The sequence below is a fragment of the Methylobacterium sp. WL119 genome (assembly GCF_008039875.1).
Taxonomy (GTDB): Bacteria; Pseudomonadota; Alphaproteobacteria; order Rhizobiales; family Beijerinckiaceae; genus Methylobacterium.
In genome coordinates, this window is sequence record NZ_VRUU01000035.1 from 1 (window position 1) to 45,306 (window position 45,306).

The 45,306-nt window shown below is 70.7% G+C and carries 39 protein-coding genes and 1 riboswitch; of the genes, 22 read left to right on the forward strand and 17 right to left on the reverse strand.

Annotation, left to right across the window (positions count from 1 at the left end; all coding sequences use genetic code 11):
- Nucleotides 1-214 precede the first annotated feature (214 nt).
- The 6 genes from FV227_RS14220 to gcvT all read right to left on the reverse strand — a co-directional run bounded on the left by FV227_RS14220 (nt 215) and on the right by gcvT (nt 7,995).
- A complete protein-coding gene (locus FV227_RS14220; protein ID WP_147725812.1) occupies nt 215-694 on the reverse strand; it encodes a cache domain-containing protein in 480 nt (159 codons plus the stop codon).
- Between the two features lie 60 nt (nt 695-754).
- Nucleotides 755-1,126: a hypothetical protein gene (locus FV227_RS14225; RefSeq protein ID WP_147859255.1), complete on the reverse strand. Its 372-nt coding sequence runs from the start codon at nt 1,124-1,126 to the stop codon at nt 755-757.
- Nucleotides 1,127-2,462: 1,336 nt separating this feature from the next.
- A complete protein-coding gene (locus FV227_RS14230) occupies nt 2,463-3,308 on the reverse strand; it encodes a transglutaminase family protein (protein ID WP_147725810.1) in 846 nt (281 codons plus the stop codon).
- Between the two features lie 203 nt (nt 3,309-3,511).
- Nucleotides 3,512-6,367 carry an aminomethyl-transferring glycine dehydrogenase gene (gene gcvP, locus FV227_RS14235; RefSeq protein ID WP_147725809.1) on the reverse strand — a complete coding sequence of 952 codons (2,856 nt, stop codon included), beginning with the start codon at nt 6,365-6,367 and terminating at the stop codon, nt 3,512-3,514.
- A gap of 72 nt (nt 6,368-6,439) precedes the next feature.
- Nucleotides 6,440-6,802, reverse strand: coding sequence for a glycine cleavage system protein GcvH (gene gcvH, locus FV227_RS14240; protein ID WP_147725808.1), 363 nt, complete (start codon nt 6,800-6,802; stop codon nt 6,440-6,442).
- Between the two features lie 23 nt (nt 6,803-6,825).
- Nucleotides 6,826-7,995, reverse strand: coding sequence for a glycine cleavage system aminomethyltransferase GcvT (gcvT, locus tag FV227_RS14245; RefSeq protein ID WP_147859256.1), 1,170 nt, complete (start codon nt 7,993-7,995; stop codon nt 6,826-6,828).
- Nucleotides 7,996-8,153: 158 nt separating this feature from the next.
- Nucleotides 8,154-8,255, reverse strand: a riboswitch (glycine riboswitch).
- Between the two features lie 198 nt (nt 8,256-8,453).
- On the opposite strand from gcvT, the gene FV227_RS14250 reads away from it, so the two are divergent.
- The 8 genes from FV227_RS14250 to FV227_RS14285 all read left to right on the forward strand — a co-directional run bounded on the left by FV227_RS14250 (nt 8,454) and on the right by FV227_RS14285 (nt 16,065).
- Nucleotides 8,454-9,212: an ABC transporter ATP-binding protein gene (locus FV227_RS14250; RefSeq protein WP_147728199.1), complete on the forward strand. Its 759-nt coding sequence runs from the start codon at nt 8,454-8,456 to the stop codon at nt 9,210-9,212.
- Complete coding sequence (locus tag FV227_RS14255) at nt 9,205-9,945, forward strand: ABC transporter ATP-binding protein (RefSeq protein ID WP_147728198.1); 741 nt, start codon at nt 9,205-9,207, stop codon at nt 9,943-9,945. The genes FV227_RS14250 and FV227_RS14255 overlap by 8 nt, the downstream gene beginning before the upstream one ends.
- A 139-nt stretch (nt 9,946-10,084) precedes the next feature.
- A complete protein-coding gene (locus FV227_RS14260) occupies nt 10,085-11,275 on the forward strand; it encodes an ABC transporter substrate-binding protein (protein WP_243948813.1) in 1,191 nt (396 codons plus the stop codon).
- A gap of 66 nt (nt 11,276-11,341) precedes the next feature.
- Nucleotides 11,342-12,229 carry a branched-chain amino acid ABC transporter permease gene (locus FV227_RS14265; protein ID WP_147728196.1) on the forward strand — a complete coding sequence of 296 codons (888 nt, stop codon included), beginning with the start codon at nt 11,342-11,344 and terminating at the stop codon, nt 12,227-12,229.
- A gap of 141 nt (nt 12,230-12,370) precedes the next feature.
- Nucleotides 12,371-13,363, forward strand: coding sequence for a branched-chain amino acid ABC transporter permease (locus tag FV227_RS14270; protein WP_147728195.1), 993 nt, complete (start codon nt 12,371-12,373; stop codon nt 13,361-13,363).
- A 34-nt stretch (nt 13,364-13,397) separates the two neighbouring features.
- Entirely contained in the window at nt 13,398-15,002 is a 1,605-nt protein-coding gene (locus tag FV227_RS14275; protein WP_147859257.1) for an AMP-binding protein, read from the forward strand.
- Nucleotides 15,003-15,110: 108 nt separating this feature from the next.
- Nucleotides 15,111-15,476: a hypothetical protein gene (locus FV227_RS14280; protein ID WP_147728084.1), complete on the forward strand. Its 366-nt coding sequence runs from the start codon at nt 15,111-15,113 to the stop codon at nt 15,474-15,476.
- 160 nt (nt 15,477-15,636) lie between these two features.
- Nucleotides 15,637-16,065 (forward strand): DUF3291 domain-containing protein, encoded by a 429-nt coding sequence (locus FV227_RS14285; RefSeq protein ID WP_147728085.1) that lies wholly within the window; start codon nt 15,637-15,639, stop codon nt 16,063-16,065.
- Nucleotides 16,066-16,075: 10 nt separating this feature from the next.
- On the opposite strand, the gene FV227_RS14290 is transcribed toward FV227_RS14285, so the two are convergent.
- The 6 genes from FV227_RS14290 to FV227_RS14315 all read right to left on the reverse strand — a co-directional run bounded on the left by FV227_RS14290 (nt 16,076) and on the right by FV227_RS14315 (nt 23,709).
- On the reverse strand, nt 16,076-17,797 hold the full coding sequence (locus tag FV227_RS14290; RefSeq protein ID WP_147728086.1) for an AMP-binding protein: 1,722 nt from the start codon (nt 17,795-17,797) through the stop codon (nt 16,076-16,078).
- 262 nt (nt 17,798-18,059) lie between these two features.
- Nucleotides 18,060-18,848, reverse strand: coding sequence for an enoyl-CoA hydratase (locus tag FV227_RS14295; RefSeq protein WP_147728087.1), 789 nt, complete (start codon nt 18,846-18,848; stop codon nt 18,060-18,062).
- Between the two features lie 2 nt (nt 18,849-18,850).
- Complete coding sequence (gene mmsB / locus FV227_RS14300) at nt 18,851-19,753, reverse strand: 3-hydroxyisobutyrate dehydrogenase (RefSeq protein ID WP_147728088.1); 903 nt, start codon at nt 19,751-19,753, stop codon at nt 18,851-18,853.
- 180 nt (nt 19,754-19,933) lie between these two features.
- Nucleotides 19,934-21,013 carry an enoyl-CoA hydratase/isomerase family protein gene (locus tag FV227_RS14305; protein ID WP_147859258.1) on the reverse strand — a complete coding sequence of 360 codons (1,080 nt, stop codon included), beginning with the start codon at nt 21,011-21,013 and terminating at the stop codon, nt 19,934-19,936.
- Nucleotides 21,013-22,155 (reverse strand): acyl-CoA dehydrogenase family protein, encoded by a 1,143-nt coding sequence (locus FV227_RS14310; RefSeq protein ID WP_147727709.1) that lies wholly within the window; start codon nt 22,153-22,155, stop codon nt 21,013-21,015. Before FV227_RS14310 ends, FV227_RS14305 begins: the two co-directional genes overlap by 1 nt.
- Nucleotides 22,156-22,212: 57 nt before the next feature.
- Nucleotides 22,213-23,709: a CoA-acylating methylmalonate-semialdehyde dehydrogenase gene (locus FV227_RS14315; protein ID WP_147727708.1), complete on the reverse strand. Its 1,497-nt coding sequence runs from the start codon at nt 23,707-23,709 to the stop codon at nt 22,213-22,215.
- 155 nt (nt 23,710-23,864) lie between these two features.
- Between FV227_RS14315 and FV227_RS14320 the strand changes: the two genes are divergently transcribed.
- Entirely contained in the window at nt 23,865-24,773 is a 909-nt protein-coding gene (locus FV227_RS14320) for a LysR family transcriptional regulator (protein WP_147727707.1), read from the forward strand.
- 169 nt (nt 24,774-24,942) lie between these two features.
- Nucleotides 24,943-26,106 carry an iron-containing alcohol dehydrogenase gene (locus FV227_RS14325; RefSeq protein WP_147727706.1) on the forward strand — a complete coding sequence of 388 codons (1,164 nt, stop codon included), beginning with the start codon at nt 24,943-24,945 and terminating at the stop codon, nt 26,104-26,106.
- 40 nt (nt 26,107-26,146) lie between these two features.
- Here FV227_RS14325 and FV227_RS14330 read toward each other — a convergent pair whose 3' ends face one another.
- The 3 genes from FV227_RS14330 to dinB form a co-directional block, all read right to left on the reverse strand.
- Nucleotides 26,147-26,446 (reverse strand): hypothetical protein, encoded by a 300-nt coding sequence (locus tag FV227_RS14330; protein ID WP_147727705.1) that lies wholly within the window; start codon nt 26,444-26,446, stop codon nt 26,147-26,149.
- A gap of 96 nt (nt 26,447-26,542) precedes the next feature.
- On the reverse strand, nt 26,543-27,421 hold the full coding sequence (locus tag FV227_RS14335) for an SDR family oxidoreductase (RefSeq protein WP_147727704.1): 879 nt from the start codon (nt 27,419-27,421) through the stop codon (nt 26,543-26,545).
- Between the two features lie 114 nt (nt 27,422-27,535).
- Complete coding sequence (gene dinB / locus FV227_RS14340) at nt 27,536-28,576, reverse strand: DNA polymerase IV (RefSeq protein ID WP_147859264.1); 1,041 nt, start codon at nt 28,574-28,576, stop codon at nt 27,536-27,538.
- Between the two features lie 221 nt (nt 28,577-28,797).
- Here dinB and FV227_RS14345 point away from each other — a divergent pair, with 221 nt between their 5' ends.
- The 7 genes from FV227_RS14345 (at nt 28,798) to FV227_RS14375 (ending at nt 36,234) form a co-directional block, all read left to right on the forward strand.
- A complete protein-coding gene (locus FV227_RS14345) occupies nt 28,798-29,109 on the forward strand; it encodes a septum formation initiator family protein (protein ID WP_147728758.1) in 312 nt (103 codons plus the stop codon).
- Between the two features lie 210 nt (nt 29,110-29,319).
- Nucleotides 29,320-30,384 (forward strand): pyruvate dehydrogenase (acetyl-transferring) E1 component subunit alpha, encoded by a 1,065-nt coding sequence (pdhA, locus tag FV227_RS14350; RefSeq protein ID WP_147728757.1) that lies wholly within the window; start codon nt 29,320-29,322, stop codon nt 30,382-30,384.
- 70 nt (nt 30,385-30,454) lie between these two features.
- Nucleotides 30,455-31,906, forward strand: a complete 1,452-nt coding sequence (locus FV227_RS14355; RefSeq protein ID WP_147728756.1) for a pyruvate dehydrogenase complex E1 component subunit beta — start codon at nt 30,455-30,457, stop codon at nt 31,904-31,906.
- Between the two features lie 62 nt (nt 31,907-31,968).
- Entirely contained in the window at nt 31,969-32,244 is a 276-nt protein-coding gene (locus FV227_RS14360) for a DUF5076 domain-containing protein (RefSeq protein WP_147859259.1), read from the forward strand.
- A 13-nt stretch (nt 32,245-32,257) separates the two neighbouring features.
- On the forward strand, nt 32,258-32,869 hold the full coding sequence (locus FV227_RS14365) for a Uma2 family endonuclease (RefSeq protein ID WP_147859260.1): 612 nt from the start codon (nt 32,258-32,260) through the stop codon (nt 32,867-32,869).
- 3 nt (nt 32,870-32,872) lie between these two features.
- Nucleotides 32,873-34,303, forward strand: a complete 1,431-nt coding sequence (locus FV227_RS14370; protein ID WP_147859261.1) for a pyruvate dehydrogenase complex dihydrolipoamide acetyltransferase — start codon at nt 32,873-32,875, stop codon at nt 34,301-34,303.
- 200 nt (nt 34,304-34,503) lie between these two features.
- Nucleotides 34,504-36,234, forward strand: coding sequence for an L-lactate permease (locus FV227_RS14375; RefSeq protein ID WP_147859262.1), 1,731 nt, complete (start codon nt 34,504-34,506; stop codon nt 36,232-36,234).
- 99 nt (nt 36,235-36,333) lie between these two features.
- On the opposite strand, the gene FV227_RS14380 is transcribed toward FV227_RS14375, so the two are convergent.
- Nucleotides 36,334-38,385, reverse strand: coding sequence for a nitrate- and nitrite sensing domain-containing protein (locus tag FV227_RS14380; protein ID WP_147859263.1), 2,052 nt, complete (start codon nt 38,383-38,385; stop codon nt 36,334-36,336).
- Nucleotides 38,386-38,772: 387 nt separating this feature from the next.
- Here FV227_RS14380 and FV227_RS14385 point away from each other — a divergent pair, with 387 nt between their 5' ends.
- The 5 genes from FV227_RS14385 to FV227_RS14400 all read left to right on the forward strand — a co-directional run bounded on the left by FV227_RS14385 (nt 38,773) and on the right by FV227_RS14400 (nt 44,721).
- Nucleotides 38,773-39,024 (forward strand): hypothetical protein, encoded by a 252-nt coding sequence (locus FV227_RS14385; RefSeq protein WP_147728850.1) that lies wholly within the window; start codon nt 38,773-38,775, stop codon nt 39,022-39,024.
- A gap of 300 nt (nt 39,025-39,324) precedes the next feature.
- Nucleotides 39,325-42,429: an excinuclease ABC subunit UvrA gene (gene uvrA / locus FV227_RS14390; protein WP_147859265.1), complete on the forward strand. Its 3,105-nt coding sequence runs from the start codon at nt 39,325-39,327 to the stop codon at nt 42,427-42,429.
- 184 nt (nt 42,430-42,613) lie between these two features.
- The gene (locus FV227_RS29030) at nt 42,614-42,763 is read left to right on the forward strand and encodes a hypothetical protein (protein ID WP_187274809.1); all 150 of its coding nucleotides are present in this window, start codon (nt 42,614-42,616) and stop codon (nt 42,761-42,763) included.
- Between the two features lie 218 nt (nt 42,764-42,981).
- Nucleotides 42,982-43,941, forward strand: coding sequence for a transporter (locus tag FV227_RS14395; RefSeq protein ID WP_147729404.1), 960 nt, complete (start codon nt 42,982-42,984; stop codon nt 43,939-43,941).
- Nucleotides 43,942-44,160: 219 nt separating this feature from the next.
- Nucleotides 44,161-44,721, forward strand: coding sequence for a fasciclin domain-containing protein (locus FV227_RS14400; RefSeq protein WP_147729405.1), 561 nt, complete (start codon nt 44,161-44,163; stop codon nt 44,719-44,721).
- A 127-nt stretch (nt 44,722-44,848) separates the two neighbouring features.
- On the opposite strand, the gene FV227_RS14405 is transcribed toward FV227_RS14400, so the two are convergent.
- Nucleotides 44,849-45,306, reverse strand: a 458-nt coding sequence (locus tag FV227_RS14405) for an anti-sigma factor (RefSeq protein ID WP_187274810.1), incomplete at its 5' end; no start/stop codon positions are given.

A 45,306-nucleotide genomic window follows, 5' to 3' on the forward strand; every position in this document is an offset into this window, starting at 1 on the left:
TTCGGACGGGGTCGGGGAGGCGGAAGCAGCGGGGCGATCTCGTCCCAGAGATCGTCGGGAAGAAGTGCGCGGGCCATGAAACACCAACGCACATCAACGCTCAGGGTGCCGTTCTGTTAGGCGCTCTAAAGACCTGCGTCCAGGCCGAGAAGCTCTCCCATCGCGCCTTGCGAAGGCGCCCGAGCCGTCCGCCACGGGCGTCGCTGCAACGCGGTCAATCGACATAGACGCCGGCGCCCACGAGCGCAGCCACGCCTCCGACGCGCGTTCCGCAGACATAGCTCCACTTGACGGACGGTATCGATGAACCGGGCTTGGGAAACATGTAGTCGACCCAGCCGGCGCCGAACCTATTGACGACATCGATGAAGTCTTTGTGAAATCGGTTCCCGTCGGCATCGCGCTCGTTGAACAGATCCCGTCCCTCGCGATCCGGATGAGCGGCGTTGAACAGGACGGTGCCCTGCATGTCGACGACGAACAGGTATACGTCCCCATGACGCCAGAACGTATTCTTCTTTCGAAAATCTCCGAATGCTTCCGCACCGTGCGTTTCCAGAATCCGGGCCGCCTCATCAACGAGCGCCTCGATGTCCACCGCCTGGCTCGACGATGGAGGATTGATCATCTCGGCGACAAGGATCCTCGCGCTTAAGGCCAGCACCGCCGGCCAGATCAGCAGGGGCTTGAACATGCCGGCGCCTCGATGACGAGCACAACGGTCCTGCGACAGGCCGTGACCGGAGACCAGGACCTATTTGTCGGAACCCGTCATCGTCGACGAATTCCCATGCGTTTCGATTTCGGACGGGATGAAAGCGGCCGAGGTCGGCGTCTCGAAGGTGCGATCATTGCCTTTGTTGCGCCCTAGCACGATTGCCCACCAGCGCCGCTTGATGACAACGGGAATCTCAACAGCGTTGATAGGCGATCTCGAGCTTATAAGACAATCATGCCGATCGATGATTTGACCGAGCCGCTTCAGCGCCGCGAAATTCTGGGCGGCCATCAATTTATGTCCCAAGCAAGCGCCGCCCTCGCTCAAGCAAAGAAAAGTTTCCTCTGCGCGCGCAATAATATTCCTTGCTTCATCGCAATATAATCCGACTTTTGCCAGATCCGACATCTGCCACTCCATGTATACCACACGTGTGATGCTAGGAATCGCTTGGCCTCGTTACATCATGCGTTTGATGGATGCAATGGATGAATGCCGCAACACAGATCAACCGGCGGGAGGCAGGGCGGAAACCGTTTGGTTTTCATGGCCTGACTGGCTCCGCAAGGCCAAAGAGCCCCGTAGGCAGCCGATTCTGCTTGGCCTTCGGGGAAGGATGGCTTACGTAAATTCCGATAAACAGTTAAGTTACGCCCTGCAAGGCCGTCGTCTTGCAATCGTCTTTCGAGTATATATTTGATAGCACGTCCTTATCTTCGACATCAACAACATAGAATTGCGGAAATTTGCAGTCTTGCAAGTCTAAGAGACGACTTCACGACGCAGCCGGGATGAGGGAAAAATCCAGGCTATTTACTGAAGCAAAAGTCATGCGCCTCATGAAATACCTTGATTTATTGCGATATACAAGTCGGTTTTTGATTACTGAAGAGGTTACTTAGAAAAATTATATTTATTGGTTCTCGGCGACGGGCCGTGGAAGCGCTGGGCGCCCCTGATCATTGGGGGGGCCGGACCTGAAGGGCGCGGCCCGGTGCGACGACCGGACGTTCGTCGGGGGCGTCCTCTGGATCCAGCGCCGCGGCTGGCCTCGACGCGATCCGCCGGAGGCTCCGAGCAGAACGGCGTGCTTCGTCGGTTCGGCTGCCGGAACCGGAGAGGGGGGTGGCGGCAGATCTCCGGGGCGCTGTCGGACGATCCCGGCTTCGAAGACCCGATCGTGGATGCCACCATCGCGCGCGCCCGCCGGCCTTCGGTCGGCGCCGGGGGCCGGCGATCGAGCCGCGTCCGACCCGGCGCTCGGACGTTCGCGCGGCCGGCGGAGCAGTCGGATCCATTTCGCCTTGCACGGCCCAGGCTGCCCGGTTGTGCTTCACCCTCGGCGCGGGCCGGAGGGGCGGTGCGCCTCAGGCCGAGAGCCTGATCACCCACCTTCGGGTCGACATCGTCACGGCCGATGCGGCTTGGGACAGGAATCGCCTGCGCGAAGCCCGTCGCCGGCATCGTCCCAGGACTCGAACCACTGCCCACGCGGCCCGAAGTGCCCGACGATGCAGCTTCACGGGCTCGAGCCGGCCCAGGCATCCAAACCCGTCTTCGCCGCGGCGAGATGGAACACGCTCGTCAGCGCCACCCGAGCAGCACGAGGTAGCCGGAATAGGTGAGGGCGGTGGCCATCAGGGCGAGCGCGGTCGGATCCATGGCGGGCGGATACCGGGGGGAGTCCCGCGCGGCCATCCCGCGATCCGTCGCTGCGGCGGGATGCCCTGGCGCGGGCGGACGCTCAGGCGGCCTGCATCAGCACGAAGTCGTCGGGCACCGCGTCGGTGTGGACGTCGAACTGCGCCAGCAGCGCCGTGCCGAAGCTGGTGGAGATCGCGACGTCGGTGGCGTCGCGGCCGCGCGCGATGACAATGCGGCCGATCCGGCGCGCGTCGTGGCGGGCGTCGAAGGTGTACCAGCGGCCACCGTTCGGGCCGTTCAGGTAGACCTCGAACCAGGCGGAGAAGTCCATCGGGTTGATGTCGACCGGCACGCCGATGTCGCCGAGATAGCCGGTGCAGTAGCGCGCCGGAATGTTCATGCAGCGGCACAGGGCGACGGCGAGGTGCGCGTAGTCGCGGCAGACGCCGACCTGCTGGTTGTAGCCGTCGAAGGCCGAGCGGGTGGCGTCGGCGAGCTGGTAGTCGAAGCGGATGCGCTGGTGCACCCAGGTGACGATCGCCTGCACCCGGGCCCAGCCCTCTTGCGTGTTGCCGAACAGCGACCACGCGATGCCGGAGAGCTTGTCGGTCTCGCAATAGCGCGAGCCCAGCAGGAACACGAGCACGTCGTCGGGCAGGTCCGGCACCGCGAATTGCTGCGCGGTCGGCTCGTAGGCGTCGAGCTCGCCGCTGTCGACGATCAGGAAGTCGGCCGACACCGTGATGCGCCCGCCCGGCGACAGCAGCCGCACGCAGGTGTTGCCGAACCCGTCGGTGTAGGTCCGCATCGGCACCGGCGGATCGACCCGCATCGCGTCGGAGGTGAGCAGGTCGATCGCCCGCGAGGGGTGGACGTTGAGCTGGTAGGTGAGCGCCGTCGGGCCGAACGTGTCGTAGCCGATCGTGTAGCCGGTCCGGATCTTCATGGGGCGCTCCGCCGCGAGGAGGAAAGACTTTCCAAATACCGGTAGAGGTGAATGTTCCTCATGCGAAAGTGCCGGAACGGGCATTCGGCGCTCAAAGAGTCGGCAAATGGCGCGGAACCGTCATTCGAGGCTCCCGAAACGTCGGGTGCGTGCCGGCCGGCGGCCGGAACGCGTCGTCGCCGAGGGGCGCGGCGGGCGTCGGTTCACTCCGCCGCGGCCTCGTAGCTGTCGGGGGCCGGGCAGGAGCACATCAGGTTGCGGTCGCCGTAGGCGTTGTCGACGCGGTTGACCGGCGGCCAGTACTTGTCGATGCCGCGCGCGCCCGACGGGAAGCAGGCCGCCTCCCGCGAATAGGGCCGCTCCCAGGCGCCGATCAGGTCCTGGACCGTGTGCGGCGCGTGCTTGAGGGGGTTGTCCGCCCGGTCCGCGCGGCCCTCCTCGATGGCGCGGATCTCGTCGCGGATCGCCAGCATCGCGTCGCAGAAGCGATCGATCTCGGCCTGGGTCTCGGATTCGGTCGGCTCGATCATCAGCGTGCCGGCCACCGGCCAGCTCATGGTCGGCGGGTGGAAGCCGCAATCGATCAGGCGCTTGGCGATGTCCTCGACCGTGATGCCGGCGCTCTTCTGGAAGGGGCGCACGTCGACGATGCACTCGTGCGCGACCCGGCCGTTGGCGCCAGCGTAGAGGATCGGGTAGGCGCGGCCGAGCCGGGCGGCGATGTAGTTGGCGTTGAGGATCGCGACGCGGGTCGCCTGGGCGAGGCCGCGCCCGCCCATCATCAGGCAGTAGCTCCAGGAGATCGGCAGGATCGAGGCCGAGCCGTAGGGGGCCGCCGAGACCGCCCCCTCCTCGCCCGAGCGCGGATCGGAGGGCAGGAACGGGATCAGGTGTGCCTTGACGCCGATCGGCCCCATGCCGGGCCCGCCGCCGCCGTGCGGGATGCAGAAGGTCTTGTGCAGGTTGAGGTGGCTGACGTCGGCGCCGATGTCGCCGGGCCGGGCCAGCCCGACCAGCGCGTTGAGGTTGGCCCCGTCGAGGTACACCTGGCCGCCATGGGCGTGGACGACGTCGCAGAGCTCGCGCACCCGCACCTCGAACACCCCGTGGGTCGAGGGGTAGGTGATCATGCAGGCCGCGAGGTTGTCGGAATGCCGCTCGGCCTTGGCGCGGAAATCCGCGACGTCGATGTTGCCGTTCGCGTCGGCGCCGACGACCACCACGCTCATCCCGCACATCTGCGCCGAGGCCGGGTTGGTGCCGTGGGCCGAGGACGGGATCAGGCAGATCGTCCGGTGCGCCGCGCCGCGGGAGAGGTGGTAGCGCCGGATCGCGAGCAGCCCGGCATACTCGCCCTGCGCGCCGGAATTCGGCTGCATCGAGATCGCGTCGTAGCCGGTGATCGCGCACAGCTTCCCGGACAGGTCGCCGATGAGCTCGTGATACCCGGCGGCCTGATCGGCCGGCACGAACGGATGGATCTCCGAGAATTCCGGCCAGGAGATCGGCAGCATCTCGGCGGTGGCGTTGAGCTTCATCGTGCAGGAGCCGAGCGGGATCATCGCCCGGTCGAGCGCCAGGTCGCGGTCGGCGAGGCGGCGCATGTAGCGCGTCATCTCGCTCTCGGCCCGGTTCATGTGGAAGATCGGGTGCGTGAGGTAGGCGGAGGTGCGGACAAGGCCGTCCGGCAGCCGGGACGCGGGCCAGGCCTCGTCGTAGATCGGATCCGTCGCCCCGAAGGCGCACCAGACCGCCTGCAGGATGTCGGGGCGGGTGCGCTCGTCCACCGTGATGCCGATCCGGTCGTCGCCGACCTTGCGCAGGTTCACCCCGTTGGCGACCGCCTGGGCCAGGATCACGCCCTGGAACGCCCCGACCCGGACGGTGATCGTGTCGAAGAAGTGCTCGGGCTCGACCGTGAAGCCCAACGCCGCGAGCCCCTGGGCGAGGCGCACCGCGTCGCGGTGGACGCGCTGGGCGATGGCCTTCAGCCCGGCGGGGCCGTGGAACACCGCGTACATCGAGGCGATGACGGCGAGCAGCACCTGCGCGGTGCAGATGTTCGAGGTCGCCTTCTCCCGGCGGATGTGCTGCTCGCGGGTCTGCAGCGCGAGGCGGTAGGCACGGTGTCCGTGGGCGTCGACCGAGACGCCGACGAGGCGCCCGGGCAGCGCGCGCTTGTGCGCGTCGCGGGTCGCCATGTAGGCGGCGTGCGGTCCGCCGAACCCCATCGGCACGCCGTAGCGCTGCATCGAGCCGATCGCGATGTCGGCGCCCATCTCGCCGGGCGACCTCAGCAGTGTCAGGGCCAGCGGATCGGCCGCGACCGCGGCGATGGCGCCGGCCGCGTGCAGGGCCGCGATCGGCCGCGAGACGTCGTGGATCGCGCCGCAGACGCCGGGATACTGGAAGATCGCCCCGAAGACCGCTTCCGGGTCGAGGTCGGCGAGGGGATCGCCGACGACGATGCGCCAGCCCATCGGCGCGGCGCGCGTCCGCAGCACCGCGATGGTCTGGGGCAGGCAGTCGCGGTCGACGAAGAAGGCCTCGGCCTTCGAGCTGGCGACGCGGCGGGCCATGCCCATCGCCTCGGCGGCGGCTGTGGCCTCGTCCAGCAGCGAGGCGTTGGCGACGTCGAGGCCGGTGAGGTCGCAGACCAGCGTCTGGAAGTTGATCAGCGCCTCGAGCCGTCCCTGGCTGATCTCCGGCTGGTAGGGCGAGTAGGCGGTGTACCAGGCCGGGTTCTCGAAGATGTTGCGCTGGATCGCCGGCGGCATCGTCGTGCCGTGGTAGCCCTGGCCGATCAGCGAGACGAGGACCCGGTTGCGGTCGGCGATCTCGCGCATCCGCTCGATCGCCCGGCGCTCGGTCAGCGCGGGGCCGAAGGCGAGGTCGTCCGCGAGCGGCCGCGCCTGCCGGATGTCGGGGGGCAGGGTGTCGTCGATCAGCGCCTCCAGGCTCGGGGCCGCGACCACCGAGAGCATCGCGTCGATCTCGGCATGGGTCGGGCCGATGTGGCGGCGGTTGGCGAAGTCGTAGGGGTCGTAAAGCGCGGTCATGGCGGCATCCCGGCTTGGAAGGGCGATAAGGCCGCCGGCGCGTCGGCGCCGGCGGCGGAGCGTCGCAGGCGGTTACTTCGGCAGGGCGGCGTAGGCGGCCTCGTCCATCAGCCCGTCCATCTCGGACGGGTCGTCGAGGCGCAGGCGGTAGAGCCAGCCGGCCCCTTGCGGATCGGTGCCGACGGCGGCCGGGTCGCCCGCCGCCGCGTCGTTGACCGCGACGACCTCGCCCGAGAGCGGGGCGTAGACGTCCGAGGCCGCCTTGACCGATTCGACGACGGCCGCCGCCTCGCCCTTCGACAGCTTGGCGCCGACCTTCGGCAGCTCGATGAAGACGAGGTCGCCGAGCTGCTCGGCGGCATGCGCCGTGATGCCGACGGTGACGACCTCGCCCTCCGCCCTCAGCCACTCGTGCGCGTCGGTGAATCGCAGCATGGTCTTGCTCCTGACGGGATGTTTCAGATCCGGCCGCGCTTGAACCCGGCCGGGACGAAGGGGAGGGGGACGACCCGAACCGGCAGGCGCTGGCCGCGGACCTCGGCGAAGACGCGGGTGCCGTCGGTCCCGAGCGCGACGGGCAGCATCGCCATCGCCGCCGGCGCGCCGAGGCTCGGGCCGAAGCCGCCGGAGGTGACGGTGCCGACGGGCTCGGTGCCGGCCTCCTCGGCAAACAGCGGTGCCCCCGCCCGCACCGGGCTGCGCCCCTCCGGGCGCAGGCCGACGCGGCGGCGGGACGGGCCGGCGGCGATCTCGGCGAGGATCCGGGCGTCGCCCGGGAAGCCGCCGGCGCGCGCGCCGCCGATGCGGCGCACGGACGGGATCGCCCAGGCCAGGCCGGCTTCGACCGGCGAGGTGTCGGGGCCGATATCGGCGCCGTGCAGGCACAGGCCAGCTTCGAGCCGAAGCGAATCGCGGGCGCCGAGCCCGATCGGCATCACCGCCGCGTCCGCGAGCAGGGCCTCGGCGACGGCCTCGGCGGCGACGTCCGGCAGCGAGATCTCGAAGCCGTCCTCGCCGGTGTAGCCGGAGCGGGTCACGAGGCAGGCATGCCCGAGGATCGGAACCTCCGCCGCATCCATGAAGCGCATCGCCGCGACCTGCGGGGCGATGCGCGCCAGGGCGGCTTCCGCCTTCGGGCCCTGGAGCGCGATCAGCGCGCGGTCGAGCGCCGTCGCCGTCACCGCGGCGGGAAGGTAGGCCCGGAGATGGGCGAGGTCGGCCGCCTTGTTGGCAGCGTTGACCACCAGCACCAGCCGGTCGCCGAGATTGCCCACCATCAGGTCGTCGCGGATGCCGCCGGCGGCGTCGGTCAGCAGGCCGTAGCGCTGCCGGCCGGGCTTCAGCCCGACGATGTCGGCCGGGATCAGGGCCTCGAGGGCGCGGGCGGCCTCGGCCGGGTCGTCCGCCGCGAGCGCGATCTGGCCCATATGGGACACGTCGAACAGGCCGGCGTTCGCGCGGGTGTGAATGTGCTCCTTCAGCAGCCCGGCGGGATAGTGCAACGGCATGTCGTAGCCGGAGAACGGCACCATCCGCGCGCCGCGGCGCAGATGCAGGGCGTGCAGCGGGTTGCGCAGCAGGCCGGAAGCGCGGGGGGTGTCGACGGTCGCGAGGGGGTCCGCATGCATCTGGTGTTTCCACGACGACGAGCCGCCGAAGAACGCGGATGCGTTCCTCGGATGCCCCCATCTGTCGCGGTTACCTGAGAGCTTCCCCCGGACGCCGCGTCGGCGGTCTCCGAGGTTTCTCCTTCGGTGGGCGCCAGGTGGCGCCTCTCTCCAGATCGTCCAACGATACGGTGATTGTGCCTGAGAGTTTCCGGGGGTGGTTGCTCCGTCGGCGCCATGATCGGTCGTCGGACCGATCTGGGCTCTCCCGTATCGCTTTATGCGGACGCGGTCAGACTGGCATTCTGCGATGCGGCCGGCAAGCGCCGGCCGGACAACCTGCCCCTGACTGTCACGCTTTCCGCTGCCGGAAGGGGTGTCATCGGCCGGGGAATGTTCGCGCCGCCTTCGAAAACGCGATGGACGCCGCCGGCGCTTCCGGCGATACATCCTGCTAAAGATGCAGGGGAGGGTTGCGTTTGGCACAGGACATCATCCTGTCCACGACCAGGTTGACCAAGGAGTTTAAGGGGTTCCGCGCCGTCAACGGCGTGACGCTCGAGGTTGTGCGCGGCACCATCCACGCGCTGATCGGCCCGAACGGCGCCGGCAAGACCACCTGCTTCAACCTTCTCACCAAGTTCCTCAGCCCCACGGCCGGCGCGATCCATTACAAGGGCCGCGACATCAGCCGCCTGCAGCCGGCCGACGTCGCCCGGCTCGGGCTGGTGCGCTCGTTCCAGATCTCGGCGGTGTTCCCCCACCTCACGGTGATGGAGAACGTCCGCATCGCGCTGCAGCGGCGCAAGCACGGCGACTCCTTCGACTTCTGGCGCGCCGAGACGGTGCTGCGCCGCCTCGATGCCGAGGCCCTGGACCTCGTCGACCAGGTCGGCCTATCGGAATTCGCCGGCCACCAGGCGGTGGAGCTGTCCTACGGCCGCAAGCGCGCGCTCGAGATCGCCACCACCCTGGCGCTCGATCCCGAGATGCTGTTGCTCGACGAGCCGATGGCCGGGATGGGCCACGAGGACGTCGAGCGCACCGCGGCCCTGATCCGGCGGGTCGGCAAGGACCGCACCATCCTGATGGTCGAGCACAACCTGTCGGTGGTCGCCTCGCTCTCCGACCGGATCACCGTGCTCGCCCGCGGCCAGGTGCTGGCGGAGGGCGACTACGCCACCGTGTCGAAGGATCCGCGCGTGATCGAGGCGTATATCGGGGCCGGGCATGGCTGAGGCGGCGCTGAAGACCGTTCCGCGCGCGAGCTCGGACGCCCTGCTGGCGGTGCGCGGCCTGGAGGGCTGGTACGGCGAGAGCCACGTCCTGCACGGGATCGACCTCGACGTGCGGGCCGGCGAGGTGGTGACGCTGCTGGGCCGCAACGGCGCGGGCAAGACCACGACGCTGCGCGCCATCATCGGCATCCTGGCGCGCCGCGCCGGCTCGATCACCTACGAGGGCGTCGAGACGATCGGGATGGCCTCGCGCAACATCGCGCGGCTCGGCCTCGGCTACGTGCCGGAGGAGCGCGGAATCTTCGCGAGCCTCACGGTGGCCGAGAACCTGATGCTGCCGCCGATCGTGAAGCCGGGCGGCATGTCGGTGGCCGAGATCCACACCCTGTTCCCGAACCTCGCGGAGCGGGCCGGCAGCCAGGGCACCAAGCTCTCGGGCGGCGAGCAGCAGATGCTGGCCATCGGCCGCATCCTGCGCACCGGCGCCAAGCTGATCCTGCTGGACGAGCCGACCGAGGGGCTCGCCCCCGTCATCGTCCAGCAGATCGGCCGGACGATCCGGGAGCTGAAGGGCCGCGGCTACACCATTGTTCTCGTCGAGCAGAACTTCCGCTTCGCCCAGACGCTCGCCGACCGCCACGTGGTGATCGAGCAGGGGCGGGTGGTCGACGAGATCGCCAACGACGCGCTTGACGCCAATATCGACAAGCTCCACGCCTATCTCGGGGTCTGAAGACCTCGGGCATCGACGGACTTCTAGAGTCCTCATACGAAGAGAAACGCGACGCACGAGGCCGACGACGGACGGGCACTTGGCCCCGACGCGTAAAACGGCCGGCGCACCGAGGAGGACGGACCGGATGCTGAGACGAATGCTGCTTGCCGCCGCGCTGGGGACCCTGACGGCGGCGGCCGCGCAGGGTCAGACGCCGGTCAAGATCGGCGTGCTCACCGACCGCTCCGGCGTCTACGCCGACATCGCGGGCGAGGGCTCGCTCGTGGCCGCCCGGATGGCGGTCGAGGACTTCAAGGCCGCCGACAAGGGCCTCAAGGTCGAGGTCATCTCGGCCGACCACCAGAACAAGCCCGACGTCGGCTCGGCGATCGCGCGGCAATGGTACGACCGCGACGGCGTCGACATGATCATCGACGGCGTGACCTCCTCCGTGGCCCTGGCGATCAACCAGGTCACCAAGGAGAAGAACAGGACCTTCATCGACACCGGCGCCGGCACCGCCGACCTCACCGGCGTGCAATGCACCCCCAACACCGTGCACTGGGTCTACGACACGGTGGCGCTCGCCAACGGCACCGGCGGCGCCATGGTCAAGCGCGGCGGCGACACCTGGTTCTTCCTCACCGCCGACTACGTCTTCGGCCAGACGCTCCAGCGCGACACCACCGCGGTCGTCACCAAGAACGGCGGCAAGGTCGTCGGCTCGGTCAAGACCCCGTTCCCGACCGCCGACTTCTCCTCGTTCCTGCTGCAGGCGCAGGGGTCGGGCGCCAAGGTGATCGGGCTCGCCAACGCCGGCGGCGACACCATCAACGCGATCAAGCAGGCCGGCGAGTTCGGCATCACCGAGGGCGGGCAGGCGCTGGCCGGCCTCCTCGTCTTCTCCTCCGACGTGCATTCGCTCGGCACCAAGGTGGCCCAGGGGCTCGTCCTGACCGAGCCGTTCTACTGGGACCTCACCGACGCCACCCGCGCCTTCTCGGACCGCTTCGCCAAGCAGATGGGCGGCAAGAAGCCCACCGCCAACCATGCCGGCGTCTACGCAGGCACGCTCCACTACCTCAAGGCGGTGGAGGCGCTGAAGGCGGCCTCCGACGGCGCCAGGGTCGTCGCCAGGATGAAGGACATGCCGACCGACGACCCGCTGTTCGGCAAGGGCACGATCCGCGTCGACGGGCGCAAGATCCACGACATGTACCTGTTCGAGGTCAAGAAGCCCGCCGAGTCCAAGGGCGAGTGGGACCTCTACAAGCTGCTGGCCACCATCCCCGGCAACGAGGTGTTCCGCCCGCTGAACGAGGGCGGCTGCCCCCTCGTAAAGGGCTGAGCGGTTGGCGTTCTCCCGCGGCGCACGGCGCGCCGCGGCGTCGGGGCAGACGATGGCTGGGTTGCGATGACCACGATCTTCGGCGTGCCGATGCAGGCGCTGTTCGGCCAGCTCCTGCTCGGGCTGATCAACGGCTCGTTCTACGCGATCCTCAGCCTGGGGCTGGCGATCATCTTCGGGCTCCTGAACATCATCAACTTCGCCCACGGGGCGCTGTACATGATGGGCGCCTTCGTCGCCTGGATGCTGCTCAACTACCTCGGGGTCAACTACTGGTGGGCGCTGGCCCTGGCACCGCTCCTCGTCGGCGCCTTCGGCATCGTGCTCGAGCGGGTGCTGATCGCGCGCCTGTACAAGCTCGACCACCTCTACGGCCTGCTGCTGACCTTCGGCATGGCGCTGATCATCCAGGGGCTGTTCCGCAACTACTACGGCGTCTCGGGCCTGCCCTACGCGATCCCGCCGGAACTCTCCGGCGGGCAGCGCCTGCCGTTCATGTTTCTGCCGAACTACCGCGCCTGGGTCGTGGTCGCGTCGCTGGCCGTGTGCCTGGCCACTTGGCTCGTCATCGAGAAGACCAAGCTCGGCTCGTACCTGCGCGCGGCAACCGAGAACCCGACCCTGGTCCAGGCCTTCGGCGTCAACGTGCCCCTGTTCCTGACCCTGACCTACGGCTTCGGCGTCGCGCTCGCAGGCTTCGCCGGGGTGCTCGCTGCGCCGATCTACTCGGTCAACCCCAACATGGGCGCCGACATCATCATCGTGGTCTTCGCCGTGGTGGTGATCGGCGGCATGGGCTCGATCCTCGGCTCGGTCATCACCGGGTTCGGCCTCGGGCTGATCGAGGGGCTGACCAAGGTGTTCTATCCCGAGGCCTCGGCCACCGTGATCTTCGTGATCATGGTGCTGGTGCTGCTGGTGAAGCCCGCCGGCCTGTTCGGGCGGGCGGCCTGATGCGCCAGCCCACGCCGACGAGCGCCGAGGCCGGCCCGCCCACGCGCGGTCGGCGGCAAGCGCGACCGCGCGTCGCCGCAGGTGCGGCGGACGCCATCGGCCGTTCACGGTCGATGGCCATCCAGACAGACGGATTCTGACATGGCCGACACCGCCGCCCTCGCTCCCGCGGACGCCGCCATCGCCCCGGTCATTTCCGAAGGCAGGGACGACCGCGCCCTGCATCGCAGGATCATGCTCGGCATCGCCGTGTTCCTCGCGGTGGCGCCGTTCGTGCTCTACCCCGTGTTCCTGATGAAGGTGCTGTGCTTCGGGCTGTTCGCGCTCGCGTTCAACCTTCTGCTCGGCTACGGCGGCCTGCTCTCCTTCGGGCACGCCGCGTATTTCGGGATGGCGAGCTATCTCTGCGCCTACGCGGCCAAGGTCTGGGGCCTGAGCCCGGAACTCGCGATCCTCTGCGGCACGCTGACGGCGGCGCTGCTCGGGCTGGTCTTCGGGGCGCTCGCGATCCGGCGCCAGGGCATCTACTTCTCGATGATCACGCTGGCGCTCGCGCAGATGGCGTTCTTCTTCTCGCTCCAGGCCAAGTTCACCGGCGGCGAGGACGGGATCCAGGCGGTGCCGCGCGGCGCCCTGTTCGGCACGATCAGCCTCGCCGACGACCGCGCACTCTACGGCCTCGTGGCTCTGGTGTTCATGGGCGGCCTGCTGCTGATCTATCGCATCATCCACTCGCCGTTCGGGCAGGTGCTGAAGGCGATCCGCGACAACGAGCCCCGCGCGATCTCGCTCGGCTACCGGGTGAACCAGTACAAGCTCGCGGTGTTCGTGCTCTCGGCGACGCTCGCGGGGCTCGCCGGCTCCACCAAGGCGATCGTGTTCCAGCTCGCCTCCCTCACCGACGTGCACTGGGCGATGTCGGGCGAGGTGGTGCTGATGACGCTGGTCGGCGGCATGGGCACGGTGTTCGGGCCGATCATCGGCGCGCTGGTGATCGTCACGATGGAGACCTACCTTGCGCAGTTCGGCGCCTGGGTGACGATCATCCAGGGCGTGGTCTTCGTGCTCTGCGTGCTGCTGTTCCGCGAGGGCATCGTCGGCCTGATCGCGCGGATCACCCGGCGTCCGCTGTGACCCGGGCCGGCGGAGGCGCGGGGAGGGTGGGCGCATGAGCCCGTTCGAAACCGGGCTCGACCGCTCGGCCGCGAACTGCGCGGCGCTGACGCCCGTGAGCTTCCTGGCGCGCGCCGCCGACGCCTTCGCCGACCGCTTGGCGGTGATCGACGGCGACCGGCGCCTGACCTACCGCGCGCTCGACGCCCGCTGCCGCCGCCTCGCCGCGGCGCTGGGGGGGCGCGGGATCGGCCGGCTCGACACGGTGGCGATCCTGGCCGGCAACGTGCCCGCGATGATCGAGGCGCACTTTGCCGTGCCGATGCTCGGCGGGGTGCTGAACCCGCTCAACACCCGCCTCGACGCCGCCACGCTCGCCGCCTCGCTGACCCATGGCGGGGCGCGGGCGCTGATCGTCGACGCGCCGTTCCGGGCGCTCGCCGCCGAGGCGCTGGAGGCCGTCCCGAACCCGATCCTGGTGATCGCCGTGGACGACCCCGGGGGCGGCGGCCTCGCCTACGAGGACCTCGTCGCGGAGGGCGACCCGGACTTCGTCGGGCCGGGGCCGGACGACGAGTGGCAGTCGCTCTGCCTGCTCTACACCTCGGGCACCACCGGCGACCCGAAGGGCGCGGTCTACAGCCACCGCGGCGCCTACCTCCAGGCCCTCGGCAACGCGCTCACCTTCGGGCTCTCGCCGGGCAGCGTCTATCTCTGGACGCTGCCGATGTTCCATTGCAGCGGCTGGTCCTACCCCTGGGCGGTGGTGGCGGCCGGCGGCACCCAGGTCTGCCTGCGCCGGGTCGAGCCGGCTGCGATCTATCGGGCGATCGCCGAGCACGGCGTCACGCATCTGTGCGGCGCGCCGATCGTGCTGTCGATGATCGTCAACGCCCCCGCGGACGTGCGCAGGCCGTTCCCGCAGCGGGTGCGCTGCGCGACGGGCGGCGCCGCGCCGCCCTCGACCGTGATCGCCGCGATGGAGGCGGCCGGCTTCGCGGTGACCCACCTCTACGGCGCCACCGAAAGCTACGGCCCGGCGACGATCTGCGTGCCCGGCCCCGACTGGGACCGGTTGGAGCCCGGCGAGCGCCACCGCCGCATGGCCCGCCAGGGCGTGGCGCTGCCGACGGTCGAGGCCGTGCGCGTCGTCGATCCCGGAACGCTGGCGGCGGTGCCGCGGGACGGCGCCACGGTCGGCGAGATCGCCCTGCGCGGCAACACCGTGATGAAGGGCTACCTCAAGAACCCCGAGGCGACGGCCGCGACGCTTCGCGACGGCTGGTACCTCTCGGGCGACCTCGCGGTGCAGCACCCCGACGGGCAGATCGAGATCAAGGACCGCGCCAAGGACATCATCATCTCCGGCGGCGAGAACATCTCCAGCCTGGAGATCGAGGAGGTCCTGACCCGCCACCCCGCGGTGATGCTCGCCGCCGTGGTGGCGCAGCCCGACGCCAAATGGGGCGAGAGCCCCTGCGCCTTCCTGGAGCTCAAGGCCGGCGCGACCCCGCCGAGCGAGGCCGAGATCGTCGCCTTCTGCCGGGCCGGCCTCGCCCGCTTCAAGGTGCCGAAGCGGATCGTGTTCGGCCCCCTGCCGAAGACCGCCACGGGCAAGATCCAGAAGTTCGTGCTGCGCGAGCAGGCCCGCGCGCCGTAGACGCGCGCCCCGGCAAGGCGTCGCTCCGGACACGATCGGATACACGCCGTTACGCTTCGTTAACCATCCGCTCGCCATCCTGTGGCCTTCAAGCCGGGAGCGACCGTGGTGACCCAGACCCTGACCCTCAGCTTCGACGACCCCACCGCCGAGTGCCCGCTGCCGCCCGACGCGCTGGGCCGGATCTCCCGCGCCGACCCGGAGACCGTGTCGGCGATGGTCTGCGAGATCCCCGAGGCGACCCGCGCGCGGCTGGCGGTCTACCTCTACGGCCGCAGCCACACCCACGAGCTCGGCATCCGGATCGCGGCCACCTGCGACGGCGCGGTGCTGCGCCGCGCCGCCGGCCTCGTCGGCAACACCCTCTACGACCTGTCGCGCCGCCCCTACGCCGCCCCGAGCTACGGCAACCACCGTTCGCAGGGCAGCCGGATCAGCCTCGGCGGTCCGCGCCTCGACAGCCGCCGCGGCTAGAGCGGTTGCCCTCATCGATCGATCGCGGAAACGAGTCTGACCTGCTGAGGGGCCGCATGTTCGTCACGCAGGCCGGCATCCGCCGCCCTTGAGGATGCTCCGCGGCGGTACGGACGGCACAGGACGTGGTACGGCCGGCCCCTCTGCGAGGGATGCCGCCATGTCGTGGATCAGCCTCACCCGGTTGCGGCTTCGCGGCTGGCGGTTCGTGCCCGGATTCGCGTGGTACGCGATCCGGTCGAGCCGGCAGGCCTCCAGGGCCGCCGGCTACCGCGACGGCGCGCTGCTCAACGACGCCAAGCTGACCTTCTGGACCGTCACCGCCTGGACCGACGAGGCGGCGATGCGCGCCTACGTGCTGGCCGGCGACCACCGCGCGGCGATGGGCAAGCTCAGCCGCTGGTGCGACGAGGCCTCGGTCGCCCACTGGATCGCGCCGGGCCTGCCGGACTGGCCCGAAGCCGACCGGCGGATGCGCGAGACCGGCCGGCCCTCCAAGGTCCGCCATCCGTCGCCCGCGCACGCGGCGCTCGCCTACGATCCGCCGCGCACGACCCGCGGCGGACGGCTTCCCCGGGCGGCCGGCTGAGCCGGACCGCTCAGCCCGGTTTCCGCTCGTCGGCCTTCAGCTCCGGGAAGTCCGACTGCGCGAAGGCCAAGCCCCGGAACGGGTCGTCGGTGGTGCCGTCGTGCTCCAGGCGCCGGAGCTGGACCCGGCGGATCTTGCCGGAGATGGTCTTGGGCAGCTCCGCGACGAACTCGATCGCCCGCAGCCGCTTGAACGTCGCGAGCCGCGCGTTGGTGAAGCGGAAGATGTCGAGGGCGGTCTCCCGCGTCGCCTCCGCGCCGTCGACGAGCGACACGAAGGCCTTCGGGATCGTGTAGCGGATCGCGTCGGGCGCCGGCACCACCGCCGCCTCGGCCACCGCCGCATGCGCGATCAGCACGCTCTCCAGCTCGAACGGGCTGATGCGGTAGCCGGAGGACTTGAACACGTCGTCGGCGCGCCCGACGAAGGTCAGGGTTCCGTCCGGCTCGACGAAGGCGACGTCGCCGGTGCGGTAGAGCGGTCCGTCCGCGCCGGAAAGGTGGCCGGCGCCGTCGTCGTAGCCCTGCATCAGGCCGGCCGGGCGGTGCTCGCCGAGGGCGAGGCAGACCTCGCCCTCGCCCGCCGGCTGATCGTCGATGTCGAGGATGCGGACCGTGTAGCCCGGCAGCGGCCGGCCCATGGCGCCGGGCTTCACCGTCTGGCCCGGGGTGTTGGCGACCTGGGCCGTGGTCTCGGTCTGGCCGTAGCCGTCGCGGATGGTCAGGCCCCAGGCGTCGCGCACCCGCTCGATCACCTCCGGGTTCAGCGGCTCGCCGGCGGCGCAGACCTCGCGCAGCGCCAGGTCGTGCCCGGTCAGGTCCTCCTGGATCATCAGCCGCCACACCGTCGGCGGCGCGCACAGGGTGGTGACGCGGCAGCGGGCGAGCACCGCGAGCAGGGCAGGGGCCGAGAACGGCGCCTGGTTGACCACGAACACCGTGGCGCCGGCGTTCCAGGGGGCGAAGACCGAGGACCAGGCGTGCTTGGCCCAGCCGGGGGAGGAGACGTTGCAATGGACGTCGCCGGGCTGCAGCCCGAGCCAGTACATCGTCGACAGGCTGCCGACCGGATACGAGCGGTGGCTGTGCCGCACGAGCTTGGGCTTCGCCGTGGTGCCGGAGGTGAAGTACAGCAGGAACGGGTCGTCGGCGCCGGTCGCCGCGTCGGGCGCGAACGCGTCGGAGGCCGAGAATGCGGCCGCGTAGGGCTGCCAGCCGGGCGCGGCCGGCCCGGTCGTCAGGCGCACCACCGGCCCCAGGTCGACGCCCTCGAACTTCGGCACCTGATCGGCCCCGGCCACGATCAGCCGCGGCCGCCCGCGGTCGAGCCGGTCGGCGAGCTCGCCGTCGGTCAGCAGCGTGGTCGCCGGGATCACGATCGCCCCGAGCTTCATCGCCGCCAGCATCGTCTCCCACAGGGCCGGCACGTTGCCGAGCAGCAGCAGCAGGGTGTCGCCGCGTCGCAGGCCCAGCGACCGCAGGCGGTTGGCGACCTGGTTCGAGCGCCGGCTCATCTGCGAGAACGAAACCTTCGTCTCCGCCCCCGAGGCCGCGTCGACGATCCACAGGGCAGGGCGGTCGCGGGTCTCCGGGCGGGTCGCGAGATCCGCGTCGAACCAGTCGAGCGCCCAGTTGAACGCCGCCGCGTCCGGCCATCGGAAGCCCGCATAGGCCGCCGCGTAGTCGGTGCGGCGGGCCAGAAGAAAGTCGCGGGACTCGCGAAAGCTCGGCATCGGCGTTCTCCCTGGTTTTCGGTGGCTTTTCCGTTGTCTTGTGTTCGATCAGTCTTTTGCTGAACTGAAGCTTCGGCGGAGCCTCTTTCCCCTCTGCGGGGGCTATCACGTCCGCCCGGCTCGCGCGTTTCGGTTCGAAAACCCCCACCGTCCTCCCGGGGCGCCGGAGGCGAGCCCGGGATGACGGGGCGGGGCCGGATGAGTTTCGCTCGAGGCCGGGACGATGCGTGAAGACGATCGGCCTCCGTAGCGAGAAGTGGCGCTACCCGTGCGTGAACTTGGGCGCGCGCTTCTCGACGAAGGCGGCCATGCCCTCCTTCTGGTCCTGGGTGGCGAACATCGCGTGGAACACCCGCCGCTCGAAGCGCACGCCTTCCGTGAGCGTGGTCTCGTAGGCGCGGTTGACCGCCTCCTTGGTCATCATCGCGATCGGCTTGGACATACCGGCGATGGTCTCGGCGACCCGCATCGCCTCCGCGACGAGCCCGTCGGCGGGCACGACCCGCGAGACCAGCCCGGCCCGCTCGGCCTCGGCCGCATCCATCATCCGGCCGGTCAGGCACATCTCCATCGCCTTGGCCTTGCCGACGAACCGGGTCAGCCGCTGGCTGCCGCCGATTCCGGGCATCACCCCGAGCTTGATCTCCGGCTGGCCGAACTGCGCGGTGTCGGCGGCCAGGATCAGGTCGCACATCATCGCGAGCTCGCAGCCGCCGCCGAGCGCGAAGCCGGCCACGGCCGCGACGATCGGGGTCCGCAGGGCCGTGAAGCGCTCCCAGTCGGCGAAGCGGTCGCCGGCATACATCTCGGCATAGGTCGCCGCCTGCATCTCCTTGATGTCGGCGCCGGCGGCGAAGGCCTTGGCCGACCCGGTGATGACGATGCAGCCGATCCCCGGATCGGCATCGGCGGCGGTCGCCGCCGCGATCAGCGCGCGGGTGAGCTGCGCGTTGATCGCGTTCAAGGCCTTGGGCCGGTTCAGGGTGATGAGCCGGACGCGCCCGCGCGTCTCGATGAGGATCGTCTCGTCCCCGGTCAGATTCTCCGGCATGGTCAAACCTCCTCGCGCGGTCCGCGCAGCATCTGGACGATCGCCGAGAAATCCTGCCCGCCGTGGCCTTGCGCGTCGAACCGGGCATAGAGGCGCTCGGCCTCGGCGCCGAGGGGCGTCGCGGCGCCGGCCGTCCCGGCGGCTTCTTGCGCGAGGCGCAGGTCCTTCAGCATCAGGGCGGCAGCGAAGCCCGGCCGGTAGCCGCTGTTGGCGGGCGAGGTCGGCACCGGCCCCGGCACCGGGCAATAGGTGGTGAGCGACCAGCACTGCCCGGACGAGACCGAGGCCACGTCGAACAGGGCCTGCTGCGAGAGCCCGAGCTTCTCGCCGAGCGCGAAGGCCTCGCACACGCCGATCATCGAGATGCCGAGGATCATGTTGTTGCAGATCTTGGCGGCCTGGCCGGCGCCGGCCGCGCCGCAATGGAACACGCTCCGGCCCATCCGCTTCAGGATCGGCTCGGCGGCGGCGAAGGCCTGTTCCGAGCCGCCGGCCATGAAGGTCAGCGTCCCGGCCTTGGCGCCCCCGGTGCCGCCGGAGACCGGCGCGTCGATCGCGGCGCAGGAGCGCGCCTCGGCCAGGGCGTGGGCCTCTCGGGCGCTCGCGACGTCGACCGTCGAGGAATCGATCAGCAGGGTGCCGGCGGGGACCGCTCCGGCGACCTGCGACCAGACCTCGACCACGTGCCGGCCGGCCGGCAGCATCGTCACCACCGCGGACGCGCCCTCGACCGCCTCCAGCACCGAGCCGGCGACGGCGACGCCCTCGGCCCGCGCCGCCTCCAGCGAGGCCGGGGCGAGGTCGAACCCGCGGACCGCGTGCCCGGCGCGGACGAGGTTGGCCGCCATCGGGCCGCCCATGTTGCCGAGCCCGATGAAGGCGATGGTCTGGGGCCGCGTCGTCATGGGTTCCTCCCGTATGTCTCTCACGGCGGCGCTCTGCCTGGAGCACGACCGATCCTTGTTCCTTGCTCCCATCCCCCCCTCATCCTGAGGTGCCGGAGCGAAGCGGAGGCCTCGAAGGAGAGATCTAGGTCCCGCTGCGATCCCTGGAGCCCTCCTTCGAGGCCCGCTGGCGCGGGCGCCTCAGGATGAGGGGGCAGGGTGGGACAAGACGTCGTCCGGCACCGAAAAGACCGGGGCCGCCCGCGGCGCGAGCCAGCCGGCGATCCGTTCGGGGTCGACCGCGTCGAGGGTCGGCGGCGACCAGCGCGGCGCCTTGTCCTTGTCGATCACCGCCGCGCGGATGCCCTCGCAAAAATCCCCCTCCGCCAGCAGGGCGAGGGACGCGTGGAACTCGCGCTCCAGGCAGGCCTCCAGCGTCGTCGTCGCGCGGCCGAGACGCAGCAGGCGCAGCGTCAGCACGAGGCTCGACGGCGACTTCTCCAGCAGCGTCGCGCGGGTCCGCCCGGCGAATTCGGAGCCTTCGGCGGCGAGCGCGGCCAGGATGTCCTCGACGCGATCGTGCGCGAAGCAGCGGTCGATGACGGCTTGCGCCGCGGCGAGCGGGGCCGGCCCCGGCGTGACGGCGCGCGCGTCGATCGCCGCCCGGACGGTGGCGTGGCCGGCCTCCGGGGCGAGGGCGGCGAGCGCATCGATCAGGGCGGGCAGCGTCGCTGCGGGCACGCAGGCGTCGGCGACCCCCGCGAAGATCGCGTCGGCCGCGCCCATGGGCTCGCCGGTCAGCCCGAGATAGGTCCCGGTCTCGCCGGGCGCGCGCGGCAGCAGCCAGGTGCCGCCGACGTCGGGCAGGTAGCCGATGCCGGTCTCCGGCATGGCGATGCGGGAGCGCCCGGTGACGACGCGGTGGCCGGCATGGCCCGACAGCCCGACGCCGCCGCCCATGGTGATCCCGTCCAGGATCGCCACGAACGGTTTTTCGTAATGCGCGATCCGAGCATCGAGGCGATACTCGTCGCGCCAGAAGTTCTCGGCGGAGCTTGAACCCGCGCTCTCGTAGAGCGAGCGCAGGTCGCCGCCGGCGCACAGGCCGCGCTCGCCCTCGCCGGTGAGCAGGATCGCGGCGACGCCTTCGTCGGCGGCGAAAAGATCGAGGGCGGCATCGATCGCGCCGACCATGCCGTGGGTCAGCGCGTTCAAGGCCTTCGGCCGGTTCAGGCGGATGCGCCCGAGCGTGCCGACGCGCTCGACGAGGATGTCGGACATCAGCGCTCCCCGAGCAGCGCGCGGGCGATGATCACCCGCATGATCTCGTTGGTGCCCTCCAGGATCTGGTGGACGCGCAGATCCCGGACGATCTTCTCGATGCCGTACTCGGCGAGATACCCGTAGCCGCCGTGGAGCTGCAGCGCCTCGTTGGCGACGTGGAACGCGGCGTCCGTCACGTGGCGCTTGGCCATGGCGCAGAGCTTGGTCGCCTCCGACGCCCTGGCGTCGAGGGCGGCGGCCGCGTGGCGCAGGAACGCGCGGGCGACCTCGAGCTCGGTCGCCATGTCGGCCAGCCGGAACTGCAGCGCCTGGAAGTCCGAGAGCTTCTGGCCGAAGGCGCGGCGGTCGCCCATGTAGGCGAGCGTCCGGTCGAGGGCCGATTGCGCGCCGCCCAGCGCGCAGGCGGCGATGTTGAGGCGGCCGCCGTCGAGCCCGGCCATGGCGTAGCGGAAGCCGTCGCCCTCGGCGCCCAGCCGGTTCTCGACGGGCACCCGGCACTGGTCGAAGCGCACCGCGCGGGTTGGCTGGGCGTTCCAGCCCATCTTGCGCTCGTCGGCGCCGAAGGAGAGGCCGGGCGTGCCCTTCTCGACGACGATCGCCGAGATGCCCTTCGCGCCCTCGCCTCCGGTCCGGGCCATGACGAGGTAGAGGTCGCTGGCGCCGGCGCCCGAGATGAACTGCTTCTCGCCGGTCAGCACGTAGGCGTCGCCGTCGCGGACCGCGCGGGTTCGGAGCGCCGCGGCATCCGAGCCCGAGCCGGCCTCGGTCAGGCAATAGCTGGCGATCCTGTCCATCCGCGTCAGCGACGGCAGCCAGCGCCGGCGCTGCGCCTCGCTGCCGAAGGCGTCGATGATCCAGGACGACAGATTGTGGATCGAGAGGAAGGCCGCCACCGTCGGGCAGCCTTCGCCCAGAGCCTCGAAGATCAGGCTGGCGTCGACGCGGCTCAGGGCCGATCCGCCGACATCCTCGCGGATGGTGATCGCGGCCATGCCGAGAGCTGCCGCCGCGCGAAGGGTCTCGACGGGGAAGTGCTTGCGCGCGTCCCAGTCGAGGGCGTGCGGCGCGATGTGCTCGCGCGCGAAGTTCTGGGCCATCTCCCGGATGGCCACCTGATCCTCGTCGAGCCCGAAGCGCATGTCATCAAGTCCTTGGCTGGACGGTTCTCCCTCCCCCGCAGAGGGGGGAGGGTCGGTTCACCGCATCGTCGGGATCGAGAACTCCGCGCCGCTCTTGATGCCCGAGGGCCAGCGCTGCGTCACGGTCTTGGTCTTGGTGTAGAAGCGGATCGCGTCGGGCCCGTGCTGGTTCAGGTCGCCGAAGCCCGAGCGCTTCCAGCCGCCGAAGGTGTGGTAGGCGATCGGCACCGGGATCGGCACGTTGACGCCGACCATGCCGACGTTGACCCGGGCGGTGAAGTCGCGCGCCGCGTCGCCGTCCTGGGTGAAGATCGCGACGCCGTTGCCGTACTGGTGGGTGGAGGGCAGGGCCAGCGCCTCCTCGTAGTCCTTGGCCCGCACGACCGAGAGGACCGGGCCGAAGATCTCATCCTTGTAGATCGTCATGTCGGCGGTGACGCGGTCGAACAGGCAGCCGCCCATGTAGAAGCCGTTCTCGTAGCCCTGCAGGGTGAAGCCGCGGCCGTCGACGGCGAGCTCGGCGCCCTCCTGGAGGCCGGTCTCGATGTAGCCCTTCACCCGCGCCACCGCCTCGGCGGTGACCATCGGGCCGTAATCGGCCGAGCCGTCGTGCGAGGGGCCGATCTTGAGGCTCTCCACCCGCGGCACCAGGCGCTCCATCAGCCGGTCGGCGGTGCCTTCGCCGACGGGGACGGCGACCGAGATCGCCATGCAGCGCTCGCCGGCCGAGCCGTAGCCGGCGCCGATCAGCGCGTCGACGGCCTGGCCCATGTCGGCGTCGGGCATGATGATCATGTGGTTCTTGGCGCCGCCGAAGCACTGGGCGCGCTTCCCTGTCTGCGCGGAGCGGACGTAGATATACTCGGCGATCTGCGAGGAGCCGACGAAGCCCACCGCCTTGATGTCCGCGTCGTCGAGGATCGCGTCGACCGCCTCCTTGTCGCCGTTGACGACGTTGAGGATGCCCGGCGGCAGGCCGGCCTCCAGGAAGATCTCGGCGATGCGCATCGGAACGCCGGGGTCGCGCTCGGACGGCTTGAGGATGAAGGCGTTGCCGCAGGCGATGGCCGGGGCGCATTTCCAGAGCGGGATCATGGCGGGGAAGTTGAACGGCGTGATGCCGGCGACCACGCCCAGCGGCTGGCGCAGGGAGTAGACGTCGATGCCGGGGCCGGCGCCTTCCGTGAACTCGCCCTTCAGCAGGTGCGGGATGCCGCAGGCGAACTCCACCACCTCGACGCCGCGCTGGATGTCGCCCTTGGCGTCGGGCACGGTCTTGCCGTGCTCGGAGGCCAGCAGCTCGGCGAGCGAATCCGTCTCGCCGCGGATCAGCTCGAGGAAGCGCATCATCACGCGGGCGCGCTTCTGCGGGTTGGTCGCGGCCCAGGCGGCTTGCGCGTCGCGGGCGTTCTCGACCGCCGCGCGAAGCTCGGCGCGGCTCGCCAGGGCGACGCGGGCCTGGACCTCGCCGGTCGAGGGAAGGAACACGTCGGCGAAGCGGCCGCTGGTGCCCGCGACGGTCTTGCCGCCGATGAAATGCCCGATCGTGCGCATGTGCGCCTCTCCTGTTCTCGTTTCCTCAGGTCCGGCCGGCGCGACGGCCGGCCGATTTTGAGCGGACCATAGCAGCGCCGATCGGGCGATAAAGCTGGACCTGCTCGCAGCCGGTGTGCATCGATGCACAGCGCCATCCCCGTCGGACCCAGCCCGTGAGCCTTAAGAAGACCCGCAACTGGGACGACCTGCGCTTCTTCCTCGCCGTCGCCCGCACCGGCACGCTGACGGCCGCGGCGGCGCAGACCGGCACCGAGCACACCACCGTGGCCCGGCGCATCCTGGCCCTGGAGGAGGGGCTCGACCGCCGGCTCTTCCACAAGAGCAACCTCGGCTACGCGCTGACCGAGGCCGGCGAGTCGCTGCTCGGGACGGCGGAGGCGATGGAGAGCGCCTTCGTCTCGGGCTCGGCGGCCGGCGGCACCGGGCGGAGCGTCGCGGGCACGGTGCGGATCGGCGCGCCGGACGGGTTCGGCAGCGTGTTCCTCGCGCCGCGGATGCACCGCCTGACCCAGGCCCATCCCGGGCTCGAGATCGAGATCATGGCGACCGCGCGGATCTTCAGCCTGTCGAAGCGCGAGGCGGACATCGTCGTCAGCCTGTCGGCGCCGCAGCAGGCGCGGGTGGTGACGCGGCGGCTCACCGACTACCGGCTCTTCGTCTACGGGTCGAAGGCCTACCTCGACGCGGCCGAGCCGATCCGGACGGCGGCCGACCTCGGGCGGCACCCGTTCGTCAGCTACATCGAGGACATGCTGTTTGCGCGGGAGCTCAACTACCTCAACGTGATCGGGCCGGGCGCCAGCGCGCGGCTGCGCTCGACGAACCTGCTCGCCCAGGTGCACGCCACGCTCGCCGGTGCCGGCCTGTGCATCGTGCCGGCCTTCATCGCGGCCGCCCATCCCGGCCTCGTGCCGGTGCTGCCGGACGCGCTGTCGCTGACGCGGGCCTTCCACATGCACATCCACGAGGACCACCGGAAGGCCGCCCACATCCGCGAGGTGGCGGCCTTCATCGTCGGCGCGGTCGAGGCGGCGCAGGCGCTGTTTTCGCAGGCGGGATAGTGCGTCGCACCGGCAAGCTCAGGCAGGATACTGCGCGCCGGATGTCGCGCGACGGGCGCCGACCGGGCTTGTCCTCGCGCCCGCGCAGCCGCTAGCCTGCCTTTCGTATTCTGCGTTCATTCGCGCGCGTCCCCTCGGCGCGTCCCTTTGGAAAGACGGATCCAACGCCATGATCAGCGCCATCGCCCTGCCGCGGCTGATGCGGATCGGAGCCGGTGCGTGCGGGCTGCTGCCGGAGGTGCTGGGGCAGCTCGGGCTGTCCCGGCCGTTCGTCGTCACCGATCCCTACCTCGCCGACAGCGGCCGGGCGGGGCGGCTCGTCGAGCGCCTGGCGGCGGCCGGCGTCCGGGCCGGGCTGTTCTCGCAGACCGTGCCGGACCCGACCGTGGCCTCGGTGGAGGCGGCTTTGGCCGCGCTCAAGGCCGGCGACCACGATTGCGTCGTCGGCTTCGGCGGCGGCAGCCCGATGGACACGGCCAAGGCCGTCGCGGTGCTGGCCCGCCACGGCGGCCACATGCGCGACTACAAGGCGCCCCACAGCCAGGACGCGCCCGGCCTGCCGATCCTGGCGATCCCCACCACCGCCGGCACCGGCTCGGAGGCGACGCGCTTCACCATCGTCACCGACGAGGCCACCGACGAGAAGATGCTGTGCGCCGGCCTCGCCTACCTGCCGGTGGCGGCGCTGGTCGATTACGAGCTGACCCTGAGCAAGCCCGCGCGGCTCACCGCCGATACCGGGATCGACGCGCTGACCCACGCGATCGAGGCCTACGTCTCGCGGAAATCCAACCCGTTCTCGGACGGGTTCGCGCTCGCCGCGATGCGGGCGATCGCGCCGAACCTGCGCCGGGTCTGGACCGATCCGGGCGACCGGGCTGCGCGGGAGGCGATGATGTTCGGCGCGACGCAAGCAGGCATCGCCTTCTCGAACAGCTCGGTGGCCCTCGTCCACGGGATGAGCCGGCCGATCGGCGCGCATTTCCACGTGCCGCACGGGCTTTCGAACGCGATGCTGCTGCCGGCCGTCACCGCCTTCTCGGCGCCCGGCGCGCCCGGGCGCTACGCCGCCTGCGCCCGGGCGATGGGCGTGGCGCGGGAGGGCGACGACGAGCGCAACGCGGTCTCCCGCCTGATCGCCGAGCTGCAGAACCTCAACGACGACCTGCAGGTGCCGACGCCCGGCGACTACGGCATCGACGAGGCCCGGTGGAACGGCCTGATCCCGACCATGGCGGCGCAGGCCCTGGCCTCGGGCTCGCCCGGCAACAACCCGGTGGTGCCGGACGCGGAGGCGATCGCGACGCTGTACCGCCAGGTCTGGGCCGCCTGAGCGGGACGGGCGGGGCAGCGGGATGCGGGCGGCTGCCGGCTCAGGCGGCCTGGCCGCCGTAGGTCGCGAACGAGGACTCGACCTTGTCCGCGAGCGCCGGCTCGACCTCGGCCGAGACCTTGAGGCGCCCGGCGAGCTTCGGCTCGCCGTCGGTGTGGGTCTTCTCGACGCGGCCGTCCTCGATGTCGGCGCCCGCGGTCTCGGTGCCGGCGCTGTTCTCGTCCGAGACCGGCGCGATGGTCACGGCCTTGCGATCGATCTTGTGCTCCTGGACGAGGTGCTCGACCGCCATCTCGGCGTCGCGGCGGGTCTCGAACGTGGCGGCGATGATCTTCGACATGGATCTGGCTCCGATGGCGGGGCGGTCCGGCCCCGCGGGGGTTCCGCCGTCAATCGCAGGCGCGGCGCTCCGTTCCGGATCGCCGCGCCTCGTGCGTCAGTACATCGGCGTGCCGCCGGTGACGGGCACTAGGGCGCCGGACATGTAGCTGCCCTCGCGCGAGGCCAGCAGCACGTAGGCCGGGGCGAGCTCGGCCGGCTGCCCGGCGCGGCCGAGGGGCGTGTCGGCCCCGAGCTGCTCGATCTGCTCGGGGCTCTTCACGATCGGCTGGATCGGGGTCCACACGGGGCCGGGCGCGACGCAGTTCACCCGGATGCCCTTCGGCGCCAGCAGGTTCGACAGCCCGATCGTCAGGCTCGCGATCGCGCCCTTGGTGGCGGCGTAGATCAGCATCGTCTTGTCGGCGACCTTGGCCTGCTGGCTCGTCGAGTTCACGATCGCCGAGCCCGGCTTCATGTGCGGCACCGCCGCCTGGGCGAGGTAGTACATCGCGAAGACGTTGGCGCGGAACGAGCCCTCGAGATCCTCCGCCGTCACGTCGTCGAGCCCTTCGTTGATCGTCTGCGCGGCCGCGTTGTTGACCAGGACGTCGAGGCGCCCGAACGCGGCCACCGTGCGGGCGACGAGGTCGCGGCAATGGGCCTCCTCGCGCAGGTCTCCCGGCAGCAGCAGGACGCGGCGCCCGGCCCGCTCGACCCAGCGCGCCGTCTCCTCGGCATCGGACTGCTCGACCGGCAGGTAGGAGATCGCCACGTCGGCGCCCTCGCGGGCGTAGGCGATCGCCACCGCGCGGCCGATCCCGGAATCACCGCCGGTGATCAGCGCGACCTGATCCGTCAGCAGCCCCTTGCCGACGTAGCTGTGCTCGCCGTGATCGGGGGCGGGGGTCATCCGCGACGACAATCCCGGCCGCTCCTGCTGCTGGTCGCCGGGGAAGGGGGGCCGGGCTCCGGCCTCGCGTGGATCGTCGGTCATGGTTGGCTGCTCCCGGTGTCGCTTCCCATCGAGATAGGGCGCGGCGCCGAGGACGCAGGCGCGACCCGATGACCGCGGCGCCGGCGATCCCGATCAAACGATCGCGGCGACGCCTCAGATCGCCAGGCCGAGCTGCAGCGGTTCCGCGGCGTCGCCGTGGTCGAGGGCCGAGAGCGAGACGCCGAGCAGCCGCACGCTGCGCCGGAGCGGGCGGAGGTCGCGCAGCAGGCCCAGGCTGATCGCCTCCAGGCTGGCGCGGTCGCCGACGGGGGCCGCCAGGGAGCGCGCCCGCGTGACCTGCGCGAAGTCGGAGAACTTCACCTTCAGCGTCACGGTCCGGCCGCGCAGACCCTTGGCGGCGCAGGCCGCCGCGACCTTGTCGAGGATCGGCGCGAGGCGCTCGGCGAGGATTTCGAGGTCGGCGCTGTCGTCGGAGAAGGTGTTCTCGGCACCGATCGACTTGCGGATGCGGTGCGCCCGCACCGGGCGCTCATCGATGCCGCGGGCCACCCCGTGATAGTAGGGGGCGGCGCTGCCGAGGATGGCGGCCAGATCCTCCAGCGAGCGGGCCTTGAGGTCGCGGCCGGTGTGGATGCCGAGGCGGCGCATCTTCGCCTCCGTCACCGGGCCGATGCCGTGGAAGCGGCCGATGGCGAGGTCCTCGACGAAGGCCGGGCCCATCTCGGGGGTGATCACGAACAGCGCGTCGGGCTTGCGGTAGTCCGAGGCGACCTTGGCGAGGAACTTGTTGTACGAGACGCCGGCCGAGGCGACGAGTCCGGTGCGCGCGCGGATCGTGGTGCGGATCGCCCGGGCGACGGCGGTGGCGGTCGGCAGGCCCTGCAGGTTCTCGGTGACGTCGAGGTAGGCCTCGTCGAGGGAGAGCGGCTCGATCACCGGCGTGTGCTCGGAGAACACCGTCCGGATCTCCTCCGAGATGCCGCGGTAGACCTCGAAGCGCGGGCGCACGAACACCAGGTCCGGGCAGAGCCGGCGCGCCGTCACCGAGGGCATCGCCGAGCGCACCCCGAAGGCCCGCGCCTCGTAGCTCGCGGCGGCCACCACGCCGCGCTCGCGCGAGCCGCCGACCGCGACCGGCCGGCCGCGCAGGGCCGGGTCGTCGCGCTGCTCGACGGAAGCGTAGAACGCGTCCATATCGATGTGGATGACTTTCCGCACCGGGGCGGTCACTGCGCTGTCCCGTTCCGCGAGACCGCCGCACCGCAGGGCGGCCGCCTCGATGTTCGATCTTTGTTCCGACTGTCCATCACCGCGGGGCGCGGTTCAACCCACCCGGGCGCCGCCGTCCACCGCCGAGCGCACGATCGGCGGCCGCGGCAAAGGCTTTGTTAACTGACCCGGACGATGGTCGCGCCATGGTCGTCCGTCGCCGCGTCAGAATGGTCGTTTTGCCTCTCAGCCTCTGGACCCTGTCCGGGCTGGTCGTCGGCTACTTCGTGTACCAGGCCGAGAACGGCAACCGGGGCCTGGAGGCCAAGCGCGCCCTCAAGATCCAGGCCTTCGGGCTCACCCGGGAGCTCGCGGCGGCCAAGGCCGAGCGGGCGACCTGGGAGCACCGCGTCGCGCTGCTGCGCAGCGAGCAGATCGACCGCGACCTGCTGGAGGAGCGCGCCCGGGTCGTCCTCGGCCGGGTGCACGCCAACGACGTGGTCGTCATCGACCCGTGAGCGGGCACCGCCTCCAGTCCCACGCGCGCGTCCCGGCTTGAACGCAGCCCGCATCCGCCGTCCCGAGGGGATCATGCCGATCGGGCGTGCGGATCGGGCATGCGGATCGGGTATGACAACCACAAACACCTGTCAGAGCGTCGGCCCTCGCATTCCCGGAGCGCGTGTCCTAAACCGGGAGGGAACAGACGCCAGCACGGGAGCACGCCGATGGATGCCGCGAAAGATGCGGGGCAGCCCAACCCTGCCGCGGAGACGCCGGAGGCCGTGGCGGCCGAGCACCAGCCCGCACCGAACGCGCCGCAATTCACCCGCGAGGAAGACCTCCACGCCTACCATCAGATGCTGCTGATCCGCCGCTTCGAGGAGAAGGCGGGGCAACTCTACGGAATGGGCCTGATCGGCGGGTTCTGCCACCTCTACATCGGCCAGGAGGCGGTCGTCATCGGCATGCAGATGGCCTCGGTCGACGGCGACCAGGTCATCACCGGCTACCGCGACCACGGCCACATGCTCGCCTGCGGCATGGACCCGAAGGGGGTGATGGCCGAGCTCACCGGCCGCCGCGGCGGCTACAGCCGCGGCAAGGGCGGCTCGATGCACATGTTCAGCCGCGAGAAGCAGTTCTTCGGCGGGCACGGCATCGTCGGGGCGCAGGTCTCGCTCGGCACCGGCCTCGGCTTCGCCGACGCCTACCGCAAGAACGGCAAGGTCAGCCTGACCTACATGGGCGACGGCGCGGCCAACCAGGGCCAGGTCTACGAGAGCTTCAACATGGCGCAGCTTTGGAAGCTGCCCGTGGTCTACGTGATCGAGAACAACCGCTACGCCATGGGCACCTCGGTCGCCCGCGCCTCGGCGCAGACGGACTTCTCCCGCCGCGGCATCTCGTTCGGCATCCCCGGCGAGCAGGTCGACGGCATGGACGTGCGCACGGTCCGCGAGGCGGCGGGCCGGGCGATCGCGCATGCCCGCACCGGGGAGGGGCCCTACATCCTTGAGATGCAGACCTACCGCTATCGCGGCCACTCGATGTCCGACCCGGCGAAGTACCGCACGAAGGACGAAGTCTCGAAGATGCGCGACGAGCACGACCCGATCGAGATGGTGCGCAAGCGCCTGATCGAGCTGCACGGCGTCGCCGAGGCCGAGCTCAAGGCCACCGACGCCAAGGTCCGCGAGACCGTCAACGACGCCGCCGAGTTCGCGACGCACGATCCCGAGCCGGATCCGTCCGAGCTGTGGACCGACATCCTCCTGGAAGCGCGCGCCTGAGGGCGCGCCGCCGCCCCGCGACGATCCCCTGCCAGGCCGCCCCGCCCGCCTCACCGATCAGAGACCCTCCATGGCGACCGACATCCTGATGCCCGCCCTGTCTCCGACCATGGAGGAGGGCAAGCTCTCCAAATGGCTCAAGAAGGAGGGCGACGCGATCAAGTCCGGCGACGTGCTCGCCGAGATCGAGACCGATAAGGCGACCATGGAGGTCGAGGCGATCGACGAGGGCACGCTCGCCAAGATCCTGGTCGCCGAGGGCACCGAGGGCGTCGCCGTCAACACCCCGATCGCGATCATCGCGGGCGAGGGCGAGGACGTCGCGGCGGCCGCCGCCGGAGGGGCCTCGTCGAAGCCGAACGGTGCGGACACGGGCGGGCAGCGAGCCCCGACGCCGACGATGCAGGCCGAGGGCATGGCCTCCGGCCCGTCGGCCACCGCCAAGACCGGCGACGACAAGCCCGCGGCGCCGGCCGCGCCCGCCACCATCACCAACAAGGCCGCCGAGCCGGTGATGGAGGAGTTCCCGGCCGGCACCGAGATGGTGACGATGACCGTCCGCGAGGCGCTGCGCGACGCCATGGCCGAGGAGATGCGCCGGGACGAGGACGTCTTCGTGATGGGCGAGGAGGTCGCCGAGTACCAGGGCGCCTACAAGGTCACGCAGAACCTGCTGCAGGAATTCGGCGCCCGCCGCGTGGTCGACACCCCGATCACCGAGCACGGCTTCGCCGGCATCGGCGTCGGCGCGGCCCTGTCGGGCCTGAAGCCGATCGTCGAGTTCATGACCTTCAACTTCGCCATGCAGGCGATCGACCACATCATCAACTCGGCGGCCAAGACCCTGTACATGTCCGGCGGCCAGCTCGGCTGCCCGATCGTGTTCCGCGGCCCCAACGGCGCCGCCGCCCGCGTCGGCGCCCAGCACAGCCACGACTACGCCGCTTGGTACTCCAACGTGCCGGGCCTGAAGGTGATCGCCCCCTACACGGCGTCGGACGCCAAGGGCCTGCTCAAGGCCGCGATCCGCGACCCGAACCCGGTGATCTTCCTCGAGAACGAGATCCTGTACGGCCAGACCTTCCCGGTGCCGAAGCTCGACGACTTCGTGCTGCCGATCGGCAAGGCGCGGATCCACCGCACCGGCAAGGACGTGACCATCGTCTCCTTCGCCATCGGCATGACCTACGCCCTGAAGGCGGCGCAGATCCTGGCCGACCAGGGCATCGAGGCCGAGGTGATCGACCTGCGCACGATCCGGCCGATGGACACCGAGACCGTGCTCGCGTCGGTCAAGAAGACCGGCCGCTGCGTCACGGTGGAGGAGGGCTTCCCGCAATCGGGCATCGGCGCCGAGATCTCGGCCCGCCTGATGGTCGACGCGTTCGACTACCTCGACGCGCCGGTGCTGCGCGTCACCGGCAAGGACGTGCCGATGCCCTACGCCGCCAACCTCGAGAAGCTGGCGCTGCCCAACGTCGCCGAGGTCGTCGAGGCGGCCAAGGCCGTCTGCTACCGGTGAATGCGATCCGCCTTCGTGCCTGACCGGCGGGAACGGGGCCGACCGATGGGTCATGACGTCGTATGAGTGAATCCTTCCAAGCCCTCGAGATTCCCCCCGACGCCCTGGAGCAGGGCGGCATTGAGGTGCTGCGCGCGGCCGTGGTCGACGGGGCGGTGAGCGTGGCGTTGCGCCGGTCCTTCGACGACCCCGCCACGTGGGGCCGCCTGATGGTCGACCTCGCCCAGCAGGCCGCCCGCGCCTACGCCCTGGAAACCGACCTGTCGGAGGAGGAGGCGTTCGAGCGCATTCGCGCGGGGTGGGAGGCTGAGGGCCTCGATCCCGGCGGCCTGAACTGACGGGATTCTGGCCATGGCCGAACCCGCGCTCCGGCACGCCACCTACGCCGACCTCGAAGCGGTCCCCGATCACCTCGTCGCCGAGATCATCGACGGGGCGCTGGAGACGCATCCGCGACCGCGGCCGCGGCATGCGATGGCGGCGTTGGATCTCGGCTCCGTTCTGGGCCCCCCTTTCCGGCACGGACGCGGCGGACCGGGCGGCTGGATCTTCATGATCGAACCCGAGCTCCATCTCGGAGCGCAGGTCGTGGTGCCCGATCTCGCCGGCTGGCGCCGCGAGCGGCTGCCGGCCGAGCTGGAGACCGCCTTCGTCGAGACGCCGCCGGACTGGGTCTGCGAGATCCTGTCGCCGTCCACGGTGCGTCTCGACCGCGGCCCGAAGCGGCGCATCTACGCGGAGGCCGGCGTCGGGCACCTCTGGCTGCTCGATCCCGCCGACGGCGTGCTGGAGGCCTTCGCGCTGACCGCGTCCCGATGGCTGCTGCTCGGGACGGTGACGCGCCGCGAGACCGTGGCCCTGCCGCCCTTCGACGCCGTCCCGTTTCCGCTGGACGACCTGTTTCCCTTCGCCGATCCCCGCGCCGAACCCGACGCCCCCTCCCTGCCCTCGGACGAGACCTGAACCATGCCCGTCAACGTCCTGATGCCCGCCCTCTCGCCGACCATGGAGAAGGGCAACCTCGCCAAGTGGCTCAAGAAGGAGGGCGACGCGATCAAGTCCGGCGACGTGCTCGCCGAGATCGAGACCGACAAGGCGACCATGGAGGTCGAGGCGATCGACGAGGGCGTGCTCGCCCGGATCGTCGTGCCCGAGGGCACTGCCGACGTGCCGGTCAACGACCTGATCGCGGTGATCGCCGTGGACGGCGAGGATCCGGCCGGGGTCCAGGCGGGCGGCGCGGCGCCGGCGCCGGCCCAGGCGCCGAAGGCCGACGCGTCGTCGGCGAACGAGAACACCACGCCCGGCGGCGGCCACATGTCCTACGAGCGGGTCAACGAGGCCCCCGACGGGGCCCGGCCCTCCGCCGAGCCCGACAGAACCAAGTCCGATGGCGCCGCCCATCCGCCGAGCGGGGCGGGCGAGCGCGTCTTCGCCTCGCCGCTGGCCCGCCGCATCGCGAAGCAGGAGGGCATCGACCTCTCGGCCGTGCAGGGGTCGGGCCCGCGCGGCCGGGTGATCGAGCGCGACGTCCGCGCCGCCAAGGAGGCCGGCACCGGCAAGGCCGCGCCCGCCCCCAAGGCGGCCCCGAAGGCGCTCGAGGCGGCACCGCCGGCGCAAGCCGCCGCGCCCGCCCCCGCGGCCAGGGCCGCCGGCCTCACCACCGATCAGGTCCGCGGCTTCTACGCCAAGGACAGCTACGAGGAGGTGCCGCTCGACGGCATGCGCAAGACCATCGCTAAGCGCCTCACCGAGGCGATGCAGGTGGCGCCGCACTTCTACCTGACCGTCGATTGCGAGATCGACGCGCTGATGGCGCTTCGCGAGCAGCTCAACCGGAGCGCCGGCAAGGACAGGGACGGCAAGCCGCTGTTCAAGCTCTCGGTCAACGACTTCGTCATCAAGGCGATGGGCCTCGCCCTGACCCGGGTGCCGATGGCCAACGCCGTCTGGGCCGAGGACCGGGTGCTGCGCTTCAGGAACGCCGAGGTCGGCGTCGCCGTGGCGATCGACGGCGGCCTGTTCACCCCGGTCATCCGCCGGGCCGACGAGAAGACGCTGTCCACCATCTCCAACGAGATGAAGGACTTCGCGGCCCGTGCGCGCGCCAAGAAGCTGAAGCCGGAGGAGTACCAGGGCGGCGTCACCTCGGTGTCGAACCTCGGCATGTTCGGGATCAAGCACTTCACCGCGGTGATCAACCCGCCGCAATCCTCGATCCTGGCGGTCGGCGCCGGCGAGAAGCGGGTCGTGGTCAAGGACGGCGCGCCCGCCGTCGCCCAGGTGATGACCGCGACCCTCTCCTGCGACCACCGCGTGCTCGACGGCGCGCTCGGCGCCGAGCTGATCGCGGCCTTCAAGGGCCTGATCGAGAGCCCGATGGGGATGCTGGTCTGACGACGGGCCGGTCGCGAGGCGCGGCGAGACCGCGTCGTGCCGAGCCGAGCCGCCGGCCGCTTTCGCGATAAGTGCCGGAGCGGTCGGCGCGCAACACCTTCTGAATACATTATCTCTCGGCGTTGAGCCGGATTCGCCGCTCTGCTAGCACCGCCTCCAACGGCCCGCGGATCAACCCGGGCCATCGGAGGAATGCGCCCGTGGAACCCGTCCAAACCTGGAACCAGGTCTACGATCCGTTCGGCAACCCGTGGCTGTCGACGCTGGCCGCCTCCGTGCCGGTGATCGCGCTGCTCGCCATGATCGCCAGCGGCCGGGTCAAGGCCCACATCGCGGCCGTGCTCGCCCTGGTGCTGGCCTTCGCCCTCGCCGTCGGCGCCTTCGGCATGCCGCTCGGCCTCGCGACCCGCGCCTCGCTGCTCGGGATGGTGACCGGGTTCTTCCCGATCGGCTGGATCATCCTCAACGTCATCTTCCTCTACCGGCTGACGGTGGAGAAGGGGTGGTTCGCCATCCTCCAGCAATCGGTGGCCGGCATCACCACCGACCGGCGGCTGCAGCTGCTGCTCGTCGCCTTCGCCTTCGGCGCGTTCTTCGAGGGCGCGGGCGGGTTCGGCACGCCGGTGGCGGTCACCGGCGCGATCCTGATCGGGCTCGGCTTCTCGCCGCTGGCGGCCTCCGGCCTGTCGCTCATCGCCAACACCGCGCCGGTGGCCTTCGGCGCGCTCGGCGCGCCGATCCAGGGCCTCGCCTCGGTGACGGGCTACGACCCCTACGTGCTCGGCGCGATGATCGGCCGGCAGCTGCCGGTGTTCTCGCTGATCGTGCCGTTCTGGCTGATCTGGGTGTTCGCGGGCTTCCGCGGCATGGTCCAGGTCTGGCCGGCGATCCTGATCTGCGGCGGCGCCTTCGCCGCGGCCCAGTTCGGCATCTCGAACTACGTCAACCCGTGGATCGTCGACATCGGCGCCTCGATCGCGGCGATGGGCGCCCTGGTGCTGTTCCTGAAGGTCTGGAAGCCGGCCACGATCTGGACCTCGCCGGCGCTGCGCGGCAACGACCCGTCGATCGGCTACGGCGCGCCGCGGCCGGTGGCGCTCGGCGCGGGGGTTCCCTCCAACCTGCCCCGCGCCCCGGCCGCCACCGGCCGCACCGCCACCTCCTCCGAGATCGCGCTGGCCTGGCTCCCGTGGATCATCCTGTCGGTGATCGTGGCGATCTGGGGCACCGGCTGGTTCAAGGCCATCGTCAACCCGATCTTCACCTGGAAATACGAGGTGCCGGGCCTGCACAACGTGATCATGAAGGTGCCGCCGGTGGTGGCCAAGGCCCATCCCGAGGGCGCCGTCTTCCTGTTCACCTACATGTCCTACACCGGCACCGGCGTGCTGATCGCGGCGCTGATCTCGGGCCTGATCATGCGGTTCTCGCCCGTCCGCCTCGTCACCGCCTACGTCGAGACGATCTGGGTGCTGCGCTACTCGCTGATCACCATCGCGGCGATGCTCGCGCTCGGCGTGCTCACCCGCTACGCCGGCGTCGACGCGACGCTGGGCCTGGCGTTCGCCGGAACCGGCATCCTCTACCCGTTCTTCGGCACGCTGCTCGGCTGGCTCGGCGTCGCGCTGACCGGCTCCGACACGGCCTCCAACGTGCTCTTCGGCGGCCTGCAGAAGATCACCTCGGAGCAGCTCGGCCTGTCGGGCGTGCTGATGGCCTCGGCCAACTCGTCGGGCGGCGTGATGGGCAAGATGATCGACGCCCAGTCGATCGTCGTCGCCTCCACCGCCACCGGCTATTTTGGCCAGGAGGGCAAGATCCTGCGCTTCGTGTTCTGGCACTCGATCGCGCTCGCCTGCCTGGTGGGCGGGCTGGTGATGCTCCAGGCCTACGTGCATCCCTTCACCGCGATGGTGATCCACGTTCCGTAGCCTCGCGCCCGAGATCGCCGGCGACACCAAAAAAGCCCGCCCCCTGCGGAGGGGGCGGGCTTTTCCTTTGGCGCAGTCTGGCGACGGGGGAGGGCGGCCTCAGGCCGCCCGCACGCCGGCCAGGAAGTGGTCGACCGCGCCGCGCAGGTCGCCGGCCTGGCTCGACAGCGCGCTCGCCGCGGCGAGCACCTGGGCCGAGCCGGAGCTCGCCGTCCCGGCCGCCTCGCTGACGCCCCCGATATGCTCCGACACCGCGCGGGTGCCCTGCGAGGTCTGGGCCGTGGTGCGGGCGATCTCGCCGGTCGCGGCCCCCTGCTCCTCGACCGCGGCGGCGATGTCGCCGCCGATCTGGGCCAAGCGCCGGATCACGTCGGTGATCCCGCTGATCGCCTGGACCGAAGCGTCGGTGGAGGTGCTGATCTCGACGACCTTGGCCGTGATCTCCTCGGTCGCCCGGGCGGTCTGGCCGGCCAGCGACTTCACCTCCTGCGCCACCACCGCGAAGCCGCGTCCCGCCTCGCCCGCACGGGCCGCCTCGATGGTGGCGTTGAGGGCGAGCAGGTTGGTCTGGTCGGCGATCTGCGAGATCAGCCCGACGATCTGGGCGATGCTGCCGGCCGCCGTGGCGAGCCGCCGGACCTCGCCGGCCATGCCCTCGGCGTCGCGCTCGGCCGCCGCCGCGAGGTCGGCCGAGGCCGTGACCTGGGTGCCGATCTCGGCGACCGAGGCCGAAAGCTGCTCGGTCGCCGCCGCCACCGTGTCGGCCGAGAGCGCCGCCTCGTGCGACGCGCGGGCGACCTGAAGGCTCAGCGACGAGGCATCCCCGGCCGCCCGCGTCATGCCGTGGGCCGCCGCCTCGAGCTGGATCGCCGCCGCCGAGACCGCCTCGACGATGCCGCCGACCCGGTCCTCGAACCCGTCGGCGAGCTCGAGCGCCGCCGCGCGCCGGGCCAGCTCGGCGTCGGCCGACATCCGCTCCTGCGCCGCGCGGCTGCGGCGGCGCTCGGCGACGTTGTCGCGGAACTCGATCGCCGCGGCGGCGATGGCGCGGACCTCGATCGGGCCGCCCTGGGGAATCGCCACGTCGTCGTCGCCGCGGCCGATGGCGGTGAGCGCCCGCGACATCCGGATCAGCGGCCGGGCCACCGCGGTGCCGAGGCCGAAGGCGAGGGCGCCCGACAGCAGGAAGATCGCGAGCGCCGCCCCCGACCAGATCGCGAGCGCCCGTTCGGCCGTCGCGCGAACGCCGCCGGCCTCCGCGGCGAGGTCGGCGGTGAGGTGGTCCTCGACCGCCTTGAGGCCGTCGATGCGCTGGGTCGCGAGGCGGAACCAGAGCGGGGCGTCGCGGAAGGCCAGGGCCTCGCCGGGCATGGTCTCGAGGGCGACCTTGCGCAGGCGCGCCACCCCCCGCGCCGGGGCGGTGGCCTCCGCGGCATCGAGCAGGGCTCCTTGCGCCGGCTCCGTCCGGGACCGGAACAGGCCCTCGTAGGTGGCCTGGTCGGCCTGGAGGGTGGCGAGGCGGCGGATCCCGGCGAGGTCGAGGCTGCCGGCGGCGAAGGCGGCGGAGGCGGCGGCACGCTCCTGGCCGGCATATTCCTTCATCGTCAGGAAGGCGGCGTAGGAGGCGGCGTGGTTGGCGATCCCGACGGGGCCGATCGCGCCCGACAGGGCGCGGACCATCCCGAGGCCTTCGCCGATCAGGCCGGTATAGGCGGCGGCCGCCTGGGGCGCCGTCGGCTTCAGCGCGTCGACGGCGTTGCGCTGCGCGTCCAGGCCGTCGAGCGCCTGCGCGAAGGCGTCGGCCTTGCGGGCGAAGGCGGGGCCGTAGGCCGCCGCGCCGGCCGTGACGGCCGCGGCGAGGCCCTGGCGCACGGCGTCGGTGCGGGCGCGCTGCGCGACCAGCTCCGCCTTGAACTGCGACCCCTTCGAGGCGAGGAACAGGCTGGAGGCGCCGCGCTCGCGCTGGCCCTCGTGCGCGAAGGCGCTGATCCGCGAGGCGAGGCCGACAAGGTCCTCGACCTGGATCATCTCGGCGCGCTGCGCCATCCGGTCGGAGATCGCGACACCGGCCACCGCAGCGAAGGCGAGGCAGGGCGCCAGCGCCACCGCCACGATGCGTCCCCGCAAGGACATCGGAACACCGGTCTTCATTCGCCCACGCATCCCAAGTCTTCGTACCGCGTCGATACGGACGACTGCGCTACAACCGGTAAAGACGCCGTTGCCATCACAGGTCGATGCGCTGTTCGATCGTCGCTGGCGCGATCTTCAACGGCGGGAGCCCGTCGGCAGCGTATTCGCAGACCCGGACACCAGGACATCGGCGGGCGATGCGGACGCGTCGTCGGGGCGAGCCCCGGGCACGACTTCCGAACCTGCGCGAAAATCCGCGATCCCGCCGACGGATCGGGACGCGGCGGCATGCATTCCGGACGCCCGATCAAGACGCCGCGCCCGGCGCCGCCCTATCACGAGGCGCCGAGAGCGCGCGCGGCGGGTCGGCCGCGACGACGCCGGGCGTACCCTTGGGAGGCCATCATGATCCGTACCATCCTCGCCGCGAGCCTGCTGATCGCCGGCCTCGCCGCCGCCCGGGCCCAGACCGGCGACATGTCCTGCGCCGACTATCTCAAGGCCGACGCGCAGGCGCAGGCCTCGATGAGCGCCGCCGACAAGGCGATGATCGCCGCCGACCCGCAGGCGGCCGCGATGGACGCGAAGATGCGCGCCTACTGCAAGGCCAACCCGAAGGCCTCCTCGTCCGAGGCGGCGATGAAGGCGATGCAGTAATTCCGCCGGAGCCGCGCGCCCGGCACGGGCGCGCGGTGATCCTGGTCGTCGGCCGCCCCCCGAACGGGGCCGGCGCAGCGAAAAGATGCGGGCGGCCGCAGGGCCGGACGCGTCGCGGAACAAGGGCCGAGTTGCCCACGTACGCGTTTCGTTCTAGCAGACACGCGAGCATGCCGGGCCTGCGTCCCGCCCGCCGCACCTTGCCGAAGGCTTCGGACGGACGACATGACCCGGCGCGGCGGTCGCTTTCGCGATCGCCGGATCCCGCCCGTGTCGACGCCTCGAAAGACCGCCCCCGCCATGGCCAAAGCCGTCGCCGCCAAGACGCCTGCTGGCAACAAGACGCCTGCTGCCGATAAGACGCCTGCTGCCAAGACGCCCGCCGCGAAAACGCCGCACGCCAGGAAGCCGGCGAAGGCGAGCCCGGCCGCGCGGGCGGTCGAGGCCGAGGCCGGTGTCGACGCGAAGCTCGAGCGCCTGTTCGACCGCGAGACGCCGGCGGAGCGCGACCGGCGGGTGATCTCGGTGCGCGGCGCCCGCGAGCACAACCTGAAGAACGTCGACCTGACGATCCCGCGCGACAAGCTCGTGGTGTTCACCGGGCTCTCGGGCTCCGGCAAGTCGTCGCTCGCCTTCGACACGATCTACGCCGAGGGCCAGCGCCGCTACGTCGAGTCGCTCTCAGCCTATGCGCGCCAGTTCCTGGAGATGATGTCCAAGCCCGACGTCGACCAGATCGACGGGCTCTCGCCGGCGATCTCGATCGAGCAGAAGACCACCTCGAAGAACCCGCGCTCCACGGTGGGGACCGTCACCGAGATCTACGACTACATGCGCCTGCTCTGGGCCCGCGTCGGCATCCCGTACTCGCCGGCCACCGGCCTGCCCATCGAGAGCCAGACCGTGCAGCAGATGGTCGACCGCGTCCTGGCGCTGCCCGAGAAGAGCCGGCTCTACCTGCTCGCGCCCGTGGTTCGCGGCCGCAAGGGCGAGTACCGCAAGGAGATCGCCGAGTTCCAGAAGAAGGGCTTCCAGCGCCTGCGGATCGACGGCGAGTACTACCCGATCGACGACGTGCCGAAGCTCGACAAGAAGCTCAAGCACGACATCGACGTGGTGGTGGACCGGATCGTGGTGCGGGCCGACATCGCGAGCCGGCTCGCCGATTCCTTCGAGATGGCGCTCGAGCTCGCCGACGGCATCGCCGACATCGAGTTCGCCGACGTGCCGGAGGGCGAGACCCGGGAGAAGATCACCCTCTCGTCGCGCTTCGCCTGCCCGGTCTCGGGGTTCACCATCGCGGAGATCGAGCCCAGGCTGTTCTCGTTCAACAACCCGTTCGGCGCCTGCCCGACCTGCGGCGGCATCGGCCACGAGATGCGGATCGACGCCGAGCTGGTGATCTCCGACGAGGCCCTGAGCCTCAAGCGCGGCGCCATCGGCCCGTGGGCGAAGTCGACCTCGCCCTATTACGGGCAGACGCTCGACGCGCTCGCCCGGCATTACGGCTTCAAGACCGACCTGGCCTGGTCGCGGCTTCCCGAGGCGGCGCGCGCGATCATCCTCTACGGCTCCGGCAAGCAGTCGATCCGCTTCGACTACGACGACGGCATGCGCAAGTACGCCGTCAACAAGCCGTTCGAGGGCGTGATCCCCAACCTCGAGCGCCGCTACAAGGAGACCGAGAGCGACGCCGCGCGCGACGAGATCTCGCGCTTCATGAGCGAGACCCCGTGCGCCGCCTGCGGCGGCAAGCGGCTGAAGATCGAGGCGCTCGCCGTCAAGGTCGCGATGGAGGATATCGGCGCGGTCACCGCGCTCTCGGTCAGCGAGGCGCACCGCTGGTTCTCGGCGCTGCCGAAGAAGCTGACGCAGAAGCAGAACGAGATCGCGGTGCGGATCCTGAAGGAGATCCGCGACCGGCTGTCGTTCCTGGTCGACGTCGGCCTCGAATACCTAACGCTGGCCCGCGGCTCGGGGACCTTGTCCGGCGGCGAGAGCCAGCGCATCCGCCTCGCCTCGCAGATCGGCTCGGGGCTCACCGGCGTGCTCTACGTCCTCGACGAGCCGTCGATCGGCCTGCACCAGCGCGACAACGAGCGCCTGCTCGGCACGCTGAAGCGCCTGCGCGACCTCGGAAACTCGGTGATCGTGGTCGAGCACGACGAGGACGCGATCCTCCAGGCCGACTACGTGGTCGACGTCGGGCCGGGCGCCGGCATCCACGGCGGCCGGATCATCGCGCAGGGCACGCCCGAGGAGGTGCTGGCCCATCCCGACTCGCTGACCGCCAAGTACCTGACCGGCGAGAAGTCGGTGCGGACCCCGACCGCGCGGCGGAAGGGGCGCAAGGGCAAGCTCGGGGTGTTCGGCGCCCGCGGCAATAACCTCAAGAACGTCGACATCGAGATCCCGCTCGGCACCTTCACCTGCGTCACCGGCGTCTCGGGCGGCGGCAAGTCCACGCTGATCATCGACACGCTCTACAAGGCGGTGGCCAAGCGCCTGAACGGCGCGCTGGAGCATCCGGCGCCCTTCGACCGGCTCGAAGGGCTGGAGCACCTCGACAAGGTCATCGACATCGACCAGTCGCCGATAGGGCGGACCCCGCGCTCGAACCCGGCGACCTATACCGGCGCCTTCACCCCGATCCGCGACTGGTTCGCCGGCCTGCCCGAGGCCAAGGCCCGCGGCTACCAGCCGGGACGGTTCTCGTTCAACGTCCGGGGCGGCCGCTGCGAGGCGTGCTCGGGCGACGGCGTCATCAAGATCGAGATGCACTTCCTGCCCGACGTCTACGTCACCTGCGACGTGTGCAAGGGCAAGCGCTACGACCGCGAGACGCTGGAGGTGAAGTACCGCGCCAAGTCCATCGCCGACGTGCTCGACATGACCGTCGAGGAGGCCGCCGACCTGTTCAAGGCGGTGCCGACGATCCGCGAGAAGATGGAGACGCTCAAGCGCGTCGGGCTCGACTACGTCAGCGTCGGGCAGCAGGCGACGACGCTGTCGGGCGGCGAGGCGCAGCGGGTCAAGCTCTCGAAGGAGCTGTCGAAGCGTTCGACCGGCCGCACCCTCTACATCCTCGACGAGCCGACCACCGGCCTGCACTTCCACGACGTCGCCAAGCTGATGGAGGTGCTCCACGAGCTCGTCGACCAGGGCAACACGGTGGTGGTGATCGAGCACAACCTCGAGGTCATCAAGACCGCCGACTGGGTGATCGACATGGGCCCGGAGGGCGGCGACGGCGGCGGCGTGGTCGTCGCCCAGGGGACGCCCGAGCAGATCGCCGCGTCGACGGCGAGCCATACCGGGCGCTTCTTGCGCGACGTGCTCGCCCGCCGCCCCGCGGCGAAGCCGGCCGCTTCGCGGGCGGCGGTGGCGCGGCCGGCCGCGGAGTAGGCGCGCCGCGCCCTTCCGCCTCCCGGCGATGGGGACATCCGCTCGGCAAGATCTGCCGAGCGGTCGCGCCGCATCGGCGTCCGATTCGGCCTGTCTCGCGGCCGATCCGCCCGTCCGGGCACGGCCCGACCGTCCGATCGCGACTTACGGAGCCCGCCGGCGCGGGCCGGGACGTCCCCCCGGGATGGCGATCGGTCCCGCCGGGCTTGCCGAATCCTCCCGCTACGCTTCCCCCGACAAGAGCCTGAAACGGATGCGCTATTCTGCCGAATCCGGCTTCTCCGAATGCAATTTCTGCGACCATCGCTCGGCCGCCGCACCGCAGCAAGGTTGAGGCATTTGGGCAACGGTTCGGCTCTCGCTGTCCAGATCCGAGGCATTCCACTGTCTTTCCCAAGCGCTCTGTAGAATAGTTATCAGCGTTGAGACACGGGCCGGCTTCGTAGGGGGCGCTTGGCACATCTCGCACGGGAGCCGCGCAGACGGCAGACCGGCAAGGTAGTGCAGAGGCGGCGGGACGAAGTTCGGAAATCCTTGGGAAGGAACGAGAAAATGATGAAGACCTGGCTTGCCGCAGGTGCGGTCGCCCTCACCGTCGGCATGAACACCAGCGTTCAGGCGACGCCGTCCACGCAGCCCGGCGAGCAGGTCGGTCTCGCCTACGGCCCGCTGCCGGAAGGCGTCTACGCGATCAACACCTTCAGCACCGGCCGCGGCGACGCGCGCAACAGCCCGGACGTCGGCGTCAACGTGCCGATCCTGGTCTGGTCGACCGGCTTCAAGGTCCTCGGCGCGAGCATCATGCCGGTGATCGCGGTCCCGTCGGTGTTCGTGGGCACGAACAACGCGGCCGGCGTCCCGAACCAGGACCAGAGCTACTTCTACAACCCCTTCATCGGCAACATCTTCGCCTGGGATCTCGGAAACAAGATCAGCACCGCCTACCTCGTCGGCGCCTACATCGGCGTCGGCGACCGCGGCTCGCTCTGCAACGGCACGCTGACCGCCGGCTGCACCCCGGTGCTGCCGCAGAACGCCTCCACCTCGATCCGCAACACCGGCGCGATCTCGTACACCGGCGACGGCTACAACCTGACCGCGGCCCTGACGCACATCTTCTACGTCGACGACGCGGCCCGCTTCGGCGGTCAGTTTGCGGCGCTGGGCCCGATCGTGAACGCCGACGGCCTCTACCTCGACCTGACGGCGACCAAGACCTTCGGCAAGTTCGAGATCGGCGCCGTGGCCTACGGCTTCACCGACCTTCCGATCAACCGGAACCGCGGCGCAGCCTTTGCGGCCTATCAGCGTCAGGGCACGTTCGCGGCCGGTGGCCTCGTCGGTTACGACTTCGGCGCGTTCAAGGCTCAGGTGTTCGTGACGCGTACGGTCGCCGATCGCGGCGTCGGCGCCTTCGCCGACGAGACCCGCGGCTGGTTCCGCATCATCGCGCCGCTCTACACGGCGCAGGCCGCCGCCGCCGCGCCGGTGCCCCTGATGCGCAAGTACTGAGGCCGGGAGACGCGGCGGGTCCGGCAGGATCCGCCGCCGACCGAGGTCGAAGCAGAAACCGCCCGGTCCGCGAGGACCGGGCGGTTTTTCTACGTTTCGGACGACGCCGCGCCCGATGCGCGACCGGAATCGATCCCGCCCGAAACCTTTCCGTGCGAGGCTCCGTAAGGCCGCCCGTAGCCCCGCGCACCGGGGCCCTACGAACGGTCAGGATACCCCATGACGCAGCATCACGCCTCCCGCTTCGCCACCTTCGCCCTCGCGCTCGCCCTCGGCGCCGCGCCGGTCGCGGCCTTCGCCAAGAACCCGATGGTCGGCGGCGCGCCGATGTATGCCAACAAGACGATCGTCGAGAACGCGGTCAACTCCAAGGATCACACCACGCTCGTGGCCGCGGTGAAGGCCGCCGGCCTCGTCGACACCCTGTCGGGCCCGGGCCCGTTCACCGTGTTCGCCCCGACCAACGCCGCCTTCGCCCGCCTCCCGGCCGGCACGGTCGAGACGCTGGTGAAGCCCGAGAACAAGGCCACGCTCACCAAGATCCTGACCTACCACGTCGTCCCGGGCGTCTACACCGCCAAGGAGCTGATGGCCGAGGTCAAGAAGGGCGGCGGCGAGGCCCAGCTCAAGACCGTCGAGGGCGATCCCCTGGTGGTCACGTCCAAGGGCAAGAAGGTCTACGTGACCGATGCCAAGGGCAACACCGCCACCGTCACCATCGCCAACGTGATGCAGTCGAACGGCGTCATCCACGTCATCAACGGCGTGCTGCAGCCCTGATCGCGACCGCCGCGCTCCGGCCGAGGCGCCGGAGCGCTGCACGACGAGGAACACCCCGGGCCGCGCGGTCCGGGGTGTTCCTCGTTCCGGCCTCGGTCATCGGGGTCGGGTCACGCGGATGCCCGCCTCACTCGCGGATCAGCGTGCCGGAATAGACCACCGGCCCGGTCGGGGCGCCGTTCGGCGATCCGCCCGGCGGCTCCACCGTCACGGCGATGAGCCCGCTCGCCGCGGTCTCCGCCGGCAGGGCGATCCGGGTCGCCGAGGCGCCGACGAGGCCGATCGCCTTGGGGGACGCCCCGGAGCCGATGTACCAGAGCTCGAGGCTCTTGCCGGACGGGGTCTCGGCGCCCACCGGGCGCACCTCGGCGGTGCCCGTGGCCGTGTCGATCCGCAGCACGAGGGCGGGCAGCGCGCCGCCGCTCTGCACCACGGCGAGGTAGCGCGTGCCCGGCGCCGGCTCGTCCCGCCGGCCGCCGACCGCGACGAACAGCGCGAGCCCCGCCGCGAGCAGCCCCGTCCCCGCCGCCACGAGGCGCCAGCGCCGCACCTGCCTGACGAGGCGGATCGCGCGGTCGTCGTTGG

Excerpts from the sequence above, each read along its gene's own strand:
- FV227_RS14220 (WP_147725812.1), bottom strand. The coding sequence starts at position 694 with ATGTTCAAGCCCCTGCTGATCTGGCCGGCGGTGCTGGCCTTAAGCGCG.
- FV227_RS14380 (WP_147859263.1), bottom strand. The coding sequence starts at position 38,385 with ATGAAGACCGGTGTTCCGATGTCCTTGCGGGGACGCATCGTGGCGGTG.
- FV227_RS14230 (WP_147725810.1), bottom strand. The coding sequence starts at position 3,308 with ATGAAGATCCGGACCGGCTACACGATCGGCTACGACACGTTCGGCCCG.
- FV227_RS14270 (WP_147728195.1), top strand. The coding sequence starts at position 12,371 with ATGGCCGACACCGCCGCCCTCGCTCCCGCGGACGCCGCCATCGCCCCG.
- mmsB (WP_147728088.1), bottom strand. The coding sequence starts at position 19,753 with ATGACGACGCGGCCCCAGACCATCGCCTTCATCGGGCTCGGCAACATG.
- FV227_RS14385 (WP_147728850.1), top strand. The coding sequence starts at position 38,773 with ATGATCCGTACCATCCTCGCCGCGAGCCTGCTGATCGCCGGCCTCGCC.
- FV227_RS14295 (WP_147728087.1), bottom strand. The coding sequence starts at position 18,848 with ATGCCGGAGAATCTGACCGGGGACGAGACGATCCTCATCGAGACGCGC.
- FV227_RS14325 (WP_147727706.1), top strand. The coding sequence starts at position 24,943 with ATGATCAGCGCCATCGCCCTGCCGCGGCTGATGCGGATCGGAGCCGGT.
- FV227_RS14335 (WP_147727704.1), bottom strand. The coding sequence starts at position 27,421 with ATGACCGACGATCCACGCGAGGCCGGAGCCCGGCCCCCCTTCCCCGGC.
- gcvP (WP_147725809.1), bottom strand. The coding sequence starts at position 6,367 with ATGACCGCGCTTTACGACCCCTACGACTTCGCCAACCGCCGCCACATC.
- FV227_RS14315 (WP_147727708.1), bottom strand. The coding sequence starts at position 23,709 with ATGCGCACGATCGGGCATTTCATCGGCGGCAAGACCGTCGCGGGCACC.
- gcvH (WP_147725808.1), bottom strand. The coding sequence starts at position 6,802 with ATGCTGCGATTCACCGACGCGCACGAGTGGCTGAGGGCGGAGGGCGAG.
- FV227_RS29030 (WP_187274809.1), top strand. The coding sequence starts at position 42,614 with ATGGCGATCGGTCCCGCCGGGCTTGCCGAATCCTCCCGCTACGCTTCC.
- uvrA (WP_147859265.1), top strand. The coding sequence starts at position 39,325 with ATGGCCAAAGCCGTCGCCGCCAAGACGCCTGCTGGCAACAAGACGCCT.
- dinB (WP_147859264.1), bottom strand. The coding sequence starts at position 28,576 with ATGGACGCGTTCTACGCTTCCGTCGAGCAGCGCGACGACCCGGCCCTG.
- FV227_RS14255 (WP_147728198.1), top strand. The coding sequence starts at position 9,205 with ATGGCTGAGGCGGCGCTGAAGACCGTTCCGCGCGCGAGCTCGGACGCC.
- FV227_RS14305 (WP_147859258.1), bottom strand. The coding sequence starts at position 21,013 with ATGTCCGACATCCTCGTCGAGCGCGTCGGCACGCTCGGGCGCATCCGC.
- FV227_RS14260 (WP_243948813.1), top strand. The coding sequence starts at position 10,085 with ATGCTGCTTGCCGCCGCGCTGGGGACCCTGACGGCGGCGGCCGCGCAG.
- FV227_RS14275 (WP_147859257.1), top strand. The coding sequence starts at position 13,398 with ATGAGCCCGTTCGAAACCGGGCTCGACCGCTCGGCCGCGAACTGCGCG.
- FV227_RS14345 (WP_147728758.1), top strand. The coding sequence starts at position 28,798 with ATGGTCGTCCGTCGCCGCGTCAGAATGGTCGTTTTGCCTCTCAGCCTC.
- gcvT (WP_147859256.1), bottom strand. The coding sequence starts at position 7,995 with ATGCATGCGGACCCCCTCGCGACCGTCGACACCCCCCGCGCTTCCGGC.
- FV227_RS14400 (WP_147729405.1), top strand. The coding sequence starts at position 44,161 with ATGACGCAGCATCACGCCTCCCGCTTCGCCACCTTCGCCCTCGCGCTC.
- FV227_RS14265 (WP_147728196.1), top strand. The coding sequence starts at position 11,342 with ATGACCACGATCTTCGGCGTGCCGATGCAGGCGCTGTTCGGCCAGCTC.
- FV227_RS14225 (WP_147859255.1), bottom strand. The coding sequence starts at position 1,126 with ATGTCGGATCTGGCAAAAGTCGGATTATATTGCGATGAAGCAAGGAAT.
- pdhA (WP_147728757.1), top strand. The coding sequence starts at position 29,320 with ATGGATGCCGCGAAAGATGCGGGGCAGCCCAACCCTGCCGCGGAGACG.
- FV227_RS14355 (WP_147728756.1), top strand. The coding sequence starts at position 30,455 with ATGGCGACCGACATCCTGATGCCCGCCCTGTCTCCGACCATGGAGGAG.
- FV227_RS14370 (WP_147859261.1), top strand. The coding sequence starts at position 32,873 with ATGCCCGTCAACGTCCTGATGCCCGCCCTCTCGCCGACCATGGAGAAG.
- FV227_RS14330 (WP_147727705.1), bottom strand. The coding sequence starts at position 26,446 with ATGTCGAAGATCATCGCCGCCACGTTCGAGACCCGCCGCGACGCCGAG.
- FV227_RS14395 (WP_147729404.1), top strand. The coding sequence starts at position 42,982 with ATGATGAAGACCTGGCTTGCCGCAGGTGCGGTCGCCCTCACCGTCGGC.
- FV227_RS14290 (WP_147728086.1), bottom strand. The coding sequence starts at position 17,797 with ATGCCGAGCTTTCGCGAGTCCCGCGACTTTCTTCTGGCCCGCCGCACC.
- FV227_RS14365 (WP_147859260.1), top strand. The coding sequence starts at position 32,258 with ATGGCCGAACCCGCGCTCCGGCACGCCACCTACGCCGACCTCGAAGCG.
- FV227_RS14360 (WP_147859259.1), top strand. The coding sequence starts at position 31,969 with ATGAGTGAATCCTTCCAAGCCCTCGAGATTCCCCCCGACGCCCTGGAG.
- FV227_RS14310 (WP_147727709.1), bottom strand. The coding sequence starts at position 22,155 with ATGCGCTTCGGGCTCGACGAGGATCAGGTGGCCATCCGGGAGATGGCC.
- FV227_RS14285 (WP_147728085.1), top strand. The coding sequence starts at position 15,637 with ATGTCGTGGATCAGCCTCACCCGGTTGCGGCTTCGCGGCTGGCGGTTC.